Here is a 57,671-nt window from a genome sequence, read left to right as displayed (position 1 = left end):
CGACCCAATGATATGGCCAGCGGTATCGCGCTGAAAACACCCGCGCAGTTTAACAACGCCCTGGCCAAGATTTCGGACCAGGCGATCGTCGACTACCTGAAAAGCAACGCCGACGTCGCCGACGCCGACCTGATCGCCAGCGAAGCGGACGATTTACCTAACGGAATTCCGGGGGACAACGTTAAGGTGGATGATAACAACAGTAAGGCTTCAGAATAAACAACAAACAGGACCATGAAGAAGTGCCTCTTATCCTTATTACTCTTAACGGTGATCCGCCTTGCTCCCGCGATGGCCCAGGTTCCTCCCCAGGAGGACCCGGCTGTCAGGCAGGCGAGACTGCAAAGGATAGAGTCGCTAAAGATCACCTTTATCGCCCAGCGGCTGAACCTGACCCAGGCGGAAGCCAACCAATTCTGGCCTTTGTACTACCAATACCAGAAAGAATTACACGGGGTGGTCACCAATAAGGGCTTAGACGAGCTCACCCGGCAGGAAGCCATGGTGGATGTTCGGAAAAGATACCTGCCGCAATTTACCGGTGTGATTGGCCTGAACAGGTCGAAATACGTTTTCCAGTCCGAACACGACTTCAACCAACTGCTGATCCAACAGCATTTCCAACGCATCAATCCGGGCGCCCGCCCCGGGCTCAGAAGAGGGTTCTAACCTTTCCGGGCGATAGGTTAATTTTGGTAAAGAACGGGTGAAAATCCGTTTATCAAAAATTACCCCTTTGGGGTTCATTTCCAGCTGTTTTTACCGTCTGCCAGCCTGCAAATTGACTGGTTAATTCCATTAGCAATTTTTGGAAACTAAATTATTTTTTCCATACATTTGCATATAGGTGTTTTTCATAGGTTAGCAACGGCCGACTCTTTCTAGGGTTGGCCTATTTTTTTCCATGAACGGGCCAAGCGCTACAGTTCGCTCCAGAAAAGGATTTAGCACACTAACTGTTGTTAGTTCCTGATTGAACAATAGGATACTTGACGTCATGGTAGAATAAAAACGTCCAGTGTTTTTCCCCCCCTTCCTGCCACCATTGTCTCCTTAATTCCATGCATTTCTTCCCGTCATAGTCGTATTTGGCAATGAAACGGTTTTTCATCTGGGAAAGCTGGGGGGCGTCGTCCCCCCCAAAAAACACCGTTTGCCCACCTTCTTCTATCCAAAAGACCTGGTGAAATGGGGAGTGCCCGCCGGTGACCTTAAAGCGTATGGAAGGGCCGATAGTGCCTTCGTCGGCGTCCAGCAACACGACGCGGTCCGTGCCTTCCAAAGGATGTAGTTCTTCAGCTATATAAGAAGGCGCTCCTTTTTCAAGGGCGTAGGCAAGTTCCCTGCTTTGCACGTAGTACTCGGCCGACGGGAAGTTGAGCGTATAGGCGCCGGTCGCCGGGTCTTTGCTCGCAATACCACCCGCATGATCCTTGTGCAAATGGCTCATCAACACTTTCGTGACGTCCATGGAATTGATCCCTGCCTCCGACAGGTTGCGCTGGATCTGGAGGATACCGTCCCGGGTCCGGTACCCGAGACCGGCATCCAACAATAGGATATCCGTATCCGTTATGACCACAAAAGGCTGGATCTCGACCAACAGCGAACCCACCGGGCGCTGCTGCAGGTCATCATGCCGCACGTCAAAGGGGACAAAGCGCTTGGTATGATCGATGCTGAAAGCACCTTCCATAAGAGGGATGATCTTCATAGCCCGCAAAGGTACGGCGAACTATCTCAGGATGATGTGCCTGTCGGCGTCCAGCCGGATCATGACAAAGATCAGGATCGTAAAGGTCAGCAGGGACGATCCCCCATAACTCATCAGGGGCAGCGGGATCCCGATCACGGGGGCAAGCCCGATCGTCATACACACGTTGACGGCTATGTGAAAAAAGATGATGCTGGCCACCCCGTACGCATATACGCGGGAAAAAACGCTTCGCTGGCGCTCGGCGATGTTGACGATATGCCAAAGCAGGAGAAGGTATAGCCCCAGCAGGACGACGCAGCCGGCAAAACCGAAGTCCTCCCCGATCGTACAAAAAATAAAGTCGGTGCTTTGTTCCGGGACAAAGTCGTAGCGCGTTTGCGTGCCCTTGAGGTAGCCTTTGCCGAGCACGCCGCCCGAGCCGATGGCTATTTTGGACTGTTTGACGTTGTAGTCGGTGCTTTGGGCGGCCACCTGGTGCCGGTGTTTGAGCTCTTCTTCGGAAGGTGTAGCCGTCGTGTGGGCGCCACGGTGACGAACATAGTCCTTCCCCACGAGACTATAAATACGCCGGGCCTGGTACTCCTGGAGGACGTTGTCGAAGACATAGGGCACCACAAAAACCGACACCGCGGAAGCGACAAGCCAGGACGCAATAATGACCGAAAGCAGGTTGCGGTTCCGTTTGAACTGCTTCCGGAGCAGGATGATCGACAACACGGCCACACAGGTCAGGACGGCTAAGAGAACATACTTTTCCAGGACCAGCGTCATGACCGCAAGGACGCCCAGGGCAAAACCGACGATCAGGACCGAAGGCGGCAGCCCTTCCCGGTACATGGGTATAAAGAGGGAAAAATAAACCAACGCCAGCCCGGTTTCGTTTTGCCCGATCGTGATGAGGGCGGGCAGTACGATGATCCCCGCCGCGATGACCTGTGACCGGAACTGGTCGAAATGGGTCTCGATCCGTGATATGTATTTGGCAAGCGCCAGGAGGGTAAAAATCTTACAGAACTCCGCGGGTTGGAGGTTGAACCCGCCCCCCAGGGCGATCCAGGAGTGTGATCCATTGACGCTGCGCCCCAGGCCGGGTACAAACGTGGCGAACAACAGTACGATCCCAAAGGCGTACAGCAGGTTGGCCATGGTCGTGAATATCTTGGAATCGGTCAGCAGGATGATCACCCCCAGGATGCTATAGATGCCGAGGTAAAACAATTGCTTGGAGTATTCTTTTTTCAACCCCAAAAGGTTCTGGACGATGTTATCCCCTTCCCGGTATTCCACGGCAAAGATGGACAGGACGCCGATCAGGGCGATCAGAAAGAACAGCCAGATGGTAAGGCTGTCGACGCCCTTGGCGATGCTGGGGTTTTTGGCGTTCGTATTCATCGGCCGGTACGGGGTTTATTCTTTTTCTCCTCGTTTAAAAGGGCCACCGGGGTGGTATCCTTGCGCCGGGTGGTATCGTGCCTGGCCGGCGCTTTCGCCGGGGCGGCGGCGGGCGCCGCCGGTTGTGGTACCTCATCCGACGCAGACGGCAGGCTGTCTTCTTCTTCCTTCTTCTGCGCGGCCCGGAGCGCCCTCAGTTTTGCCAGCGAGTCCCTTGCTTCGTAGATGCGCGGAGGAATGAGGTTGGTGCTGATCAACCGGTCCATCATCGCTTTGCGGTTATCGGCGATGCTGTCCTTGAGGTATTTTTCGATCATCAAACCGGCGATAGGGGCGGCGGAGTTGCCCCCCATACCGGAGTTCTCGCAAATGACCACGATGGCGATCCTGGGGTTGTCCTTCGGCGCAAAGGCGGCAAAGAGCGCGTGGTCTTTTTGTTGCACCCCCTTATAGGAGTTCTGGGCCGTACCCGTCTTTCCACAAACAATGATGCCGGGGACCTGCGCCTGTTGACCCGTACCTTCTTCCACCACGCCCTGCATCCCATCCTTGACTTTCTCAAAGATGTCGTCGGGGATATGCGTAGTGACGTGTTTTACGCGGTATTTGTCGAGCACGGTATCGCCCTCGGAAATGCTGTCTACGATATGGGGTGTATAATAGTATCCCTTGTTGCCGATCAGACACATGCTGTTGGCTATTTGCATGGGTGTTTCGGTGGTTTCGCCCTGCCCGATACCCAGGGACACCAGGGTGCAGGAATTCCAGCGACGGCGGCCAAAGACCTTGTTGAAATGCGACGTGTCCGGGATATTACCGGTGTTTTCACCGGGAAGGTCGATGCCCAGCCGGTGACCCAGTCCAAAGGAGTTCATATATCCTTTCCAGCCCATCAACCCATTTTCGACGTCCCCGTGCTGGTCGACGATCATCCGGAAAACGGTGAAGAAAAAGGTATTGCAGGAATGGGTGATGGCCAGGGTCAGGTTTCGGCCGTGACCGGGGTTTTTCTCCAGGCATTTACGGGGTGTCCCACAGCCATAGTACCAGCCGAGACAGTCCACCCCGAAGGAAGGCGTGATCACGTTGTTGTCGAGCGCCACCAGTGCATCCAGGGGTTTAAAGGTGGACCCGGGAGGATAGGTCGCCTGGATCGCCCGGTTATACATCGGCAGGGCGGGATCCTGATACATCTCGGAAAAATGCTTATTCCGGTCGGGACCGGTCAGGTCGTTGGGGTCAAAGGTAGGACTGCTGACGAGGGCGAGGATACCGCCGGTAGTGGGGTCTATGGCAACGATCGAGCCCACCTTGTTCGTCATCAGCTTCTCTCCAAATTGTTGCAGGTCTACGTCGATGGAGGTGTAGAGGTTTTTCCCGGCAATGGCGGGCGTGTCGAAGGCGCCCCCTGCATAAGAACCCTGGGGACGGTTGAGGTTGTCCTTGACGAGAAAGCGGATCCCGCGTTGCCCCATGAGTTCCTTCTCATAGGCGTTCTCCAGACCCGACCGGCCGGCATAGTCGCCCGGCTGATACCCCAGCTCCGCGTGCCGGCGAATAAAGGCAGAATCTACCTCGCCTACGTAACCCAACAGGGCGCCGGCGGTATGATACGGATACGTCCGCACAGGGCGTTCCTGGAGGTTGAAGGCGGGCTGGAATTTAAAAAGGCTTTCGCTGATGCGGGCGTATTTCTCCGGAGACAACAGGGATTCGAAAACAGAGGAACGGCTGCGGCCGTTTTTGACAATGGCGTTTACAATCCGGCTCCGGAATTCAGCGGTGTCGATCCCCAGGATGGCGCAAAGCGAGGCGGTGTCCACTCCTTTGACCTGGGCGGGCGTCACCGTCAGGTCGTACATGATCGTATTGTCCAGGATGGCTCTCCCTTTTTTGTCAAAGATGATCCCCCGGTTGGGATACACCACCTGTCTCAGGAGTGCATTGTCCTGAGCCAGTTTCTGATATTTTCCGGAAATCACCTGAAGCGTAAATAGCCGGGCTATGATTACGAAAAAAACAGCGGTAAATATGAAGCGGACTACCGTCTGACGCGACTGGTTAAACACCGACATTACAAGGGGGATTGGATTTTAATTACACCATAAAATTACGGATACCGTTTATGTGTTTGTAATAAACTTTTGTTTGCGGGGGAAAAGTAATTCCAGGATAATGACGAGGACCATGCTGACCACGGTGGAGGCCAGGGTTTTACCGATGAAATAAACAATGCCCCCGAACTGAAGGGCTTCGAGCAGGAATACACAGAAATGGTGCAACAACGTCAGGATCAATACATAAGTAAGGTAAGGCGCCAACCCGAGGCTTTTCACGGAGGGCTCCCGGTAGTTCATTTCCGCCCCTTGCTGCGGTACCAGGATGTTGATGAGAAAGGGCCTGAAATAGGCGATCAGCACACAGGGGGCGGCGTGGAGCCCCGGGGTCTTGGTAAAGTAGTCCAGGGTCAGGCCGCAGGCAAAACCGGCAATCATCAGTACGAACCGGCCCGTGGCAAAGGGCAGCCAAAGAATATACAGGTAGTAGATATAAGGTATGATAAAGGAATGCAGCGGGGGGATCTGGTTCAGGACGAACACCTGGGCCAGGACAAAGAGGAGCAGCCTCCCTATATTTTTGAGCAGGTCACTCATTTGATCAGCTTTTTGGTCGCTTCTTCCAGGGCGATTTGCTCCTGGCGCAGGGTATTCTCCACAACATAGACGTGTTCCAGGCGCCCGAAACGGGTAGCGGACCGCAACTTGAGGATGTAGAAATTACTGGCGGGGTCGCTGGTGATGTCCACCACCGTACCGATGGGGATTCCCGACGGGAATTTATCGGAGTAGGTGCTGGTCACGACCGTGTCCCCCTTGGCCACCCGCACGCTTTTGGGGATGTCCCGCATGGTGAGGATGTTGGCGTCGCTACCTTCCCATTCGATGGGGCCTGCGTCCTTTGTTTTGCGCAACATGCCGGACACGCGGCTCTGACGGTGCAACAGGCTCATCACGACGCAAACGTGCTCGCTGACATTGACGACGGTACCCACTACCCCGTCCGGTCCGATCACGCCCATATCCTTGCGGATGCTATCGGCGGCCCCTTTGTCAAGGGTAATATAATTGTTGGTCGCCAGCGCTATGGAGTTGTTGATCACCAGTGCCCCCCTCCAGACAAACTTCCGGACGTGTCCCAGGGAGTCTACCGGTATAGAATCTTTTAAAAACAGAACGGAGTCTCCCGTCGCCTTGAAGTTACCGGGCAACGCCCTCAGCAGGGCCAGGTTCTGACGGGCCAGGCGGTCGTTTTCTTCCCTGAGGTGAAAATAGTCGTGGACCTTTGTGTACTGACCGTAGAATTTTCCCGTCACGTCCCCGGCGATACCCATGAAAAAGGCTTCATGGTAGCGATTATAGGTGAACAGCATGGAAAGGCTGATGATCTCCAGGATAACGAACAACAACACGTGGAAATACCGCCTTATAAACAGGAAAATATTGCGCACCGGAATATGGATTTTAAGGTCTTACCGCATCACAAACGGGTAGCGCTGGTAATTCCTCAACGCGATACCCGTTCCCCTGACCACCGACTTCAAGGGATCATCCGCCACGTGCACGGGCAGCTTGATCTTGCCCGCCAGTCTTTTGTCCAATCCCCTGAGCAACGCCCCGCCACCTGTGAGGTAAAGGCCCCGGCGGTAGATGTCCGCGGCCAGTTCGGGGGGCGTCATTTCAAGGGCCTTAAGGATGGCCTCTTCTATTTTGAAAACCGATTTATCCAGGGCTTCGGCGATCTCCTGATAGCTCACCATGATCTGCTTGGGGATACCCGTTACCAGGTCCCTGCCGTTCACCGGGATGTCGTCCGGGGGATTGTCGAGGTCTTTGGTCGCCGCACCGATCTGGATCTTGATCTGCTCCGCGGTACGCTCCCCGATCAGAAGGCTATGGTATCGTCTCAGTGCTTCCATGATGTCGGCCGTGAACTCATCCCCGGCAATCCGGATCGATTGGTCACAAACAATCCCCGCCAGCGCGATAACGGTGATCCCCGTGGTACCACCACCGATATCGATGATCATATTCCCGACGGGTTCTTCGACGTCTATGCCGATCCCCAGTGCTGCCGCCATGGGTTCATGGATCAGGTATACTTCCTGCGCCCCTGCCTGTTCGGAACTGTCCCGCACCGCGCGTTTCTCCACTTCGGTGATACTGGAAGGAATGCAGATCATCATCCTCCACTTCGGAGGGAACAACGGACGCTTGGGATAAATCATCTTGATGAGCTCCCTGATCATCAATTCCGCTGCATTGAAGTCCGCGATCACACCGTCTTTCAAAGGACGCACGGTACGTATGCTTTCATGGGTCTTTTCGTGCATCAACAGCGCTTTCTTCCCCACTGCCAGTACGTTTTTCGGATTGTTCCGGTCCAACGCAATGATACTCGGCTCATTCACCACCACTTCGTCATTGTGTATGATCAGGGTATTGGCTGTACCCAGATCAATGGCTATTTCCTGCGTAAAAAAGTTAAAAAGTCCCATTGTAGTTATTTCTTTTTCAACATAAAACGACCCACCAGGCCCGTTTTAGCCTACGATGTTACATAAATTTTGCATGCAAAATTCAAGTAAATAATCCAATTCCGCAACTTCGCCCCGGCTTTAATTTCAGCCGGTGCTAACTGGAGGGCATAGCCGTGATGGAGACTATAAAAATAGGGATTATTGGAATTCATAGCCGATATCCTTCCGGAAATACATGCCTTCAAAACGAATATTTTTCAAAGCCTCCCTGGACAAGGTTTTTGCCTGCGTGACGGTGTCCCCAAAAGCGGTCACGGCCAGGACCCTTCCCCCGTTTGTCAGGACCTTTCCGTCCCGGGGGGTGGTACCGGCCTGGAAAACCAGTACATCCGCAGCCGATCCGGTACTAAGCGGCAGGCCGTCTATCGGTCTGCCCTTCGGATAGGCGCCCGGATAGCCTTCAGACACCGCGACGGTGGTCACGGCTGTGCGGGGGTCAATGTCGAGACGAACCTCGTCCAGCCTTTCTCCGGCCACCGCTTCCAGGAGGTCAACCAGGTCGTTCCGCAGCCGGGGCAGGACAACCTCCGTTTCAGGGTCCCCCAGGCGGCAATTGTATTCGATGACAAAAGGCTCCCCGCCGACATTGATCAGCCCCAGGAATATAAAACCCTTATAGTCGATCTTTTCCGCCAGCAGCCCGTTCACCGTGGGTTCCACCACCTTTTCCACCACCTTTTTCATAAACGCGGGGGTTGCAAAAGGCACCGGGCTCACCGCGCCCATCCCGCCGGTATTGGGTCCGGTATCCCCTTCCCCGATCCGTTTGTAATCCTTTGCCTCCGGCAGGATCCTGTAGCTCCGGCCATCGGTGAGCACGAATACCGAAAGTTCTATGCCTTCCAGGAACGCCTCGATGACGACCCTGGCGCCCGCCGCACCGAATTCCGCGCTCACGAGCATGCTGGCCAGGGCGTTCTTCGCCTCCTCTTTTGTTTGGGCAATGATCACACCCTTACCCGCTGCCAGCCCGTCTGCCTTGATGACGACGGGCAGTGGATGATTTTCGATGTAGGCCTCCGCCGCGGCCATATCGTCAAACTCCTTGTAAGCCGCCGTAGGAATGCCATGACGCTGCATAAAGGCCTTGGCAAATGCCTTGCTTCCCTCCAGTTGGGCCCCTTCGGCCGACGGGCCGATCACCGGGATGTGTTGCACCGACGGGTCGTTTTTAAAGGCGTCGTAGACCCCTTTCACCAGGGGTTCTTCCGGACCCACCACCACCATATCGATCTTCTGCCGTACGGAAAATTCCTTCAGACCCTTGGCATCCGTGGCCTCCAGGGGGACATTCTCTCCGCAGGTGGCCGTCCCCGCATTCCCGGGGGCTATATATAAACGGCTGCAACGGGGGCTTTGCGCCAGTTTCCAAGCCAACGCGTGTTCCCGGCCTCCCGATCCCAATAAAAGTATGTTCATGGCCGCGAAGATCGCAATAAGACAGTATAAATATCAAAAATGTACTACTTTGGCGTTTTATCACCTGAGGGCGCCTCCGGCGCCGCCACCATACTATGACTCCATCCGAGAATGCTGCCAAAGCCCATCCGAAAGGGCTGTATATCCTCTTCGCCACGGAAATGTGGGAACGGTTCAATTTCTACGGGTTGCGCGCCATGCTCATCCTGTTTATGACCAAGGCCCTGCTCTTCGATAAAGTTTTTGCCTCCAATGTATATGGCAGCTACCTCAGCCTGATATACCTCACCCCCCTGGTCGGCGGCTTCATGGCCGACCGGTATTGGGGCAACCGGCGCTCCATCCTCTCGGGCGGTGTGGTCATGGCGATCGGGGAAATCATCCTTTTTGCCTGCGGCACGGTCTACCACACCCTTCCTCAACTCGCCACCCTGTTGTTTTTTTCAGGGCTCGGTTTTATGATTGCCGGGAACGGCTTTTTCAAACCGAACATCTCCATCATGGTGGGCGAGTTGTATCCCAAAGGGGACAGGCGTAAAGACGCCGCCTACACCCTCTTTTATATGGGGATCAATACCGGTGGGATGCTGGGGCCGCTGGTGTGTGGCCTGGTGGGGGATACCGGCAATCCTGCCGACTATCGCTGGGCTTTCCTGGTAGCGGGTATCGGGATGATGCTCAGCATCATCACCCTGCGTATCTTCAACCACCGGTACGTCGTCACCCCCGAAAAGAAAGTGCTCGGGTTGACGCCGGAAGGCGTTACCGGCAAGATCATCAGCCCGGTAGCGGTCGTTGGCATTCTTTTGGGAATGGTGCTCCTGAGCATCGGGCTCATTTACGCGGACGACAAGGTCTTCCCCTTTCTGTCCTACCTGCTGATCGCCGCGCCGGTGGCCATCGCCTTGATCATTTTTTCGGACAAAAGCCTGACGGCCATACAAAAGAGGCATGTGGGCGTCATTTTTATCGTTTGCTTTTTCGTCATTTTCTTCTGGGCGGCCTTTGAACAGGCGGGTGATTCCCTAACCTTTTTCGCAGACGAACAAACCCAACGAACCCTGAACTGGCATATCCCCACCTGGGCGATCTATATTACCCTCGCGGTGTTGTTTTACGTGATCATCGTCCTTTTCCGCAGAGCCCGGAAAAAGCTGGCCGGACCCGATGACGCTTTACTCAGGGGAACGGTTTTCCTCTTACTGGGCCTTTTCACCGTCGCCGTGTGGGGCGTTGGTATCTACCTGGCCACAACGGGCAAACGGTCCGTGGTCCTGGGAGAAGTCCCCCCCAGCGTTTTCCAATCGCTCAACTCCTTTTTTGTGGTCGCTTTCGCCCCCTTCTTTGCCTGGCTTTGGCAAAAACTGGGCAAATGGGAACCAGGTTCCCCCACCAAGATGGCGTTTGGTCTCTTCTTTCTCGCCCTCGGGTATCTTTGGATCAGTTACGGCGTCAAGGACGTTCCTCCCGGTATAAAGGTCAGCATGATCTGGCTGACCGGTATGTACGCCCTGCACACCTGTGGCGAGTTGTGTCTTTCCCCCATCGGTTTGTCCCTCGTCAACCAGCTTGCGCCCGTCAAGTTTGCATCCCTGCTGATGGCGGTCTGGTTCATGGCCAACGCCATGGGCAATAAACTGGCCGGGGTACTGAGCACCTTTTACCCCGAAAAAGGAAAAACCACCGCTTTCCTGGGTTATCATATGAGCAACCTCAACGAGTTCTTTATGCTCTTCGTATTTATGGCCGGTGCCGCCTCCCTGCTGCTCTTCTTTGTCAGCCGCCGGACCGAGCGGATGATGAAACACGAACAGGAAGTCGCTGGGGCTTAAGCGTTTGCCCGAGCCATTAAAAAAAACATAAATTTTTTGGCCGTCCCCGGCTCGAAACTTGCATGCCCTTACCTTTAGCACACCAAAAGGACATCCAATGAAGCATATCCTACTCTTGTCCTGCGCCAGCGGGTTGTTCCTGATTGCAACCGGTACCCATGCGCAAACGGTCGATACGTTGACCGACAAGCAAATGAAAGACAAGGTCCTGGGGGAGATACAGACCACCCTTGACCGGCGGACCAAGTCCATAGACTCCACCGTCACCAACCTCGATGCAAGGGTCGACGCCCTGGACAAGTCCATCCTGGAAACCAAAGACGTCAAGGAAAAAGCAGACAAACTGGTGTTGCGTGTCCAGGCGCTGGAAGACCGGCAAAAAGCGGTTGACGAGAACGACCTTTATATATACCAGGCCAACTACCAAAGCGCTATCGTCAACCTGGTCTCCATGGAACGGGAGATCAAACCCCTGATCCTCTTCAATTCCACCAAGACCTTTTTCGACCAGCTCGGCCAGGCCAGCAATCCCATGAATTATCCCGGTTACAAGGACTTTTTCGCCGGGTTCAACAAATACATGGAGAACAACAAAGCGGAAGAAACCGGTCTTGGCGTTGCCGCCAACGTCCTTTCCTCCGCGGGAACCGAAATGGGGGCCGTACCCGTGACCGGGCCGATGACTTTTGCCCTTTTTAGCGGCATGTCGTCGTATATGAGCTCCATGAGCGGCAAACACAAGGAACTGCGCGAGCAAAGCGAGAAGATGGTGCTCCTGACGATGAAGGTCAGTCAGTTCGACTATGACCAGGGCCTCATCGAAAATGAGTGGGCTGCCATCGAGGCCGAACTCGACAACCTCCAGAAAATTTACGCCTCGGATCTCAGCCAGGACCTGGCTACCCTAAAGATCGAACCGAAAGACTTCCAGGCCGGTTTCTCCCAGGAAAGCGACGCCGAAAGCCGCTACCAATACCTGACCATGATGCGTCAAAGCGCAGCCGACTTTGCCACCGCCGAAAGACAGAAGAACCCCAAGGACTGGAAGCAAAAGATCTACTACCAGATGATGGACGTACAATCCCTGAAGATGCGTTTTGGCCAGATCACCTTCCGGATCAGCGAAAACATCGGCCGCTACGAGTCCCTCTTCGACAAATACAAACTGGACCCCCAGATCGGACCCGAGATCGTCAACCTTCAGGGCAAGCTGTCCGATCTGAGGAACACCTTTGACAAGGCGTTTGATCCGCTTGATTATATTGCGTCTACGACGAAGATGTATAAAGTCGGCTAAATCGCCGTCGCTCCATAGTAGCGGTGCAGCGATTCCGGCAGCGCAATCCCCTCCTCCGTCTGGTGGTTTTCCAACAGACAGGCCAGGATCCGCGGCAGGGCCAGCGAGCTCCCGTTCAGGGAGTGCACCAGTTGGGTCTTCCCCTTGGCGTCCTTAAAACGGATTTTGCACCGGTTGGTTTGGTAGGCTTCGAAATTGGACACCGAGCTCACCTCCAGCCATTTGCCCTGGGCCGCGCTGTACACTTCGAAGTCATACGTGATGGCCGAGGTAAAGCCCATATCACCCCCGCACAACCGGAGGATCCGGTACTCCAGCTGTAGCGACAACAGGAGACGTTCCACATGAGCGACCATTTCGTCCAGGACCTCGTAGCTCTTTTCGGGGTGGACCAGTTGTACCAGCTCTACCTTGTCGAACTGGTGGAGGCGGTTCAGCCCGCGCACATCCTTCCCATAGCTCCCCGCTTCGCGCCGGAAACAAGGGGTATACCCAGTCATTTTAATAGGAAGGTCGGCCTCCTTTAGGATCTCGTCCCGGTAAAGGTTGGTCAGGGGCACCTCCGCCGTGGGAATCAGGTAAAACCCATCCTCCGGCACCACGTACATCTGGGCTTCCTTGTCCGGTAATTGCCCGGTCCCGTAGGCGGAAGCCTCGTTCACTACATGCGGCACCTGGTATTCCCGGTAGCCGGATTCGGTATTGTAGTCAAGGAAATACTGGATAAGCGCGCGTTGCAGCTTCGCGCCCTTATGAATGTATACGGGGAAGCCGCTTCCCGTGATTTTTGTCCCCAGCTCGAAGTCGATCAGCCCGTACTTTTTGGCCAGGTCCCAGTGCGGTAACGCTGCCGTGGGAAGGGTGGGCCGCACGCCCCCTGTCCGGACGACGACGTTGTCTTCGGGCGTACGGCCGGCAGGCACCTGCGCGGAAGGGAGGTTCGGGATCCTGACCAGCACCTCCAGGAGCTCCTTTTCCACCTGCGCCAGCCCGGCTTCGATAGGAGCCAGACCCGCGCTAAGCGCGGCGACTTCTTTTTTGCGGGCTTCCGCCTTTTCTTTTTCCCCCTTGGCCATCATCTGCCCGATTTCCTTTGACGCGCTGTTGACCGATGCCTTTGTCTCGTCATACTGAAATGTCAGGGCTTTGCGGCGGTCGTCCAGGCGGAGAACGGCGTCGACCAGGTCGGGCTCGGCGAAATTTCTTACGGCCAGGCGCTCCAGAACGAGGTCGCGGTTTTGGCGGATGAAAGGGACTTGTAACATAGTCGGCAAATATACAAATCGCCGCGCAATTGCGCTGGCGCGCACAGCGTCGACCCGCGCGGCATGGCCGCTTAGCCCAGGTACTTCGCAACGATCGGCACCCGCCGCCCGATGCCAAAAGCTTTCGGGGATACCCGGATGATCGGACAGAATTGGTTGCGCTTGTATTCGTTGGTATTGACCATTTTCAGCACGCGGGCGACGAGGGCGGCGTCAAAACCCTGACGGGCGAGTTCGGCCGGCCCCTGGCGGCGTTCGATGTATTGGTAGAGCAGCGGGTCGAGGACGGCATATTCCGGAAGGCTGTCGCTGTCCTTTTGACCGGGTCTTAATTCCGCGCTGGGCGCCTTGTCCAGGATATTCCGGGGGATGACCTCCCGGTCCCGGTTGATAAAGCGGGACAGGGCATATACCTGGAGCTTGTAGAGGTCCCCCAGGACGCCCAGCCCCCCCGCCATATCCCCGTACAAGGTCCCGTATCCCGTGGCCAGCTCGCTTTTGTTGGAGGTGTTGAGCATGATATAGCCAAACTTGTTGGCGATCGACATGACGATGTTGCCCCGGGAGCGGCTTTGTATATTCTCCTCGGCCAGGCTGAAAGGCAGGTCCCCGAACAGGGGTTGAAGGGTATGCAGGAATGCTTCGTATACCTCCCGGATCGGTACGATATCATAAGGATTGCCGAGCGTCTCCGACAGGGTTACGGCGTCGGCCACGGAGTGTTCGCTTGAGTACGGCGAGGGCATCAGCACGGCCCGGACATGGGGCGCCCCAAGGGCGTCACAGGCCAGGGCCAGGGTAAGGGCGCTGTCGATACCCCCCGAAGACGCGATGATGGCCTTTGTAAAACCCATTTTCTGGAAATAGTCCCGGATACCCAGGACGAGGGCCTCGTAGATGCGGTCTATGTTCAGCTCCGGCTGCAACACTTCGATGTCCGTCCGCGAGAATTCGCCGGAGGCGGCGGTGACGGCCCGCGGGGCGGTGTGCACGGCGGCCGCGGGGCGCGGAGCCCTAGGCGCGGCTTCCTGCACGGGTCCGCCGGGTGCCGCAGCAGTGGCGCCGGCCGCAGCCGGCGCGGCGGTGGTGCGGGTGGTGTGCGCGGTGCCCGCAGACACGGCCTCCTCGTGGCTCGCTACACGCCCCTGGGCGTCGAGCTCCGCCACGATCATCCCCTCCTCGAAAAAGGGAAGGGCGCGGACGATCCGGCCGGACGCGTCCATGATCATGGAGCCCCCGTCAAAAACGATCTCGGTTTGGGAGCCCACGGCGTTGCAATAAAACATGGGCAGGCCGTACTTGTCCACGTTCGCGCGGACGATGGCGCCTCTTTCCTCCGCGTGCGCATAATCGAAGGGGGAGGCGGACAGGTTGATCATGCAATCCGGGGACTGGGTAATCAGCCGGTCCATCGGACACTGGCGGTACAGCGGGTTGTCGCCCAAATTCCAAATGTCTTCACACACCGTGACGGCCAGGCGATGTCCCTTGAAGGGGACGATATTCCATTCGAAGCTGGGTTCGAAATACCGGTTTTCGTCGAAGATGTCGTACGTGGGCAGGAGTGTTTTGTGACGGATGGCCTTTACTTCTCCTTCGTACAGCAACCAGGCCGCGTTGAAGAGGTCTTTGCCCTCCCGGGCGGGGTTGCGCACCGGGCAGCCCACGAGTACGCCGATGGTGCCGGTGTGTTTCCGGATCTCGTCGATCGCCTGGTCGCACCTTCGGATAAAGTCTTCGAATTCCAGGAAGTCCCTGGGTGGATACCCGCACACACTCAGCTCCGAGAACACCACGAGGTCCGCGCCCCGTGCTTTTGCAGCCTCGATACCTTCGATGATGCGGCGGGTGTTGTGCTCGAAATTCCCGATGTGGTAGTTCTGCTGAGCGAGTGCGATTTTCATGATACAAAGGTACGCCGTTTAGCGCGCTTTGTCGTAAGTTGCGTGCATGAAGCGGACGTTGTATTGTCTCCTCGCACTGGCCACGATTTTGAGCGCCGGTTGTCACAGCGGAGCAAGCGCCCCGGACGTATCCGGTATCAAAGTGACGGTACAGATCAAGCGGTTCGACCAGGACCTGTTTGCCCTCGACTCCAACCACCTGCCACAGGAATGGCCCTCGCTGGTGGCCAAATACCCTGACTTCGGACCTGTTTTCCTGAGGGATGTCCTGGGGCTGCAACAGGCCGCGGACTCACCGGCCGTAGTGTATGCCGAGCTCCGGCATTTCCTGTCCCAGAACCAGGTCCTCAAGGACTCCGTGTTTCAGAAGTACGCCCGCCTAGACGACATCCGCACACGGCTCGAACAGTGCTTCCGCTACGTAAAATACTATTATCCTGATTATACGGTACCCGCGATCATCCCGTTTATCGGCAACTTCGGAGGACGGGAACTATACACACAGGACGGGCTTGCTATCGGGTTGGACTTTTATATGGGGAGCTCTTTTTCCTACTATCAAATACCGGAAGTGCAGGAAGTATATCCCGATTATGTCAGCCGCCGGTTTTCCCCGGAGTACCTCCCCGTAAATTGCATGGCTGCCATTGTTGATGACCTTTACCCGGCAGGGAACGATACGACGAACCTGCTGGCGCAGATCATCGACCGGGGCCGCCGGCTGTATCTCCTGGACAAATTCCTCCCCGGTGTAAACGACACCCTGAAGATTGGATACACCGGCGCTCAATACGCGTGGTGTACACAAAACGAAGGCCTGATCTGGAGTTTCCTTGTACAGCAAAACGTGCTTTATTCCCTGGACCCCGACGTGATCAAAGGGTACATGGGTGACGCACCGTCGACGCAGACGATGCCCGCGCAGTCCCCCGGCAACATTGGTTCGTTCGTGGGGTGGCAGATCGTGCGTAAATATGTTTCTCGTAAAGGGGATCCGGGGCCGAAGGCGCTGATGGGGGTGCCTGTAAAAGACATCCTGGCGGAGGCACAGTACAATCCGAAGTAAGCGCTGAAGCGCGAGGGCGGCTAGTTCATCTTGAACGGCACCATCATTTCAAACACCGGTATGGCAACTTCGAACGTCTCCTTCGAATGCTGGTTTTCCATCTGGTAAGTGCCGTGCATCTTACCCATTTCGGTGCGGAGGTTACAGCCGCTGACGTATTGGTAGCGTTCGCCGGGCTGGAGACCGGGTTGAACACCAACAACGCCTTCGCCTTCTACTTCCCGGTAAGTACCATTGCTGTCGAAGATGTGCCAGTGGCGGCGAAGCAGCTTAATAGGGAAGGAATTGTTGTTCTCGATGGTGATCCTGTAGGCGAACATAAACTCTCCGGCCAGCGGATTGCTGTAGTCGGGCTGGTAGAATGTCTCTACGCTGACTTTAACTCCTTCTGATACGGTCGAGACCATGGGATTTGGACGTTTATACCGAAAATACGATAAAACCGGGCAGATCAGACGTGCATAATGGTGTTTTTGACACGTCATTCACAAAATTCTGTACCCTTTCCCCTTTAACCACTGGATAACTTTAACCCTGTGGTCCCCCTGGACGATAACCTCCCTGTCTTTCACCGATCCACCGGAGCCGCAAAGGTTCTTGATCAATTTGCCCAGGGCTTCCAGGTCTTCGGGTTTACCAATGAAACCGGTCACAAGGGTAACCGCCTTGCCGGCCCTGTGTTTGGTATCGAGTGTCACCTTCAGGCGCTGCTGCGCTGGCGCCAGGGTTTCTTCCGGTTCCGGCTCCGGTTCGGGCCGGAAATTGGGATCCGTGGAGTACACGAGGCCGTCGGAAAGGGGGAATTTCTTTTTTGACATAACAAGAATTTAGCGGTGTGCCCCGGGGTGTGCCCCGGGCTCATCGATAACAGCCTTCAGGCTGAGATCCAAACTGCGCGCCTGGTTTATGACGGCTCCGACACTGACGAAGTCCACGCCGGTAGCCGCGTACCGGGTGATGTTGTCGAGGTTTATGCCGCCGCTGGCCTCCGTCTCCACCCGCCGGCCGATCAGGTCCAGGGCTTCGGCCACCCCCTCCGGGGTAAAATTGTCCAGCATGATGCGGTCTACCTTCCCGGTCTCCAATGCGGCGGCTACGTCTTCCAGGTTTCTTGTTTCCACTACGATTTTCAAACCCAGCCGGTGCTCCCGGACGTACTGCCACGCCTTGTCGACGGCCTTGTGCAGCCCCCCGCAATAGTCGATATGGTTGTCCTTGAGCATGATCATGTCGTACAACCCCATCCGGTAGTTTACCCCACCCCCGATACGGACCGCCTCTTTTTCCAGTAACCGGAAATTGGGCGTGGTCTTGCGGGTATCCAACAAACGCGTATGGTATCCCTCCAGCAGCCGTGTATAGGACCGGGTGAGGGTCGCGATCCCGCTCATGCGCTGCATGCAGTTCAGCACCAGCCTTTCCCCCTGAAGAATGGTATGGACCCGGGCTTCCAGGTCGAATGCAATATCACCGGGAGCGATGGGTGTTCCGTCTTGTAAAAAAGGAGTGATATGGCAATCGGGTTCCAGGTGCTTGAAGACGCGGGTGGCCACTTCCATGCCGGCCAGGATACCCCTGTCCTTGATCTTGAGGGTGGCCCTGCCGACGGCATGGGCGGGGATGCAACCCAGGGTGGAATAGTCACCTGGGCCAATGTCTTCCTGAAGGGCGCGTTCTATGAGGAGTTCCAGGGGGTCGATGTCCTTGTGCATGGCGCAAAGATACGCGCCTTATCGTGCAGCGAGATTGATTTCCTTGATCAGGGTCTGTTCTCCTTCCTGGCGGATAAACAAAGTCGTGCGGAAATCGCCGCCCCTGGTTTGGAGGGTGCCGATGCAATAGCTGGGGTTTTCTGTTTCCCCCTTGACCTGGACGTTGAAGCCCTTGACCTTGTAGGTATCGAAAAAGTCCCTCAAGACCATTTTCGCCTGGCTTTTGCTGTAGGAGCCCACACGCTTGTCGGGAAGGGTCAGGTCCACATAGCTGTCAAAATACCGGGACAGCTCTTCGGCATTACCGGATTGCAACGCGTTGACCACCCCCCCGAGACGGTCGGGGGAATCCACTACAGCCGGACTGCTGCCGCCCAGGGCCGGAAAGCCCCGGTGCGCCCCCGCCGCGGTAAAGGTGATCAATATGGCCGCGGCGCCCCAAACGAGAAAAGACCTCGATAATTTAGCGCTTATGTTGCCAGACGTTTGCATTCACTCCGAGACGCGCGAAAAGTGTGCCAAGGTTTGTGCCGTTTTTTGGTGTAGGTTTACACCCCATGAGCAAAGCACGAGTTATTCTGATCATTATGGACGGTTGGGGCCTGGGACAAAAGCCCACCGCAGACGCCATCCGGCACGCCAAAACACCTTTTGTATCTTCTCTTTACGGAAAATACCCGAACAGTACCCTGGTCACCTGCGGGGAAGCCGTCGGTTTGCCCGACGGTCAGATGGGGAACAGCGAAGTGGGTCACCTGAACCTGGGGGCCGGCCGCATTGTTTACCAGGAGTTGCAACGCATCAACGTCGCAATACGGGAAGGCTCCTTTCAGAAAAACCCGGCCCTTCTGGCGTCGATCCGGTACGCCAAGGAAAATCATAAACCGCTGCATATCATGGGCTTACTCAGTGACGGCGGGGTTCACTCCCATATCAACCACCTTAAGGCCATCACCAGCCTTTGCCAGTCGGAAGGTTTGAACGAGGTCTTTATACACGCTTTTACCGATGGACGGGACACCGATCCCAAGGGCGGTCTGGGGTACGTAGCCGACCTTCAGGCGCACCTCGCCAAAACCACCGGTAAGATCGCGACCATCACCGGGCGTTACTACGCCATGGACCGGGACAAACGCTGGGAACGGGTAAAACTCGCCTACGACGCCCTGGTTAAAGCCGAGGGTACCCATGCGACCGATCCCATGGCCGCCGTGCAGGCTTCTTATGAGGCCGGAGTCACCGATGAATTTATAAAGCCCATCGTCCTGACCGAAAAGGGGGCGCCGCTAACCACGATAAAGGACGGAGACGCCGTTCTGTGCTTCAACTTTAGGACCGACCGCTGCCGGGAGATCACCCAGGTGCTTACCCAGCAGGACTTCCCGGAGCAAGGCATGCATCACCTGGCCTTGCATTATACCACCATGACCGAGTACGACAAAACCTTCAAGGGTGTACATGTGGTCTTTGAAACAGACAACCTGACCAATACGCTGGGCGAGGTCCTTGCTGCCGCCGGGCTGAAACAAATCCGAATCGCCGAGACCGAAAAATACCCCCACGTCACCTTCTTCTTTAGTGGTACCCGCGAAGCCGAGTTTGAAGGGGAACAAAGAATCATCATCCCCTCTCCGAAAGTGGCTACCTACGACCTCCAACCCGAAATGAGCGCTCCCGAGGTGACCAGGGCGATCGTCGCAGAAATAGAAGCCGAAAGCGCTGACTTTATCGTCCTCAACTTCGCCAATGCGGACATGGTTGGCCACACCGGTGTTTGGGAAGCCGCCATCAAAGCCGTAGAAACCGTCGATCAATCGGTCGAACAGGTGGTCAAGGCCGGGCTCGCCCATGGTTACTCCATTTTCCTTACCGCCGATCACGGCAATGCCGACTTTATGGTCAATGACGACGGCAGCCCGAACACGGCCCATACGCTCAACCTCGTTCCCCTGTTTTTTATAGACAAAACGGCCAAATACGACCTGAAGAGCGGCAAATTGGGCGATATAGCCCCCAGCATTTTGCACGTCCTGGGTCTGCCGGTCCCCCCGGAAATGACGGGCGAGGTTCTTCTGAACTGACCGTTCGGCCCGTTTTATCCGTAAAAAAAGGGAGGCGAACGCAGCAAATAAGTGCCAATATTTGTCTATATTTCGGGTAATTAAACCTACCTGCATGACGGAAGACGTCCTCTTGCAAGGTTGTCTGCATAAAGATGCAGCTGCCCAGCAGGAATTTTACAATCGCTACAGTCCTAAAATGCTGTCGGTTTGTTATCGCTTTGCCAAGAACCGGGAAGATGCAGAAGACATGTTGCAGGAGGGGTTTATCCGGATCTTTTCGCAAATTCATCAGTTTCAGCACAAAGGGGCCCTTGAAGGGTGGATAAGGAAAATCATCGTCCATACCTGTATCAACCTCCTCAAAAAGAACAAGAAGTTCAGTGAGAATGTCGACATACAGTATGCACAACACCTGTCTGTGAGAGAAGAAGCGGTCCCGGCGGTCATTCAGGCCAAACAGGTCATTGAGTGTATCCGCATGCTGCCGATAGGATATCGTACGGTATTAAACCTGTTCGCCATAGAAGGCTACAACCATAAAGAGATTGCAGAGATGCTGGACATTGAAGAGAGCACCAGCCGGTCGCAATATACCAGGGCCAAGGCCATGCTGGAAGACATCCTCATCCGAAAAAGGATTATCCTGGCACCCCCTGAAAAATCTGACAAGAGTGAGAAAACCGATAAGAGGCTGACTGCACAATAATATAACCCGAGCCGTTTCACCAACATCGAACACCCATTACAACAATGGAAAAGGATTTCTCAAAAGGCCATTTTGAACAACTGCTTACGGAGAAAACGGGTGAGTACAAAATGTACCCGACGGAAAGGGTATGGAATAGTATTTACCACCGTTTACACACCCGCAGGAAGTGGCGTTTCATCGGAGGAGGCACTTTTGCATTGATGATTTTGGCCGCTGTTTTCGTCCTGATGCAGGACAATCCGCATCCGCCTTCGAAAGTATACGCCGTCCACCATCCATCGAAAACCAACGGTCCGTTAACGGGCCGGTCTACTTCCCCCGTGGCCTCTTTGACCAATACCTCTGCTGCACGCGCCTGGAAATCCCGTTCACTCACGGGAAACACCTACTTGTCGGCCGGCGACTACTTGTTGCAAAGCCCTGCCTGGATGACCGCCGGTTCGGCGCGGTCACCCTTTGGACTGCTGGCGCAAACCGCAGGAACCGAAATCCCGGCACCCGCTCCGGAGAAATCTGTACCCTTGTCCGTGGAACCGCCGGCCCCCGGCCCCGGCGCCCCTCCCGGTCCCGACAATGCCCTTTCCCACATGATCGCCAACGAGCCGTTGAGGGCCGGGGCGCTCATTGCCGACAAAGCATCGGCCGTTTCTTCCAGTCCCCTGAAAATCATCAAGGCCCCCTCCCGGTACAGCTGGCTGTTCCATTTCGAACCGTCGATCAGCTTCCGTGTGCTGAAAAGCCGGTCGGCCATCACCACGACGTCCAACCTCGGCTTTATCGTTGTCGATAACAACGGGTACGACATCAACCACCTCGTAGATCAGAGAGCATCCGTAGGGTTCGAGGCAGGCGCCGACCTTCTCTATTCGCTGACCAGCCGTCTCCGTTTAAAGGCCGGGCTGCAATTCAATTACAGTCGTTACACTGCCAAAGCCATCAGCACCCCGCCCCAGGATGTCAACGTGGGTCTCGGCGGCTCCGGCACCGGCGGCATCCCGCCCCGGTCGGTTTCCCAGACCTCTACCTTTAGCAACGGCCTGGGACAGCCCGACCAAGCCGCCACATGGATCCCCAACCAGCGTGTGGAACTATCCATCCCCATAGGCGCCGAATACCGGCTACTCCGCAACCGCTCCTTCAGTTGGAACGTCGCCGGGACCTTTCAGCCCAGCTATATCCTCAACTCCAAATCTTTTATTTTGTCGGAGGACTACGAGCACTATGTGCAGTACCCGAACCTGATGCGCCCCTGGAACATAAACCTCGGTCTGGAGACCTTCCTGCGTTTTGACAAAGGTCCCATCGAGTTACAGATCGGTCCCCAGTTCCGCTATCAACTGCTGCCGAGCTTTATCAGCAGCTACCCCATCAGCGAGCACCTCTACGACATCGGCTTTAAGATCGGGATCGTCCGGAACATCCGGTAATCCAACGCCGCCCCTTACCTTTGCAGGATGAAGCTACGCGTCCTGATCGTTGTTTGCGTCCTGTTGGGCGCCTGTCAAAACCGTACGGGTTCCGCGGTCCCCACGGGCACGGATACCGTTTCTTTTCCCAACGTCCAACTTTTCCTGGAGAACCAGTTTAAGGAGATAGACTCCCTGGGTGTAACGCTGATGGCGTATAAGCTCCACGACACCACCCCCATCGGGGTCGCTGAAGCCCGGCAGATGATCGCGGTCTTCCTGAACACCCAGGATGCATCCGGCCAATATACACGCGCTGTCTTCCCCGACAGTGTCCACCACCGTACGATCATCTCCTTCGAGGCCGACAGCGTCCCGCTCAACCGGGTTGATGTTTTCCTTGACTCCGGCACAAACATCATCCGCCAGCTCTATCTACAGCATACCCGGCAAAGCGGCGACTCCAGCATCCGCCAGCAACTCATTTGGAAAACCGGTCAGGAATTTACCCTGATCACCACCGTGGACAAAGACCAAAACACCGCCGACTTCCACAAGCAGCGCGTGGTTTGGAAGCGCCCCTAACCTCTACCCATGACCGCCGACACCTTTCAGAAAATAGCCCCCACCATCCCCCTGGCGCCCGGTATCTACAAATACTTCGACGCAGGAGGACAACTATTGTATGTCGGCAAGGCCAAGAGCCTGCGCAAACGCGTCAGCTCCTACTTTATAAAGACACTCACCAGCTATAAAACCTACGAGCTCGTCCAGCGTATAGAACGCATCGAGTTCACCATCGTCGACTCCGAACAGGACGCCTTCCTTCTGGAAAACGCCCTGATCAAACAGTTCAAGCCCAAGTACAACATCAACCTCAAGGACGACAAGACCTATCCCTATATCATTTTTAAAAACGAGCACTTTCCCCGTGTCTTTCTCACCCGCCGGAAGATCGCCGATGGCTCGGAATACCTCGGTCCTTTTACGTCGGTGGGCAAAGTCAGGGAACTGATCGAATTTATCCGCCTCAACGTTCCCCTCAGAACCTGCAAGCTCAACCTGACCCCGCAAAACATCGAAAAAGGGAAGTTCAAGGTCTGCCTGGAGTATCACTTAGGCAACTGCAAGGGCCCCTGCGAGGGGCTCCAAAACCCCGAAGACTATGCCGAAGGGCTCCGGCAAGCCCGGAACCTCCTCAAAGGCAACCTTACCCCTGTCGTTCAATATTTCCGGAAGGAAATGCAGACCCAGGCCGAAGCCCTTCGCTTCGAACAAGCCGAGTCCACCCGTAAGAAACTCGAACACCTCCTGCAATACCAGGCCAAATCCACCATCGTCAACGAAAGGATGGGGGACGCCGACGTTTTCAGTATCCTCAAGGAAGGCAACCAGGCCTACGTCAACTACCTCATGGTCCGCGGCGGCACCATTATCCAAACCCAAACGAGCACTTTCGAGACCCCACTGGAGGAAGACCAAAGCGAGGTTCTTTCCTACGCCGTTCCCCGTATGCGCGACGACTTCGCCAGTGACGCCCCCGAGGTCATTGTGCCCTGTGCCCTCGACTGGGCACCCGAAGGCGTCACCATCACCCTCCCCAAGGCCGGGGACAAGAAAAAGCTCCTCGACCTCTCCGAAAAAAACGTCAACTATTTCCGGGAAGAGCTCCAAAAGAAAAAGATGCTCCACCTCGAAGACAAGACCGATACCGAAAAACGCGAAGTTCTCTACCAGCTCCAGGAAGACCTCCACCTCCCCGCGCTGCCCGATCACATCGAGTGCTTCGACAACTCCAATTTCCAGGGGAGCTTCCCGGTTTCCGCCATGGTTTGTTTTAAAAACGGGGTCGCCTCCAAAAAGGACTACCGCCATTTCAACGTCAAAACCGTTACCGGCATCAACGACTTTGCCACCATGAAAGAAGTCGTCCATCGCCGGTACGCCCGTCTTACCCGCGAGGAACAACCCCTTCCCCAACTCGTCATCATCGACGGCGGCAAAGGGCAGCTCGGAGCGGCCATGGAGGCCATCCGGGAGCTCGACCTCGTCGGCAAAATGACCCTCGTGGGGCTGGCCAAAAACGAAGAGGAGCTCTTCTTTCCCGGGGACACCGAGTCCCTCAAACTCCCCTGGGACAGCGAAAGCCTGCGCCTCATCCGGCGGATCCGGGACGAGGTCCACCGCTTCGGCATCACTTTCCACCGGGACCAACGAAGCAAAGGGGTGTTCAAATCCGAGCTCGATGGGATCAAAGGGGTCGGGAAGGCAACGGTCGATCTGTTGCTCAAGACCTATAAGTCCGTGAAAAAAGTTGGTTCCGCCCCCGAGGGCGACCTCGCCTCCCTGATCGGGCCTGCCAAAGCCGCGATCGTTTACCGGCATTTTCACCCCTCTGACGAATAGGTTCTCCCCCCCGGCGGGGTATAGGAGGGGTGTGGGTCGCACTATCGATGTGCAGCCTCATGGCGTTTTTCTTCTCATTGCGGGCTTGGGGGCTGCGCAAAAGATAGTGCGACCCACACCCCTCCTATACCCCGCCTGGCAGGCTTAAACCTCTATCAGGGCGGGCCCAAAGCCCCTGGTCGGCCCAATTTCCCCCCCTCCCAGGGCGAATCCCACCCCCACTAGATAACAAAAGCGCCCCCAACACCCCCCAAAACACAAAGGGCCGCCCACCAGGCCGCCCTCACAACAATTAGGTAGGCACCCTACCCAATGTTAATTCTTCTAAATCTTTATCATCTCCAGATTATCAACCCTTTTCGCCTCAGCCCCCCCTGTATTCCGGCCGCCCGCAGGGCCGGCCGCTGCCACACCCCAAGCACTCTTTCTTCGCTCTGGACGGGGATAACACGCCGGCCTCCCAGTCCCGGTATGTGGGGGCCCCGTCCAGTCATTGTAGATTTTTTTTGCCCCCAAAAAGAGGTTAAGTTCTACAACCTCTTTTTGGGGGCAAAAAAAATGGGGCCCGGATAGACATCCAGCCCCGTCTTTAAAATCCAATATCCTATGAAAAACCATAACAAAGATAATCTATATGTTTGACCGTTCAATACCTCAAACAGGGTATTTTTTATGATTGCGAATTTTTAACAAAAAAGCCAGGGGACAGGATTCCCTCATATTTCAGAGGGTAGACGATGAAGGGAAATTACCCCTACAAAAACGTCCTACAGCCCCGTAATTTTACGGTCAATGCGCTACAGACCATTTTTCCTATGGAAAAATGAATTCGGGCGAAAAATGTTTTGGAAAGTGATTAGATTATAAAAAAACGCTATGCGAAACGCATAAATATAAGCCGCCCTGAGGTGGGCGGCTTATATTTTGTAGAAAACCTTAGTACGACCAGAGGTCCTGTTCGTAATTGAATATCTTTTCCTTTGTCCGGTCGGATTCCAGGAGACGCAGGATGGGATCTTTGACATACTGGGAGATCGAACGGTCGAACGGATTGTCGATGGTCGACTTCACGACGTATCCACTGAACATCCGGTTTTCGAACAGCTCCTCCCAGGTCATCCGGGACCCGAAGTTATGGCCGTTATACGCTTCGTATTTGGCCAGGACGGGGCGCAGGTCAGGGTAGTAGACCCAGAACAGGGGGGTTTCCCCGAGTTCGGTTCCGTCTTCCCTGCGGATGATTTTCAGGGGGGCTATCCCCAGGATCCGGCAGAACATACGGGACGACTGTTTGTCGAACACCCATTCTTCCTTGACCTGGTATTTGATGATGTCATCGGGGTTAAAGTCGTTGGTGATGACCGTATCCTTCCTTTTGAGACCGGTCTGGGGATCGATCAGGGGAACGGTATCGGCCTTGCCCACCAGCTCTTCGGCGATCTTGTCGGTGGTGATGGGGGTAGTGAACCGGTCATCCAGCGGATCGAAAGCCGTGACGCTGCTGTCCCGGATGGCGTTGATAAGGATGGCGATAAACCGCTGATCCCCATTGTCTTCCTGTGCTTTATAGCGGAAAGGCAGGTTGATCTTCTGGCGGGTATCGATCTCCTCCCACACGCGTTGGCGGTAGACGGCGTCGTCCTCCCGGATGTGCTGGTACGGCAGGGGTACCCGGTCTTTCACCAGGTTGCGCTCAACCGCACCGTCATTACGCAGGGAACGACGGATGGTATCCCCGATGACGGGCAGTTCGTGCTTGGCCGGGGCCACTGCTACGGCCGTCGTATCCACCGCCTTTACCTGAGCGGCTGTAGTGACAGGCGGCTTTTTCTTTCTAACCGGCTTTCTCTTCGGTTTCGGTTTAGTAGTCTGGGCGGTTGCCACCTGGGGGATGATCACCTCGGCGGTGACGGACCCAAGCAACAGGCCAACCAACAAACATTTTGCCCACATCTTCATATAAATCAGTTTATTAATACAGTAAGAAGCTTACGCTCTTCAATTTCCGGGTCCTGCCATCCGGTCCTTTGGCGTGAATATCCTCGAAGGAGACAGCCGTACCGGGTTTACACTTGCTGACCAGGTTCATGACCGGTGTGAACGAGAACGAATTGGACGTCCCCTGTTGCAGACCGTTGAAATCTCCCCCCTGGCAGTACATCGTAAAGCTGGTGACTTCAAAACGGATCCCGCTTACGAAGTCGAAGTTTTCGAGCACGGCCCGGAGACCACCGTTGGCGCGGAACTCAGCAGCGCGCATACGGCCGCCGGAGTTAGTGCCTACGTAGGCCGTCGGATTGGGCAGGTCCTTTACCTGGAAGGATTCGCTACCCAGGTTGGACGTGGAACCGTCCGGGCGGTGAGCCGTGACCGTTACCCGGTCTTCGGAACCCTCGCCGGGTTTCAGCATATATTTCCCGGCCCCGATCTTGGTACAAGGCCCATTGGAAGCCGATACACTCAACCCTTCGGCGCCTACACCGCCCCCGGATACGGAGATCGGGTTGTCGATGCCGCGGAACAGCACCTTGGTGAGGTCGGCGGACACGGCAAACGTGGAGGAACCAACGTTATACGTAATGTCTTCGTCCTTTTCCAGGTAGGTATTGTCGGGTTTACGCATCCGGATGTGCACGTGCAGGGTGTGGGAACCGGAACCGGAAGCGGTGGCCGAATAAACCCCTTTACCATTTGCCACGGACAGGGGAGCACCGTCTACCGTAATTTCAGGATTCACTGCGCTGCTGAAAGCACCTACCCCGATCGTAGCCTGGAACTGTTGACCGTTCATCAGGTAGAGGGAGTTGGCGGATACGTAAGGCTCGAATTGGTCCAGCTTAATATCTAACGCATTTATCTGGGACAAATTGTCCTCAACGATCGATGCGGAGGATGCTTTTACGTCATTTTTAAACTTGTCCAGGATGGTGACGGCAGCAACGGCCGGTACCATGCGGAAGTGAGCGCCGACCCAATCCCTGTTCCCTTTGTTCTCTACCTTGGGGGTATCGAGTTTCAGGGGGAGGGTCTCTTCGAGAACGCTTTTCCGGCCGTTGGGGGCCAGTTCCAGCAACTCGTTCCTCCAGGCCAGGATGGAATCCCGCAGGGCTATACCCTTTTTCTGGTTGTCCATGATGCGGGTAGGACCGTCCATATAGTCGTCCTTGTACTCCTCGCCATCCGGGGCCTTGCCACCGGATGCCATCTTAATCTGCAATTTCAGGTTCTCGATAAAGGAAGAAGCACGCTTCTCGATCTCCACTGCCGCCAAGGCATTCATCTTGAAGGGCAGGACTTTTGCTTCGCCCTGGTCCTTAATGGCCTTGTCGAAGGCGGTGAGCTCGCTCTTGCTCTTGTTATCGATCAGGTTGTTGGAGCGGTTGATGCTACCGTCCACCGTTTTAAAGGCATTCAATATTTCAGCAGATACATTTATTGCCAACAACGCGGTCAGCACTAAATACATCATGTTAATCATCTTTTGCCTGGGCTCTTTTGGTAAGGCCATGACTATTCAGGATTTAAAGACTCGTGAGTGAATTTGGATTTCAAAGGATATAGTCAAACCTAGCGGCCGTGCATGGCATTGATCATGTTCCCATAGATCTGGTTCAACGTCGACAGGTTGTGCGACAGGTTGGAGATCTGGGTAGTGACCTTCTTGGCCTCTTCTACGCTGCCTTCCATGCCTTGGGATGCCTTGACCAGGTTGCCGTAGAAAGCGTTCATGGCTTTCAGGTGGTTGTTGGTATCCTGGAGTTCCAGTTCGTAGATCGTATTCAGCGAGGAGAGGTTCTTCGTCAGGTGTTGTACTTGTATGTGGAAATCCTTCGTGCTTTCGGAAGCGCTGTTGAAGTACCCAACCGAAGTAGCAGCGTTGGAATAAGCTTCTTTCAGGGTCACCAGCGACTGGGCGGCTTCACGGGTCCGGGCGGTGTAGTCACCGGTAGCGGCAACGACGTCCCCGATGTCACCCATCTTGGTAACGGTCGTGTTGAGTTTGGAGAAGTTTTCGCTCAGACGGCCCAGGTTGGCGGGCGTGATGTCGGCCTTGGCCAGCATGTCGTCCAGTTTGTCCAGTGCGGCATTACCGCTGGAGGAGGCGCCGGCCATGCTCAGGGGCGTGATCGAGAACTTACCGGTGCGGCGTTCTTCCACATCGGGGTGCTCGGTAATGTTGGGGAAAAAGCGTTCCCAATAGTATTCTTCATGCGCGGGCACGAGGAAGGCCATGAGCAGGAACACGATGATCTCCGCAACGAGACCGCAAATGATCATGATATCCGCTGCAGGCCAGTGTTCGATTTTAAACAATGCCCCGGCAATAACGATCGCAGCGAAAAAGCTGAACAAAAAATTCATGACGGACTGGCCGCGCTTGGTCTTGAAGAATAACATAGTTAATCTGTTTAGTCGAGTTTAGGATAATGGGATTAAAAAGAGTTGTGTGTTAAGTTCGGGATTATTTGGCCGCGGGCAGGTCGATGACGCAACGGAAACCAATGTAAGACTTGGCCGTGTCCTGGTATTCGTAAGCGCGGGTGCCCACCTGGAGGAAGTAACCTACGTCCTTCCAGCTACCCCCGCGAATGACCTTGCGTTTCATACGGGGAGGGTCGGAATCCTGGGCATTCCAGCGAATATCGGGGTTCATGTCGTGCATAAAGGTGTACGCGCCTTCGTAGTACAGGGAGGAGGTCCACTCGGATACGTTCCCCGCCATGTTGTACAGACCAAAGTCGTTGGGCCAGTAAGCATCGGCACGGGCGGTATACAGCGCACCGTCTTCGGGATAGTTACCACGACCGGGTTTGAAGTTGGCTAAGAGACACCCTTTTTTGTTACGGAGATAATAGCTACCCCAGGGGAAGAGGGATTGGCTGCGGCCGCCACGGGCGGCGTATTCCCATTCCGCTTCGGTCGGAAGACGGAAACTGGATTCGGTCGGTTTCTTTTTCGACTCCAGGAAGGAGTTGAGGTAGTGGGTGCGCCAGTTACAGAAAGCGGTGGCTTGCTTCCAGTTCACCCCTACGACCGGGTAGTCGGCGTAAGCAGGGTGGGAGTAATAGCGCTGAGCCATGGGCTCGTTATAGGAATAGGAGAAGTCCCTTACCCAAACCAGGGTATCCGGGTAAATCTTGATCGGTTCCTTGACGATGAATTTGGAGCGGGGTTCATTGGGCTTCCGGTAAGCGGCGGCCTTGAAGTTGAAGTCCTCGTACTCATAGACCAGCTTGTCCGCATCGATTTCCCGGCGTCCAAAAATCCGGTTGTCGGTGGTCAGCATCATGGCGTCCAGCTTCTCCGTGGTGCCCTTGTCGGGTTTGGAGAAAATGGTGCGGGCACGCTTCCAGTCAATGAATTCTTCGCCGTCCGTCTGCTTGACATAGCCCAGCAGCTTGGCGGCGATGGAATCCCTCACCCAGTTGGTGAACTGGTGGTATTCGCTATTGGTAATTTCGGTGGCGTCCATCCAAAACCCGCTGATAGACACCTGCCTGTTCCTTGCGGTAAAGGCATAGTTGATGTCCTCATCACTGGGCCCCATGTGGAAGGTACCCTGGGGGACATAGACCATACCGTAGGGCTTGGTAAGGTTGTTGGCCTTGCCATAGGCGACTCCCCGAAGTTGACCATCATCTTTGTAAGATTGTCCGCTTTTGCCGCAGGATGCAAGGGTAAGCGAAGCGACAGCCACAAGGCCTAGTAATTGGTTCTTCATTGTCAAAATTTTCATATAGGTATTGGACAGTTGTACAGTTTACAAAGCGGAAACCATGCAAAATGTCCACAATTCTATAAAAAATAATAAGAAATAAAAAATTTTTACCGTGATATTTTTAACTCTTTTTAAACGTTCCCGGACCCATCGTTATTGTGTCTCCCGTCTTATTTGTTGCATCAGGGCGTCGGCGTCGGCAACGGGTGCCGCGCACGTATAATTACGGCAGAGGTAGATCCAGGTTGCCTCTGGCGGGGCTTTTTTGCCTTCCAGCAGCGGGAAACTGGGGTCTCCTTTGGCTCCAGCCTGGAGAACCCGGTTGGGGATATAGTGGCCAAGAACGGCCTGGAGGGTTTCTGCATAGCTGTGGCCCACTATAGCCACCTCATTCCAGCCGAACAAAGCCTGGAGCGCCAGGTCCGCCCAGACCCCAAAAGAAGTCGGGTACCGGGTCGCCGCCTGCAGAACGCCTTGCAGCATGGTCTCGGCCCTGGTGCGCCAGCCCGGCTGGTCCAGGATGACGGAAAGATACCATAAGTTCCAGGCCATCACCGCGTTACCGGAGGGCGTCGCCCCGTCATAGATCTCTTTTTTCCGGAACAGAACGTCTTTTTGGCCGGCGTGGGTATAAAAGAAAAAACCGCTGGAAGGCTCGCTGAAGTGCGCCACGACGTATTCCGTCCAGTCTTTGGCTTCCCGGAGGTAGACGGGGTCTGCCGTGATCTCCTGCAACAACAGCAAAGCCTGTATAAGGTAGGCGTAGTCGTCCAGAAAAGCCGGATACCGTACGGTACCATTTTTGTACACATGGCCGAGTCCATCCACAAGCCGGTAATGGCGTAACAAAGAGGTCATGTGTTCCACGGCCGTTTGCCGGTAGCCCTCCTCCCCCGTGGCCGCAAAGGCCTGGGAAAAGGCTTTGTTCATCAAGGCGTTCCAACTGAGGATCTGTTTGTCGTCCAGGAGCGGGGGGACCCGGTCCTGGCGGGCATCCAGCAGGATCCGGCGGCAGCGCTCCACCAGGCCTTGTTCGTCAGCCGGGACAACGGCGGGCCGGTGAAGGATGTTGACCCCTTCCCAGTTCCCCTCCTCCGTTACCCCGAACAACCGGCAAAAGGTGCCGGCATCCTCCCCCAGAAGGGCGTCGATCTCACCCTTCGTCCAGGTATAATATTTTCCTTCCACCCCTTCGCTGTCGGCGTCCCAGGCGGCACAAAACAAGCCGTCCGGTGTCATCCATTCCCGGCGGACAAACGCCAGCACATCCCGGATCCCGTCCCGGAAACGGGTTTCGCGCGTACACCCGTAGGCCTCGCAAAGGACGCTGACCAGGAGCGCATTGTCGTACAACATTTTTTCAAAATGGGGTACCAGCCACCCACGATCCGTACTGTACCGGGCCATGCCGCCCCCCAACTGGTCATAAATCCCTCCGTTCAACAGGTGATCCAGGCTGGACAGGGCATGGGTCAGCCCCTCCTGCTCCCCGGTAAAATGGGCATGCCGGATCAACCACAACAAGGAAAAGGTTTGGGGAAACTTAGGGGGCCGTCCAAAACCACCTTCTTCCCGGTCAGCCTGCTGCATCAGGGCGCCGTACATCGTGTCGATCTGGCTCCTGGTGACAAGACCGGGTTGGGCAGACAACCCAAAGGCATTGGACACCGATAAATGCTCGGTCAGCTGGTCTGCCTGGGTCTCGATCTCCTGCCGCCTGCCGGCAAAAGCGCGGGCGACCTCCTGGAGTGTCTCTTTCCAGGAGAGTCTTCCATAAGCCCGGACCGGCGGGAAATACGTTCCCCCAAAAAACGGCCGCCCGTCAGGCGTCAAAAAAAGGTTGAGGGGCCATCCGCCGCTCCCCGTCATGGCCTGGAGGGCGTCCATATAGATGTGGTCGAGGTCGGGTCTTTCCTCGCGATCGATCTTGATGTTGATGAAATGGGCATTCATCAGCGCGGCCACGTCCTGCTGTTCGAAGCTCTCCCTTTCCATGACGTGACACCAATGGCAGGCGGCATACCCGACGCTGACCAGGATCGGTTTGTCCTCCGCCACGGCCCTTGTCAATGCCTCTTCCCCATAGGGATACCAGTCGACGGGATTGTGCGCGTGTTGCAGCAGGTAGGGGCTGCTTTCCGTGGCAAGTCGGTTCATAAAAGGTGTTTTCGAAAACACGAGAAGTGGGTCCAACGACCCACTTCCCACATAGCGTATGCTAAAATAATTTACTCTTTGACAAGCTTAAGGTACCGCTCCAACGCCGCCACCATGCTGGGTGCCTCGGGCTCCGGAGCCTTGATGTCCAGGTGAAGCCCTGCATCTTCGACAGCCTTGGATGTGTTTGAACCAAAGGCCCCGATCTTTGTCCCGTTCTGACGGAAATCCGGCATATTTTCAAAAAGGCTTTTTACGCCGCTGGGGGTGAAAAAGCATATAATATCGTATTCGTTACCGCCGAGCAGGTCTTTGACGTTGTTGCTCACGGTGCGGTATAATACCGGTGTGGCGTACTCGCAACGGTTGTTCTTCAGCCAGGTCGTGATCTCGTTGTCCTGGGTTTCCGAGCAGGGATACAGGAACTTTTCGTTGTCCTTGTGTTTGTTGATCACGTCGAACAGGCTCTTGTTCGTCCCGTCCGCCCCGTAAAACACTTTTCGCTTCCGGTAGAGAATGAATTTCTGAAGGTACAAGGCCACCGCTTCCGCGATGCAAAAATACTTGGTATCCTGAGAGACGCTGACCTTCATTTCCTCACAAATACGGAAGAAATGATCGATGGCATTCCGGCTCGTGAAGATGACTGCCGAATAGCCCGCAATGTCGATCTTTTGTTTGCGGAAGTCTCTGGAAACGACCCCCTCCACCCGGATGAACGGGTGGAAATCCAACTGCACGTCATACTTCTTAGCCAACTCGAAATAGGGAGACTTTTCGGAGTCGGGCCTAGGTTGGGTAATCAGGATGCTTTTTACAATCTTTCCAGACGAGGATTTCTTCTGCCCGTTTTTTACCATACCGGATTTAGATATGATGAATACAAAATTAAAGAATAATCACAATAGCTTAAGCATTGTTTTGTAGATCAGCAATAGCGGCGCGATTTCAAAGGCGCAAAGGTACAGAAAAAAATGGAAACGGCTCATTTGCACCTCCTCCCAGACCGGGCGGTAAGAACGGATAAAACGATAAATTAACATCCCGGCCACCAGCATAACCCCCAGGGTGGCAGCAGCCGACTGCAAGGGATCCTGGGCAAAAGCCAGCAAGACGACGATGGGGAGCAGCGCAACCCCCAATATCTTGTTGACCAGGAATACGATAAATATATACGTATCCACTGCCCCGGTCATGCCGAACACCCATCCCGAGAGCTTGAGTCCTACGAATTTTACTGCGTATAAAAGGGCGACCGCTCCGATCGCGGCGATCCAAATCTGCCATTCGGGATGACCCAGGCGGGCCGCGTAGGGAACGGCCAGCAGGTAGAGAAAGGTCCCCGCGCACCCCACAAAAAACAAGTTGTACAAAAGGGACGGCAACCGGGCCTGGAGCAACTGTTCCCTGATCTGATGCTGGCGGAGGCTGCTCCGGAAAAAGACCGTGAACAAATCGTCATAGTATTTCTGGTAGCCCGATTTGAGGATTCCCATCCAAAGAGCCAGCAAAAGGACGACATAGAACAAAAGGTCACGCCCGACCCTGATTTTGGGAATGCCCGCCTTTGTGTCCGGGCGAACGGGCGCCGCCGGGGGGGCCGGGGCCGCCGCGGGGGCGGTAGCATTTCCACCCGGTGTGCCGGCTCCAACCGGTGCGTTGGCGAGGCTGTCACGCTTGACCACAGCTCCTGTATGTGCGATCGAATCCCGGCGAAGCGAATCCCGCCGGACGGAGTCGCGGACGGCCAGTTGAATGGAATCCCGGCGCGCGCGGGCCGCCAGGGTATCGCGAAGTGCCCGGCGCCGCCGGACCGAATCCCGGTGCGCCGCCCGGGCGGCGGAATCCAAAACGGGGGTGCGGAGGACGGTGTCCTGCCGGACCGGTGCGGTCCCGCCCGAGTCCTGGGCCCGGCCCGCCAGGCCGGCCAGACAACACCAAAGAAAAACAAAGCAGCGCAGCGAAGCCATCAAAAAAAGTTTACGTAGCCTATATGGACCTTGGTATTGCCAAAGTTAAAATTTTCACCATTCCCCTCGCCTTCGGCGAAGCTGATATTAAACATCCCGGCCTTTGTTTCCAGGTTAATCCCGAACCCTACCCCCAAAAGTGTCGTGTTCAGGTCGTTTCCCACGCTTTGGTTGCGCACCCACGCCCCATCGGTAAAACCAAAGAAATAGGAATTCTGACCGATCAGGATCCGGTACTCCAGGGATCCTTCGAGGTATTGGGAAGCATAGATGCTCTCCTCGTCAAACCCCCGGAGCAGCTTGTACCCGCCGATCTGGAAGAGCTCGTTGGTGTACAACTGGGGGCTGACCTGCCACCCGCCGTTAAACGCCGTACGCAGCGTGCTTTGCCGTCCCAGGGGGAAATAATGTGCGATGCCCAGTTGGGCCTTGAGTTGATAGCTGATGAGCGGCACGGTATCGTACAAGGAGGAATAATTGAAACCGGAAGTGTCCTGGAGTTGCGTAATGGACGTGTTCTCCTTGATACGCCTTCGCCCGCCCAGGAAAACCAGGCTCAGCTCATTCCCCTTCCGGGGATTGTATACGTAATCGGTGTTCCTCCAGTCATAAGCGATGCCGATGAACGTCGTCCCCATGTCCAGCACGTCGGGGAGCTGGTGGGTCGCCTTGACGGTATTGGTATCCACGTTAAGGAGGCTGGAGCCGAAAAGTTGAAGGAAAAGGGTGAGCGTGCGCTGCGTACTCAGCGCCAGCGTGCCTCCTATCTTGAAATTGATGTTCAGGTAAGACGAATCTTTTTTGAGCAGGTCGAAGGTCGTACTCACCCCCCAAGGCGACTGGAACAGGTAAGGCTGTTGAAACCCCAGGTTCAGCCGGGGTGTCTGGGGCTGGAGCTGCTGCCAGTTCACGCTGATCCCTTCCCCGTTGCCAAACGCATTTTGTAACTGCAGCTTGAGCTCTCCTACCACCTGGGTAGTGGTGGAACCGTCCGCCGCGGTCGTCGGAAGAAGCCCCAGCATCCCGTCAATCTGGTTGTTCCGCTTTGGCTTGAGGTAAAGGTCCAGGACAGCCCCCGTACCCGTCATCCGCAGGGTCCAGGGTTTCTCCTCCTGTACGTAAGACAAGGCCAGGATGCGCGAGCTCACGGTGTTCAGCTTGTTCTGGTCATAAGGCGACCCCGGGGGTATATCCAGGTACCGGTAAAGAAACTCCTTATTGACTTTGACGTTCCCAAACAAACGGATGCTATCGATCCGGTAAAGATACCCCTTGTCCAGCCGGATGACGGCGTCCACGGTATCCCCGTCGAACCGGACACTGTCCAGCCCTACCCGGGCAAACGGATAGCCATGCTGTGCACAATATTCAACCACGCCCGTCTCCAGCCCCGCCAGCACCTTCCACTGGATGGGCCGCCGCCACGCTTTCTGGTCGTCGAAATGGAGCTGCTCCAGGATCACGGGATCGATCCGGTCGACCAGGCTGCCCCACCGGTAGCGGCGTCCCACGTACAAAACGATGCGCGCCCCGTCTTTTGTAAAACTGGTAGAATCCACCGAAGCCGCAATATATCCCTGCGCCTGCAACAAGGCCGCCAGACCGTTTACATAACGGAAACAGGAAATACGGTCGGGAAAAGTTTGCTGAAGACCCGGACGGTCCACGCCGGCGGTGCTATCTTTGCTGGCTGCGCTATCTTTGCTGGCCGCGACCACCGTCAGCGGATACACCTGCCCCTTGGGGGCTTCCACCCTGCCAGCGCCGGAAGGCGGCACGACCTGCGCGAGGCCCCGGAGGACCCCACCCGACAACAGCAGTATGGGCAGCAGGTTTTTCAGCATCAGTGGTACGAACGCAAAACTAGGCTTTAACGCGTCTAAACCATATTTATTGGCCGGTATCTACATACATATTCCTTTTTGCCGGAAGGCATGCCACTACTGTAACTTCCATTTCAGTACGTCCCTGGGCACCATCGACCGCATGGTGGACGCCCTCATCCGCGAGATGGACCTCGCGGCGGGGTTCCTGGAGGGCGCAGCAGGCGCTGGGCGCGAGGGCGCCGCTCCGCGTAGCAGCGGCACCGCCGCAGGCGCGGGTGACGCAGGGCGCAAAGGCGCGCCGCACGTAGGCACCGTCTACCTCGGCGGCGGCACGCCCTCCCTGCTGCCGGACACCGCCCTACAGCGTCTGCTGGACGCCGTGAGGCACCGCTACGCGGTGGCCGAAGGCGCCGAGGTGACCCTCGAAGCCAACCCCGACGACATCGGCGCAGAAAAACTGGAAGCCTGGAAACGCGCCGGGATCAACCGCCTCAGCATCGGCGTCCAGTCCTTCCGGGACGCGGACCTGCAATGGATGAACCGCGCACACAATGCGGGGCAGGCGCGGGAAGCGATCCGGGCGGCAAGGGCAGCCGGTTTCGACCACGATTCCATCGACCTTATTTACGGGACCCCGGGGTTGAGCGACGATGCGCTCAAAGAAAACCTGGCCGAGGCCATCGCGCTGGGTTGCCCACACCTGAGCTGCTACGCCCTCACGGTGGAGCCCCGGACCGCGCTGGACAAGGACATCCGCCGCGGCAAGATGCCCCCCATCGACCCCGAGGTCCAGGCACGGCAGTTCCTCCTGGTCATGGACACGCTAAAAGACGCGGGTTACGAACACTACGAAATTTCCAATTTCGCCCTGCCGGGTCACCGGAGCCGCCACAACAGCAGCTACTGGCAGGGTGTGCCGTACTTAGGGCTCGGGCCGTCGGCCCATTCCTTCGACGGGCGGAACCGGCGATGGAATGTGTCCAACAATGCGCTGTACCTGGAGGCGATCGCAAAAGGAGAGATCCCCTTCGAAGTGGAAGCCCTCACCCCCGTCCAGCGATTAAACGAGTATATCATGATCTCGATCCGCACCATGGAAGGGCTGGACCTGGAGCGGGTCGAAAGGGAGTGGGGCAAAGCCGAAAGAGGAATCATCGAGCAGCAAGCCAAAAGCATGGAAGCCAAAGGCTGGATGCTCAGCGCAGGATCAAATCGAATACTGACGAAGGAAGGGAAATTATTCGCCGACGGGATTGCGTCGGACTTGTTCTTCGAGGAACCCGCCGCAGGGGAGGCGGACCCGGGCTAGCGCCCGTGGTGCAACCGCTCATTGATCCACCGGCCGACCTGAAGGAGGACCGCCAGCCCCACAAGGACCAGAATACCCACACCACCGAAACCTGTAAATGAGAACGGCATATTCCTGAAATTTTCCTACCCTAAAGCTACAACAATCCCGGCGAAAGACCAACCCTAGATCAGCCCCCCTTCCATCCGCCGGAAGGCTTCGCCCGGCGGAAGTCCTTCCCACAGAATGCGATACACGGCGGAAGCGATGGGCATGTCGGCTCCTATTTCTTTGTTAATTTCAAAAAGGCTCCGGCTGGCGTTGTATCCCTCGGCCACCATGTTCATTTCGAGCTGGGCGGCCCGGACGCTGTATCCCTTGCCGATCATATTGCCAAAGGTGCGGTTCCGGCTGTACAGGGAGTAGCAGGTCACGAGGAGGTCGCCCAAATAGACGGAGGCGGCGTAGTTGGCGGTTTTGCGCAAGGGACTCTGGCTGACACCGGGGATGAGGTGGTGGACGCCGACCTCCATATTCCTGGCACCGACCCTGCGTAGAAAGGAGGCCATCTCGTCGGCGCTGTTGGCGATGAGGACGCTGAGGAAGTTGTCACCGTATTCAAGACCGTGGGCGATCCCGGCCCCGAGGGCGTAAATGTTCTTTAGTACGGCGGCGTATTGCACCCCGTAGACGTCATCGTTGACGACGGTATTGAGATAGGGGGTGTTGAAACGCTGGGCGATGCGGGCCGTGGCCGCGGGGTCGATCCCCGAAAACGTGAGGTAGGAGAGCTTTTCCGCGGCCACTTCTTCGGCGTGACAGGGGCCCATGATCGTAAAATAGTCGGAGAGCGGAACGTGAAAACGTTCTTCCAGGTAGTCGTTGAGCAAACGGTGTCCGACGGGCAGGATGCCCTTGACGGCGGAAATAACCTTTTTACCCCGGAAGGCGTCGGCCGGTAGCACGGACAGCGTTTCTTCCATATAAGCGGAGGGGACGGCCAGGACGACCAGGTCCGCATCCCGGACGATGACGGAGACATCGGTGTCCAGGGTAAGGAGGCTGGTGTCGAAATTGACCGAACTTAAGTAGGCAGGGTTGTGCCGTCTTTGCAAAAAGTGTTGTACGGAAGCCGCGCTCCTGATCCACCAGCGCAGGGGGTTTCCCTTGTCGGTGAGGATCTTTGCAAGCGCGGTGGCCCAGCTACCGCTTCCGATGAGGCCGATGGAAGGCTCTTGACTCATCAATCCTTGATTTCAAACAATTTTTCCTTGGGGGTAATCTTGATTTTTGTACCGGTTTTCAGTTCCTTGCTGATGGCGTTGAAGGGCGCGCTCACCACCGTGTCTCCGGGTTGAATGCCACTCAGGATTTCGATATAGTCGTTGTCCTGGATACCCGTGGTCACGGTAATTCTCCGTACGGTGTCGCCACGTACCTGGAACAGGACTTCCATGAGGTCGTTGGGCGCGCCGGAGGCATCGTCACCCCGCGAAGCCGCCAGCTCTTTCTTTTCGGCGGCCTGTGTCTTGGCGGAAAGGCCTTCGGGGGCGGCTGTTGTCACCGAAAGAATGGGGACGGCCAGGACGTGGGTTTTGCTCCGCGTCTCGATGTCGGCACTGGCGCTCATACCAGGGCGGAAAGGAAACGATTTGTGGGGTACGATCAGGTCTTTATAGGAGGACGGGATCAACCGGACGTGTACCTTATAGTTGGTGACATCGGTATTGCTGGTCGTGGTGGTTACGGAAGAGGTCAGGGCGGCATTGCCGTTGGCGATCTGCGTGACCACGCCCCGGAACTTCCGGTTGTTGTAGGCGTCTACCTCTACTTGGGCGCTGTCCCCGATGCGGACCTTGGGAATATCGTTTTCTCCTACGTCCACCTGGACTTCGATCTGGCTCATATCGGCCACGCGCATCATCTCGGTACCCGCCATTTGCGCGGTCCCCACAACGCGTTCGCCTTTTTTGACACTGAGCAGCGAAACAAGCCCGTCCATGGGTGCCAGGATGATGGTCCGGGAGAGGTCTTTGTCTGCCTCTGTCAGGCTGGCCCGGGCGGAAATGACGCCGGCCTGGCCGCTGCGTACGTTCTGGAGGGCGGCGTTATAGTTGGCCTGGGCGGTGAGGTATTGGCTTTGGGTCGTTTCGAATTCGGACCGGGAAACCACCTTTTCGTCCAGGAGGGTTTTTTCGCGGTTAAATGCGGCTTCGGCCTGGTCCAGTTGGGCTTTATAGCTGGCAATGGACGCCCTGGAATTGTCCACTGAGGCTTGCTGCTGGTCGACGATGGCTTCGGCGCGCTGGCGGCTGGAATTGTAAATGTCGGCGTAAATACGGGCCACCACCTGGCCTTTTTTAACAGTATCTCCTTCCTTGACCAACAGCTCCGTGACTTCCCCGCTAACGTCGGAACTCACCTTGACCTCTATTTCCGGGTATACTTTTCCCGAAGCGCTGACAAGCTCTGTGATGTCCCGGTAATAGGTTTTGTCGACGGCCACCTTGATACCTGCATCTCCGCTCATCGCTTTCATCACAAAGAATACGATAGCCAAGACCACGAGAACGATCAAAGTCCACAACAGGAATTTCTTCATTAGATAAAGTTTTGTGTAGTTAGAACTTCACGCCCTGCCCCTTGTAAAATTCAAGCACCTTCATCTTGAACACATAGTCGTACTGGGAGCCGAGCAGGTTGATCTTGGCTTTGAAAAGGTTATTCTGGTTCGTAATATAGTCGATGGTATTGAGCAAGCCGATGGAATAGCGCTTGCTGGCCAGGTCGAACGACGTCTGGGCCGTCGTCAGGGCTTTCCGGTTGGCCTGGAAACGCTCCATGGCGGCCACGGCTGCGGAAAATGCCTGGTAGACGTTTTGCTTTAGCGTCAGCAGATCGCTTTCTTTCTGGAGCTCGGCGGACCGGATGTTGAGCTTTGCTTTTTTCACGGCGGTACGGGCCTGGTTGCCGTTAAAGATCGGTACGTTGAGCTGTATCCCCACCTGCTGCCCGAAATTCTGGTCGAGCTGGTTCCAGTAACCCTGCCACAACTGGCCAAAGGAATTCTTGGTATAACCGTAGGTATAATTGGGGGAAAGGACGTTGTTGACGACCCCGTTGTTGTAGACGAAATACGCGGTCGTATCGATCCCCGCCAACTTTGCAGTGCTCAACTGTTTAAAGGTGTTCGAGAAACGATCTCCAAGGCTGCCGAAGACCTGGATCGTGGGATACAGCTGACCCTTGGCGGAAGCATACGCCTTGTCGGCGGCTTGTATGCGGTATTCGTTGAGCTGGGATTGTGGGAAGGTCCTTTCGGCCATGGCGTAGACCAGGTCGGGTTGCAACTCCCCGATGGGTTCGACCGGTATGGTCTCCACGGCGGGTGTATCCAACACGAAGGGATAGGCGGCGTCCAGGCTCAGGGTAGCTTTGAGTTGCAGGACGTCCTGGTCATACGTAGCCTGGGCGGAGATGAGGGCGGCGCTGTCGCTGGCCAGTTGGGCTTCCAGCTCCGCGGCGTTCAGCTCCGGTTGAGAGCCCGCATCGACCAGCTTTTGGGTGTTGGTCAACTGGTCCCGGCTCAGCTGTACCTGGGCAATGCTGATGTCGACCTGTTGGCGTGCAGCCAGGGCCGTTAGGTAGGCTGCCGATACGTTTAAGGAGACGTCGTTGCGGACCTTGTCGATATTGGTTTTTGCCGCCAGGTAACTCAACTTGTTGGATTCGATCAGGCGGCGCTGGCTAAACCAGTTGAACAGGTTCACGCCTCCTTGCAGGGTATAGCTTTGATAAAGAAAGTCCGTGGCGATAAATTGGTTGGTGGTCGGGTCTACAGAATACCCAAAACTCAGGCCCAGCCCCGTGTTGAAGGACCACTGCCCGTACTGGGCCGCCCTGCTTTGTTTGAAGGTGAGCTCCGAGATCCGGGCGTCGATGTCTGCTTGTCTTACCGATATGTTGTTCGCCATCGCATATTCGACACATTTGCGCAGCCCCCATTTTTCCTGCGCCCTGACGAGACCAGGCGCCGTTACAGAGGTACCGAAGAGTAACACAAGGGTAAGTTTTCGCATAAGGCAAAAATATGGCTGAAATTATGGAATTTAAATGATCTTTGCGGCGGATGTTGGTCTCTTTACCCTTAGGGTAAAGGGTTAAAAGGGAAGACCGGTGCAAATCCGGCGCTATCCCCGTAGCTGTAAACTCCACAGATATACCCGCGGCAAAAAGCCACTGTTCCACGGAACGGGAAGGCGCCCCGGGTGGAGCAAGCCAGAAGACCTGCCAGAATCCATCGTTATCTTACGCGCTTTCGGGTGAAAAGCGGGAGAGAGAAGCGCCTTATCAGCAGGCGCTTTCATCCCCCTTTCACTCGATAAGTTTAAAACCATGCGAATGAAAGGATTTTACGCTTCACTGGTCCTGCTTATCCCCGGTTTGCTCCGGGCCCAAACCGACACCACCCGTTCCCGTCAGCTGGACGAGGTCGTTATCACTGCCGACAAAACGTCCACCAAACTTTCCCAGACCGGTAAGATGGTTGATGTGATCACCCGTGCACAACTTGAACGGAGCGGCGCCAAAAGCCTTTCCCAGATACTGGGCGAGCAACCCGGTATCATAGTCGGCGGCGCCGGCAGCAACCCCGGATCGGTCAAGTCCATCTATATGGAAGGCGCCGGTAACGGCTATACGCTCATCATGGTGGACGGCGTTCCCCTGATGGACGCCTCCAGCACGGACAACAGCATCGACCTCCGGTCCCTGACCCTGGAAGACATCGACCGCATTGAGATCGTCAAAGGCAGCCAGTCTGTATTGTATGGATCGGACGCCATTGCCGGAGTGATCAACATTATCACAAAAAAAGGAGCCGACAAACCCATCGCGCTGGCCGGACAGGGCAGCTATGGGACCAACAATACCTGGAGCGGCAATGTTTCCGCAGGCGGTAAGGTAGGGCGGGTTTTAAAGTACAACGCGGGTTTTGGTTATTATAAAACCGACGGTATTCCCGAGGCAACCGATACCATGCCCGGCACCCCAAACCCCCGGGACGGGTCCAAACAATACGCTTTTCATGCCGCGCTGGACTGGCAGGCGGCCAAAGGCGTCACCATTTCCCCATTTTTGCGCTATAGCCACTTCGACGGCAGCGCGGATGGAGGATCCTTCTTAGTCGACACCAGCTTTACCTATACGCTAACCAACCTGCAAACGGGCGTCCAGTCGCTGGCACAACTGGGGAAGGGCCAGCTTCACCTGGTCTATGCTTTTAACCGGACTCATCGCAACGACCTGGACGATTCGTTGCCCAACCTGAACGCCAAGGGCTTTTTCTCGTCTGATGCTTTTACCGGGTATGAACATTACGGGGAGGCCTTTGTAAGCTATCCCGTCACCGGCCGCGTCAACGTCGTCGGGGGTGTCGATTACCGCCACCTGTCGACGGAGCAAACATCCCTGTATCTCTACCCCGGGTCCCCCGTAAGTCCGGGTGTCCTTTCCAAAGACAGTGCCCACTATCAACAGGTCGGGGTGTACGCGTCGGCGACAGCCAAACTCCCCGGGGGTGTATACCTGGACGGCGGTCTACGGTACAACAACAATTCCAGATACGGGAACAGCCTTGTATTTAATGCCGACCCCTCCGTGACCATCGCCCACAGGATAAAACTATTCGCTAATTTTTCCAGCGGGTATAAGGTCCCCTCCCTTTACCAGCTCTACTCATCTTATGGCAACAAGGACCTGAAGCCCGAAAAAGCCCTGTCCCTGGAAGGCGGGGCGGAATACACGGCCGGCCCCTTCCGGCTGAGGGCGGCGTACTTCGACCGGTGGCTGCAGGACGTCATTTTCTTTTCCTCCACGTCAACACCCCCCTACGGCCTGTACATCAACCAGAACAAGGAACGCCAGCAGGGCGTGGAGACGGAAGCCAGTTGGACCATCATCCCCCGGCTCCAACTGACCGCCAATTATACCTATGTCACGGGGACCGTTACGGACAAATCCGGAGAAGGCGGCAGCGATACCACCTATCCCGGTCTCTACCGTATTCCGAAAAACAGCGCCGGGGCCGCCCTATCCTACCAGTTTAGGAACGGCTTTTTCGTGAGTACCAACGTCCAATGGCAAGACAAGCGCACGGACCTGTACTACGATGGGAACATCGGCGGCGACGCAAAGGGGACCCTCCACGCCTTTACCCTTTGGAACGCTTACGCTGAGTACAAGCTCCCCAGTTGGCAGCACATCAAGTTTTTTGTAGACGCCCGGAACATCACCGGCGCCACCTACATGGAAACCTATGGATATAACACTTTAGGATTTACCTTTACGGGTGGACTGAGACTTTACCTATAAAATATTTTTATGACCCGATTCAATCCCCGGACGCCCGCCGTCCTCGCTTTGCTCCTGGCAGTGGCCGCCCTCAGGGTGATTTTTTCAACGGACCCCCACCTTTCTCCCCTGGCCGTGTTCACCCCCATCGGGGCCATGGCTCTTTTCGGGGGTGCCTGCTTCAGCAACCGGGTCAAGGCTTTTGGCTGGCCCCTGCTGACGCTGTGGATCAGCGATCTTTTGCTGGACCGCTTTGTCTTTTATGGGCACTGGCGGCTTTTCTACGAAAATTTTTACTGGACCTACGGGGCGTTCGCTCTGATGGTCGTGACAGGTCGTTTGTTGCTCCGGAAGGTCACGGTGACCCGGGTGCTCCTCGCCACCGTGCTCTCCGTCCTGATCCACTGGATCGTTACCGACTTCGGGGTATGGCTGGAAGGCACGATGTACCCGAAAACAGGGGCAGGTTTTGTCGAATGTCTGGTGGCCGCCATTCCCTATGAGCGCTTTGTGCTCGCGGGAACCCTCGTCTATGGCACGATCCTCTTTGGTTCGTTTGCCTGGATGAACCGGCACCACCGGGCGCTCCAACCGGCCATCCAATGATCATCCTGGTCACGGGTGGCGCCCGCAGCGGGAAAAGCCGGTATGCCTCCGAACAGGCCCTGGCCCTTTCCCCCAGGCCCCTCCACGTGGCCACCGCCCGGATCTGGGACGAGGAGTTCCGGGAGCGGGTGGACCGGCACCGGGCCGAAAGAAACGCCGCCTGGGAGTGTGTGGAGGAGGAAAAATATATACACCGGCTCTCTTTACATGGCCGCGTTGCCGTGATCGATTGTGTCACCCTCTGGCTGACCAATTTCTTCGTAGACGAAGCGCAGGACGTGGCGCGCTCGCTCAACGCCTTCCAGGCCGAGGTCGACGTCCTGCACCGGACCCCCGGTACCTTCTTTATTGTCACCAACGAGATTGGTATGGGGGTCCACGCCGAGACGGAGGTTGGGCGGCGGTTTACCGATCTTCAGGGGTGGGCCAACCAGTACGCCGCCCGTCTGGCGGAGCGTGTCGTCCTGATGGTGTCGGGGATCCCCGTGACGATAAAAGGTGCGCCATGACGCCCGGAAATATTTTGGGCGCCACGCCCGCGATGTTCAACTGGAGCGGAGGCAAGGACTCCGCCCTCGCCTTGTGGACGGCCCTGCAGACGGGCGACTACGAGGTCCGCTGCCTCCTGACTACGCTGAGCCGGGAATACGCCCGGGTGAGCATGCACGGGGTTCGGGAAAACCTCCTGGACCGGCAGGCCGCGGCCATTGGAATCCCCTTAAAAAAAGCCTTTTTAGCCGAGGACGCCGGTATGGACACCTACAATGCCGTCCTCAGGAACGCCCTGCTGGAAATGGGCACGGAGGGCATCCATACGGCCTTATTTGGCGACATCTTTCTCGAAGACCTCCGCGCCTACCGGGAAAAGAACCTTGCAGAAGCCGGTTGGACGGCCGCCTTTCCGCTCTGGCAGAGGCCCACCCGCGACCTCCTGTTGGAGTTTATCGACCTCGGTTTCCAGGCTGTCATTGTTTGCGTCGACGGCACACGTCTCGACGCCTCGTTTGCCGGCCGCCTGCTCGACCGTTCCCTCCTGAATGACCTGCCACCGGACGTCGACCCTTGCGGGGAGAATGGCGAATTCCATTCTTTTGTGTATGCCGGTCCTCTTTTCCGGGAACCCGTTCCTTTCCGGAAAGGCGAAGTCGTCTACCGTACGTATGCGAACGCAGGTTTTTATTTTTGTGACCTAATCGCCTGATATGCTTATCACCCCCGACGCCTCCCTGAGGGAAGCCCTGCTCGACAAAATCAACCACAAGACAAAGCCCCCGGGTTCCCTCGGACAGCTCGAAGACCTGGCCCTCCAGCTCGGGTTGATCCAGCAAACCCTGACTCCTGCTGTCGTGCGTCCTTCCCTGCTGGTCTTTGCCGGGGATCATGGGATCGCCGCCACCGGTCTGGTCAACCCCTATCCCCAGGCCGTGACCGCCCAGATGGTCGTGAATTTCATCCGTGGCGGGGCCGCCATCAATGTCTTTTGCCGTCTCAACGATATTGCCCTGAAGGTCGTGGACGCGGGTGTAAACATGGTTTTCGACCCCGAGGTCCTCGACTCCCCCCTCTTTTATAATGCCTCCATCGCACGGGGCACCCGCAATTACCTGGAGGGCCCCGCCATGACTGCCCGGGAATGCCAGGCAGCCCTGGACAAGGGCGCTTCCTTGGTGGACGAGCTGCAAGCCACCGGTTGCAATACCGTTGCTTTTGGGGAAATGGGCATCGGGAACACCACTTCCGCCGCCCTCATCATGGCCTCCCTGACGGGTATCCCCCTGGCCTCGTGTATCGGCCGGGGGACCGGTGTGACCGACACCCAACTCGACACCAAACGCGCCACAGCCGCCCGGGCCTTGTCCCTACACCCGGTCAGGAACGGACGCGAAGCCCTACAGGCCTTCGGCGGCTTCGAGATCGCTATGATGACGGGCGCCATGTTGCGCGCCGCCGAAAACGGCATGACGATCATCGTCGATGGTTTTATCACCAGCGCCGCTCTTTTAGCCGCCCATGATATGGAGCCTGCGGTCCTCGACTATTGCATTTTCGCCCACGAAAGCCACGAACAGGGGCACCGGCGTCTCCTGGAGTACCTGCACGTCAAACCCTTGTTGCGCCTGGACCTGAGGCTTGGGGAGGGTACCGGCGCAGCCCTGGTCGTTCCGCTGGTGCGTGCCGCGGCGGCCTTCCTGGTGGAAATGGCCAGTTTCGCGGACGCGGGGGTGAGCCAGGCCGGCGAAGATGCGGCGGCTGGCGCCGCCGGAAAGGAGGTCGCTCCATGAGCCGGCTCCGCCGCGAAGTCCGCGTCTTCTTCACCGCTGTCATGTTCCTGACGCGTTTACCCGTCCCCCGATGGACCGACCACCGCCCCGAGTACCTCCGGCAAGCCCCCCGGTATTTTCCCTGGGTGGGGTTGATCGTAGGACTCATCGCCGCCGGCGTCTACGAAGCCGCCCGGCTCGTGTTCCCGGTGAACATCGCCCTGGTGGCCTCCATGGTCTCCAGTATCCTCGCCACCGGCGCCTTTCACGAAGACGGCTTCGCCGACGTGTGTGACGGCTTTGGCGGGGGCTGGACCAAAGAAAAAATCCTGGCCATCATGAAGGATTCCCGCCTGGGCACCTTCGGCGTCATTGGGCTGGGCGCAATGCTGGGGCTCAAGTTCCTGACGCTGCAAGCGCTGACGGGAGCGCCGCTGGTAGCGCTACTGCTCTTCGCCCACGCGGCCAGCCGCCTATTCCCGGTGGCGATCATGCAAACCTATCCCTACGCCGGCGACACGGAAGCCAGCAAATCCAGGGACGTCACCGGTCGCTTGCAACCGGTAGGTATCCTACTGGCGCTGGGCGTGCTTGTTGTTCCAGCGCTGATGCTGCCCCCGGCCTACCTGTTGACACTAGTGCCCGCGGCCCTTGTCACCTTCGGCCTGGCCCGCTATTTCGCCCGCTGGATCGGCGGGTATACCGGCGACTGCTTAGGCGCCATCCAACAGGTAACAGAGTTGACTATTTATCTGGGTGCTTATATTATTGCCAGCCAATGACCGTTTACCTGATCCGTCATACCGCACCCGAGGTCCCGGAAGGGACCTGTTATGGACAAACCGACGTGCCCTTGAAGAACACGTTCGACCATGAAGTGGAAAACTTGCGCAACCGATTGCGCATCGAGGTCGCACGTGTCGTCAGCAGTCCACTAAGCCGTTGCCGGTCATTGGCACAGCGCCTCTGGCCGCTACAGACCATCGAGACCGCCGACGCGCTAAAAGAGCTACACTTCGGTGACTGGGAAAACCGCGCCTGGCAAGACCTCGCAGGTCCCGCGCTGGACCGGTGGATGTCGGATTTCGTCCACGAACGCGTGCCCAACGGAGAAAGCTATCGCGACCTTTACGAGCGTTGCAGCGGCTGGTGGGACGAGCAAATCGGCGGTAACCGGGGTACGCAAACCGGCCACAGGCAGGCCGCGAAGAATGACCCCGCGGCCATCGTGACCCACGCCGGCCCCCTCCGCGCCCTCCTCTGCCACGTCTGCAAAACCCCGTTGGAAGCGGCTTTCGGGGCCTATCCCGTCCCTTACGGCGCGGTATACCAGTTGGAAGAAGAAACCGGTCACTGGACCGCCCGATTATTGTAAATTCACGGGCATGACCTGGAACCTCAAAGAGATCCTCACCATTACTTTTACCCTTTTTGCCGTCATCGACATCCTGGGGTCCATCCCGCTGTTGATCTCCTTCAAGGCAAAAATGGGGGACATAAACGCTGCAAAGGCCACGGTCATTTCGGGGGCGCTCATGCTGTTGTTCTTTTTCGGAGGGGCGGAATTCCTTTCCATCCTGGGCGTAGACATCCACTCCTTTGCCGTCGGGGGCTCCATCGTGATCTTCCTGCTCGGGCTGGAAATGGTGCTGGGCCTGGAATTCTTCAAAAGCGAGGGCGACGTTCACTCCGGGACCATCGTCCCCATCGCCTTCCCCCTGATCGCAGGGTCGGGGACCCTGACCACGATCATGTCGTTGAAGGCGAATTTCGACAAGACCAACATCCTGGTAGGAATTTTAATTAACCTTATTATCGTATATGTTGTGTTAAAATTGCTACCACAGCTCGAACGCCTGTTAGGGAAAAGCGGGCTCATCGCCATTCGTAAATTCTTCGGGGTCATTTTGCTGGCGATCGCCGTGAAGATCTTTGGCAGTAATATCATCGCTTTTGGAAAGTAAACAGGGCTTACAAAAAAGTTTTTTTCATCCATCCGTCATAAACCGTGTCTGCGATTCGGGTGAATTTCCTATTTTCGCACCGCTCCTGCTTAAGAGAGAATGGTTTTTTTGGCTGTTTGTGGTATAAATGGCCTCTTGGTCTTGTCGTACAATGGATAGTACGTGAGCCTCCGGAGCTCAAGATCCAGGTTCGATTCCTGGCAGGACCACGACCTCTCTTTATACTTCTGCACCTTTTTGCAACCGCAAAGACGGCCGATAACCGCAAAAACGCCGATAGATCCTTTAACCTGATAAATTAAGTTGATGATACCGCAGAATACGAATGCCACGCTCATCCACCAGTTCTTGGAAGTTGCAGACAGGCTCAGGCAGATTGGAGACAAAGTGGGGAAGCAGGAAGGGATCACTACCCAACAATGGGTTATCCTGCTTCACCTTGCCGGTGACGACAACATGACCTATCTCCAAAACAATAAACAGGAAAAACCGTTGATGGCGAAGGAGCTTGCGGAAGCATTGCATACCTCCCGCGCCAATATCACCAACCTCGTCAACGTATTGATCGGCAAAAAGCTGGTCATCCAGGTTGCGGATAATCTCGATCGGCGGCGCAAACGGCTCCGGTTATCCTCCGAGGGGTCAAAGGTCGTCCGGCGGTTGGAAAAACACCGGAATCAATACAACGACTGGTTGCTAACCGGTTTTGACGAAAAGGAGAAGCTGCACATCATCAAGTTCATGAAAAGTTTCATGACAACTTTCGATCAGCCTTTCGGTAAGAAGTCCAAGGGCGCCCGCCCCAAAAAGGCCTGAAGAGCGATCTTGAACCATTCGGTATAATTACCGGGCCTAACGTCCAGATCGGTCTTAAGCTCCTCCAAACCGACCCACTGGTAGTCGTCTACTTCTGTCGGGTCTGGCCATACAGGCCCATCATATACGCCTATAAAAACATGATCGAATTCGTATTCGGTAAGACCGTTGTCGAATGCAGTCTTGTAGATGAAATCAAACGCTTTGGTCAGCGGCGTCGAAAAGCCAAGCTCCTCCCGTAACCTACGTTCTCCAGCCTCCAATACCGTTTCACCCGGAGCCGGGTGGCTGCAACAGGCATTGGTCCATAACCCCCCCGAATGATATTTCCCGGCCGCCCGTTTTTGCAGCAACATCGCCCCCCGCGCATTAAAGATAAAAACGCTGAACGCCCGGTGAAGGAGCGCCTTCCGGTGGGCCTCCAGTTTTTCCATGACACCTACCTCACGGTCGAGTTCATCGACCAGAACGACTTGCTGCATACAGGCAAAGTACTAAAAAATGTGGTTGTTCAGGAGCTTGTCTTTGCGCACCAGGGGCTCCAGGATCCGGAGGATGTCCCCGGCGCCCTTCTGTAACGCCGCTATATGACGTTCATGGTGGCAATCGGTACCCACCAGGTCGACCATTTCCTCTTTCACCAGGTACCTGGCTGTGTCCGCCACGGCTTTGCCGTAATAACCCGTCAGCGACAGGAGGTTTACCTGGAGCAATAGTCCTTTTTCTCTGAAGTCATGGTATTTCGAGCGGTCCAGGTGCCAATAAGGGTAACGCTCCGGATGCGCCAGGATCGGTTTATAACCGGCCAGCTGGACATCGAATAAACGACGGTCGAGGTCCAGGGGCGCTTGGACAAAGGAGGTTTCCACCAGCACCCAGTTCTCGTATATACACAACAGGGGGTTTTTGTCCTGCAACAGCGCATCCACATAGTCATCGAGGAAATATTCCGCGGCGTACCGCAAGGGGATTTCCGATGTCGTAAGGGCTTCTTGCAATGTCGCAAAGGCAGGCGCCAGCGTGGCCGGTGTATTGGGATACAGCTCGCTATACACATGGGGGGTCGTCACCAGCGACCGGTAGCCCAGCGCGCGCAAGCCGGCGATCAGCCCCAGCGATGCCTCCACACCGGAGGCTCCGTCATCCACGCCTGGAAGAAGATGGGAATGCATATCCGTTCCAAAAGGGAACAGAGGTACAGGAGCCTTGCGCTTAATCAAGCTAAACATCTATCAAATATAACGTATTACCGCAGATCCATGCGCCTAAGCCGGTTCACCAGGTTCCGGGTGAGCACGTTCGCTCCTTCCTGCATCTTAATTATCATTCGTTTTACCTCGATGTGTTTTGTTGCTCGCGAAAAAAACAATAATTTCGTTTAGATGACCTTCAAAGACCCATCCAAGTTAGCATACATAGATTGTCTCAGGGGGGTAGCTATATTAATGGTCATAATGGTTCACACAGCCCAATCGGTTAGCCAGCCTAATCCTCATATTTTATTGCTGGCCGGATATGGTAGGATAGGTGTTCAATTGTTTTTTCTCCTTTCTGCATACACGCTTTGCCTCTCGATGACAAAGCGGCATGATGGGATTACCATTTTTTATATCAGAAGATACTTCAGGATAGCACCTATATACTATCTGGGTATCCTGCTCTATTTCTTATTGTCCCGATACTCCGGCCTCCCGGTTCTAAGGGGTTTTGGATCTTATACATGCTTTACAACAGTAGCCAATGTTTTTTTATTGCATGGGGCATCTCCGGTGGCCGTAAACGCTGCTGTGCCCGGCGGATGGTCAATTGGTACAGAGGTCTTGTTCTATCTTATGTTCCCTTTCATTTTTATGATTTATTCTAAAATAAAGCACAAGATATTTTACCTCTTAATACCTATCCTTTTTTTTCTTGTAGCCTATGTCACTTCGCGCCTCCATTTCCGGTCGCAGCCAGAAGAAGAAGATTATTATTTCTATTATATCATCAATCAACTTCCCGTCTTTTCAACTGGTATCTCCTTCTTCTTCGCAAAATCCTGGTTTCAGCGCATAAATCCAAAACTATTCTTGCCTATATTTTTTGTTCTCTTTATATTATCATTCCTGTTGTCGGTCAAGTTGACCAGCAGGATCGCGGTATTCCCATTTGTCGCAGCCATCTCCTTCATTTTTCTTGTCCTTGCCTTCGAGAACATTTCCTGGCTGAATAGTAAAATTCTCGCGCGGATAGGACAGCTATCCTATTCCATTTACATCATTCATTTTATATTCGCGTGGTCCTTCGCCTCATACTTGAACTCTGTTTTCCACCTTAGCGCACTTATATCCCTCCTGGCAATTTTTTTTATCGTAACAGCCCTTTCAATAGCGGTTGCCACCTTTACACAACGATTCGTCGAAAACCCTGGGATTGACCTGGGGAAGAGAATCATTCGAGCCAAAAAACTCTGGCGTACCGACGCTCATATAGAAAGGGGGGCTTAGGCAAGTTCTCCGGCAAAATGGTCATCCACAATCTGACACAGAATATGTCCAATCATAATGTGCGCCTCCTGGATCCGCGCAGTTACTTCTGAAGGCGCTTTGATGACAATATCGGCAAGTGCATCCATTGGCGTTATATGCTTGCCTGTCAGCGCAATCGTTTCCAAACCGGCTGCCTTGGCCGCCCTCAAAGCCGCCAGGATATTGCGGGAGTTTCCGCTGGTCGAAATGCCAAGAAACACATCGCCTGAAGATCCCAGCGCTTCCACCTGGCGTGAAAACACTTCATCGAAAGAGAAATCGTTGCCTGCTGCCGTCAATACCGAACTGTCAACCGTGAGTGCTATGGCAGGCAGGGCCCTTCGATTCCTCTTGAATCGAACCACGAATTCCGCAGCAATATGCTGAGCATCCGCCGCACTGCCGCCATTTCCGGCAACCAGGAACTTGCCAGAACCTTCGAAAAGCCGAATGAGGGCGTTCGCAGCGCTGGCGATGTCGGCCTTTATATCCTGGTTCGCTAAAATGGATTGTTTTACCTGGATGCTGGCATTGACTACGTCATCAATTAAGTCGATCATACTGTCGCTAAATGTATTGTTTCACTGAAAGAATGTCGGGATGCAAGAAAGGAGGATCAATGAAGTTTTCCAAAAAAAAACGCTCTTTTGGGCTCCAGCGGCCCCGGGACATAACATACGCCTTTTTGTCCGCCATCATGAACAGGTGCATCAAATAATTATCGAACCCCACATAATGTTTGACTTCCGGGCGTGCGACCAATGCAAAGAGTTCAAAGGGACTGGTCTTCCCTCTCAGGTCTATGTCTACAAAGGGGTAGGTGCGGAAATCCCTTTCCCGGTCTGCCGCACTTCCCGAGTGAATTACCTTTACGTTCGGATGGGCGGCGACAAACTCCAGCATGAATTGTTCCAGCCTGACGAACTTCTCTGAACCCACCCTAAATGCCCCGGAGTTTAAATAGTTGTTGTATAAAACATATTTTCCTCCGTCTTCAAGCACAGCGGAAAAATGGTTGTCCTGGTCGGCCGGCCAGGCCGGGCGCGCATCTACAGGCGCGGGTAAATGAAACAAGGCCTGCAATTTTCCCAATAAATCATTGATCAGCGGTTGCTGTATATCGGCACATGCCGTTTCCACAAGGAAAAGCTTGTGAAGATACTGCCTAAGGCTCAGAAGGAAGTCCGGTTTGGACACAATCAGGTCGTAGGTATTCATATCTCCGTTCGCGTCGATCGCATATCCAAGTGCCTCGAAATACGGCACCATCGCGCGCGTCGGGCGCACTGCAATGGAATAACCGTTATTTCTGAAAAGACGGCAAACGGGTTCAAAGAACAAGTGATCTCCGAGGTGCATAAAGCGGCTGTCGTCAAAATAAAAAAGGATTCGACGCGCGCGCTGCCGCTGGCCACTCATATCATACATGTTAATGTTCACCTTTTTGCCGGCAAATACTCTGATATATAACTTGTTTAGGAGTTTATCGCTTATATACCTTACATCAAGGCGCATACACTTGTTTTGTACGTTTAGGAAATCTTCCAAAAATAACAGATTAGCCCAAGAATTCAAGCACCCGCTTCACCTTTGCGGCCGACGCATTCCAGCTGAATTTTTCCGATTGTCGAAGGCCTTTCTTAACCAGCTCCCTTTGCAGACTCGCGTCTGATAGCACCTGCAGCATGGCGCCGCGAATTGCTTCGACCCTCAGGGGATCCACATAGACTACCGCATCCCCGCAGACCTCTTTAAAAATCGGTATATCCGAAACAATGACGGGGCAACAGTTCGCCATTGCCTCCAGGGGGGGTATTCCGAAGCCCTCATATAACGAGGGGCAAACAAATACAGCCGCGCCTTTGTATAGCAGGCGCAATTCCACATCGGATACGAACCCTAAAAAACGGATATTTCTCTGGCTCACCAGTCCGAGCTTTAGGTTGAAGTTCGAAGCTGTTTTTCCTACCAACACCAGTGTATAGTCGTCCAAAGCCGGGTCTGTAAATGCATTGATCAAACCCTTATGATTTTTTCTTGGGTCCAGCGATGCTACGGCAAGTACATACGCACCGGCTATTGGACCAGCCGTCCCCTCCCCGGCGACCACCTGTCGGGAGACGGCGTTGGGTATGACGGTTATTTTACCCTCAGGCACATCCAGGAACCGGAGAATCTCCCCTTTGGAGAAATTACTAACGGTTAGGATGGCTCTTGCAGACCTGGCGGCCAGCGGTGTGGCCAACCGGTAAAATAATCGGTAGGATCTTGAAAACCAGCGAGGTTCTACAAAAACCGCCAAATCATGTATGGTGACCACCTGGTTCTTGTACCACACAGGGCCAAGCCCGGAAAAATTAACCAGCAGCGGCCGCCCTTCCCGCAACAGAAACCGCAAAAGATCCACCTGTTCCCAAAAATGCGACCGAAGCCGGCCATACCGGACGATCGAAAAGCCATCTGAATTGTCATAAGATAACCACTCTGGCACGACCAACGTAAAGGGGAGGCCTAAAGCCTGCAGCCCACGGCAAATTTCAAGGGAGAACCTTCCAATGCCGTCCTTTTTACCCAGAAATCGTCCGTTAATATAGATCATAGTGTTGAATATATAGCCAGGTACGCCGAGGCAATTTTCCCTGCGTCGTACCGTGCAACGTTTTCGAACCCTGACTCAACCAGTTTTTCCCTATAATGGCTATCATTCATCACCCTTTTATATCCCGCGGTCATGGATGATATGTTCTCCGGATCGACCAGGCAAGCCCCCTGTGCCGCTACTTCCGACATAGGGGCGCGATCCGATGTCACCACGCATCGCCCAACGGCATTACCCTCGATGATGGGCATTCCAAAACCTTCAAATACCGAGCAAAACGAAACTATATCACAGTTATAGTACTCCGATAACATTCCCTCTTCGGACAAGCCGTTTTTTACCGAATAGGGTATACCGCTTTGGTGCAGCAGGCGGAACTGATCGTCCGACAATGTGCCTACGACAACCAGGGTACAGGGTAAGGAAGACAGTGCACGGACAGTATTTTCAAAATTCTTGTTCCAGGCTGCGCCGACTTGAAGTACGACCGGTCTCGACATATTGAAGACCCGGGGTGCCGGTACATAAATTGGATCCACCGCATTATAAATCATTTCTATATCCCCTCGTCCCGTGAGGACCATCAGGTCCTTTCGCGTGTGTTCCGATATACAAACTACCCTGGAAGCCAGGGCCACGGGTATCTTAAACCATATGACCTCCAGTAACCATTTCTTCAACCGGTTTTTACTCCCGTGACAAGCGCTCAGATCGTGAACGGTAAGAACGGACTTGCACCCTATAAGTGCAACCACACAATAATGTATATCACCGGTGATATGGTTAATGCCCTTTCGGTCCCTGTGCCTCCAAACAAAAAGAACATTTTTGACGACACTCCATACATCGGCTCTCCTTGCCGGCACTTCCCTTTCCAGAATAGTAGTCGTTTTGGCAATTTCCCGGGTTACAGTGCCGAATACCTTGGCGATGCTAAAACCGGCTTTCGAATTCCTGTAAAAATATGTAACCTGCATCGCTTATAATTTATCCATTGCATCATATTGATCGTCAACCAGCACCGAGTTATACGGCCTGAAAATATCAACATCGAGGTTTTCCTTGTAAAAATTCATCCCTTTTTGCATCACCAGCCAACAATATATGCAGATGAGGCTAAAAAAAACGCGTTGGGTAATCCCTTTTGCGAAAATGCTCACCAGATAGGGTACCAGGAATATCTCGGCGATATTGTAGTAGATCAATCCCCTTGCCACCACGATCTGCAAAATCGAATTGTTGAAGATGACATATACAACCGTTCCAATAAAGTACAGGTTGAAAACGAAGTTAAACCGGTCATCCATATTCTTAATTCCCTTTCGAAAAAACATAGCCAGGCACACCCAAATACAACGTTTCAACAATCCGAGAAAGGTAGCCAGCATATTCGTCTCCAGGCTATAAGAACTGGAATAAAAATCCAGCTTATCGCCAACAGCGCCTCCGACAAGCACAAGGTTCAACGGCAGCTTATTAAGAATACCTGATAACGATATGGCAACGGCCGCTCCTAACACCCAAATCATCACCTTCGTAGAGATGGGGCGGTTCAGGAAATAGGCGAACACGAACATTATCGCCGTAAGGTGAAACCAAAAGGCAACGAATATGCACAATAGGAATGGCCAAATACGCCGCTCTAAAATGAAACGAAAAGAGAAGACACAGATCGCAAATGAAATATACTCTCTGTTCATGCCCATATAAGTCAGCATGATGCAATAAAAGAGAAAGTAAGAAAGAAGCGGGCTTACAGAATACTTAATGATCGTGTAAGAGACCAGAGAATACACAATGATGGCATGTACGATCAGAAATACCGAATAATTGTCCGTTATTGAACGGATCGCCTTACTCAACAAGACATAACCGGGCTCAAAACCCTCCTCAGTCCGATCCAAACATTCGGAAAAATAGTTATGATAGACCTCCCAGTCAGTGCCCACCCCCCAGCGAAAGCCGTCGTGAAAAATCAACCAGGCAACAACGAAACATATGTATACAAAATAATACTTCCCCGACTTTAGGAAAAGGTCGTAAAAGGCAAAAAGGCCCAACATTGTAAATGTCAACAAATACATTCAGCTGTATAGCTTAAACCTCTTGAAGTAACTTTTGTCGATCAAATAAACATGGTTCTCCATCTTTGAATAAAGCCGCATAAGTCTGACGAGGATAAAGAACCTCGACGGCCCGATACACCTGCATAATATATACAAAAATCTATTGATGATCCGTGCCTTCTTATCAGCGTTAGACACATTGCTGATCGTCGTTTTGTCGGAAACGGCCATTCCGCCCTTAAGCAAGCCGTTTTGGGCTAGAGAATGGTAAAACCCGCCGGAGGCTTCGAAAGGATTGCCTTCCACCCGCCCGTCTTCCAGCAAGCGCCGGAAAAGACGCCGATAGGTTTTTGACACATATTTTCCATCTGAAAAGAAATTATAGCTATACGCAAAGCTGCTATATCGTTTGAAATTGCCTTCTTCTATTGCCTTCCAGTAAGCTGCAAACACCGGGTCCATATCACGGGGGACCTCAAAGTTACTGATGTTCTTTTGGCTTACCTCTCCCCTCGTAAGCGCAGCATAGTCAAACCCCGAAAAATGGACGAAAGTAAGCGGATATGTCACCCGGTCGTCGCGTGTAATCCGGTTCCGAACGAAAAAACAGCCATCAATGGCAAAGATTTCTCTTTCATAAAAATTCCAGGGTGCAAGATTCAATCCCAGGTCATGGGATATACGTACTTTGCCCGGCAACAGCGCTGGCAAAAAATCAATCCATTTTTGGTCAGTAAAATAACTTTCCATTTTGTC

53 protein-coding genes, 1 tRNA gene and 1 riboswitch (2 of these 55 cut by a window edge) are annotated in these 57,671 nt (G+C 55.0%); of the genes, 22 read left to right on the top strand and 32 right to left on the bottom strand.

Annotation, left to right across the window (positions count from 1 at the left end; genetic code table 11):
• Positions 1–219, top strand: the 3' end of a protein-coding gene (locus EDB95_RS05595) for a hypothetical protein (protein WP_133991406.1). The gene continues 642 nt to the left of window position 1, outside the view; 219 of the gene's 861 nt are visible here — the last part of the coding sequence; its start codon lies off the left edge, out of view; it ends in the stop codon at positions 217–219.
• Positions 220–234: 15 nt separating this feature from the next.
• Positions 235–669, top strand: a complete 435-nt coding sequence (locus EDB95_RS05590) for a hypothetical protein (protein WP_133991404.1) — start codon at positions 235–237, stop codon at positions 667–669.
• Between the two features lie 283 nt (positions 670–952).
• On the opposite strand, the gene EDB95_RS05585 is transcribed toward EDB95_RS05590, so the two are convergent.
• The 7 genes from EDB95_RS05585 to purD form a co-directional block, all read right to left on the bottom strand.
• Positions 953–1,714, bottom strand: a complete 762-nt coding sequence (locus EDB95_RS05585) for an MBL fold metallo-hydrolase (protein ID WP_133991402.1) — start codon at positions 1,712–1,714, stop codon at positions 953–955.
• A 21-nt stretch (positions 1,715–1,735) separates the two neighbouring features.
• Positions 1,736–3,109 (bottom strand): rod shape-determining protein RodA, encoded by a 1,374-nt coding sequence (rodA, locus tag EDB95_RS05580; RefSeq protein ID WP_133991400.1) that lies wholly within the window; start codon positions 3,107–3,109, stop codon positions 1,736–1,738.
• Positions 3,106–5,184: a penicillin-binding protein 2 gene (gene mrdA / locus EDB95_RS05575; protein WP_133991399.1), complete on the bottom strand. Its 2,079-nt coding sequence runs from the start codon at positions 5,182–5,184 to the stop codon at positions 3,106–3,108. Before mrdA ends, rodA begins: the two co-directional genes overlap by 4 nt.
• Positions 5,185–5,232: 48 nt before the next feature.
• Positions 5,233–5,763, bottom strand: a complete 531-nt coding sequence (locus EDB95_RS05570; protein ID WP_133991397.1) for a rod shape-determining protein MreD — start codon at positions 5,761–5,763, stop codon at positions 5,233–5,235.
• Positions 5,760–6,617: a rod shape-determining protein MreC gene (mreC, locus tag EDB95_RS05565; RefSeq protein WP_133991395.1), complete on the bottom strand. Its 858-nt coding sequence runs from the start codon at positions 6,615–6,617 to the stop codon at positions 5,760–5,762. The genes EDB95_RS05570 and mreC overlap by 4 nt, the downstream gene beginning before the upstream one ends.
• A gap of 21 nt (positions 6,618–6,638) precedes the next feature.
• On the bottom strand, positions 6,639–7,664 hold the full coding sequence (locus EDB95_RS05560) for a rod shape-determining protein (RefSeq protein ID WP_133991394.1): 1,026 nt from the start codon (positions 7,662–7,664) through the stop codon (positions 6,639–6,641).
• Positions 7,665–7,844: 180 nt separating this feature from the next.
• Positions 7,845–9,125 carry a phosphoribosylamine--glycine ligase gene (gene purD, locus EDB95_RS05555; RefSeq protein ID WP_133991392.1) on the bottom strand — a complete coding sequence of 427 codons (1,281 nt, stop codon included), beginning with the start codon at positions 9,123–9,125 and terminating at the stop codon, positions 7,845–7,847.
• A 95-nt stretch (positions 9,126–9,220) separates the two neighbouring features.
• On the opposite strand from purD, the gene EDB95_RS05550 reads away from it, so the two are divergent.
• A complete protein-coding gene (locus EDB95_RS05550; RefSeq protein ID WP_133991390.1) occupies positions 9,221–10,957 on the top strand; it encodes a peptide MFS transporter in 1,737 nt (578 codons plus the stop codon).
• Positions 10,958–11,054: 97 nt separating this feature from the next.
• Complete coding sequence (locus tag EDB95_RS05545; protein ID WP_133991388.1) at positions 11,055–12,254, top strand: hypothetical protein; 1,200 nt, start codon at positions 11,055–11,057, stop codon at positions 12,252–12,254.
• Here EDB95_RS05545 and serS read toward each other — a convergent pair.
• Entirely contained in the window at positions 12,251–13,519 is a 1,269-nt protein-coding gene (gene serS, locus EDB95_RS05540; RefSeq protein WP_133991386.1) for a serine--tRNA ligase, read from the bottom strand. The genes EDB95_RS05545 and serS overlap by 4 nt on opposite strands.
• A 71-nt stretch (positions 13,520–13,590) precedes the next feature.
• Positions 13,591–15,423 (bottom strand): NAD+ synthase, encoded by a 1,833-nt coding sequence (locus EDB95_RS05535; protein ID WP_133991384.1) that lies wholly within the window; start codon positions 15,421–15,423, stop codon positions 13,591–13,593.
• Between the two features lie 46 nt (positions 15,424–15,469).
• Here EDB95_RS05535 and gldB point away from each other — a divergent pair, with 46 nt between their 5' ends.
• Entirely contained in the window at positions 15,470–16,489 is a 1,020-nt protein-coding gene (gene gldB / locus EDB95_RS05530; protein ID WP_133991382.1) for a gliding motility lipoprotein GldB, read from the top strand.
• A 20-nt stretch (positions 16,490–16,509) separates the two neighbouring features.
• On the opposite strand, the gene apaG is transcribed toward gldB, so the two are convergent.
• From apaG to EDB95_RS05510, 4 genes are all read right to left on the bottom strand, one after another.
• A complete protein-coding gene (gene apaG, locus EDB95_RS05525) occupies positions 16,510–16,896 on the bottom strand; it encodes a Co2+/Mg2+ efflux protein ApaG (RefSeq protein ID WP_133991380.1) in 387 nt (128 codons plus the stop codon).
• Positions 16,897–16,974: 78 nt separating this feature from the next.
• Entirely contained in the window at positions 16,975–17,307 is a 333-nt protein-coding gene (locus EDB95_RS05520) for a translation initiation factor (protein WP_133991378.1), read from the bottom strand.
• A gap of 9 nt (positions 17,308–17,316) precedes the next feature.
• Positions 17,317–18,201, bottom strand: a complete 885-nt coding sequence (gene nadC, locus EDB95_RS05515) for a carboxylating nicotinate-nucleotide diphosphorylase (RefSeq protein ID WP_133991376.1) — start codon at positions 18,199–18,201, stop codon at positions 17,317–17,319.
• Between the two features lie 18 nt (positions 18,202–18,219).
• Entirely contained in the window at positions 18,220–18,693 is a 474-nt protein-coding gene (locus EDB95_RS05510; RefSeq protein ID WP_133991374.1) for a DUF4783 domain-containing protein, read from the bottom strand.
• A 65-nt stretch (positions 18,694–18,758) separates the two neighbouring features.
• Here EDB95_RS05510 and gpmI point away from each other — a divergent pair, with 65 nt between their 5' ends.
• The 5 genes from gpmI (at position 18,759) to uvrC (ending at position 24,785) form a co-directional block, all read left to right on the top strand.
• Positions 18,759–20,282, top strand: a complete 1,524-nt coding sequence (gpmI, locus tag EDB95_RS05505; protein ID WP_133991372.1) for a 2,3-bisphosphoglycerate-independent phosphoglycerate mutase — start codon at positions 18,759–18,761, stop codon at positions 20,280–20,282.
• A gap of 94 nt (positions 20,283–20,376) precedes the next feature.
• Positions 20,377–20,970 carry an RNA polymerase sigma factor gene (locus tag EDB95_RS05500; RefSeq protein WP_133991370.1) on the top strand — a complete coding sequence of 198 codons (594 nt, stop codon included), beginning with the start codon at positions 20,377–20,379 and terminating at the stop codon, positions 20,968–20,970.
• A gap of 44 nt (positions 20,971–21,014) precedes the next feature.
• Positions 21,015–22,400, top strand: a complete 1,386-nt coding sequence (locus EDB95_RS05495; protein ID WP_133991368.1) for an outer membrane beta-barrel protein — start codon at positions 21,015–21,017, stop codon at positions 22,398–22,400.
• A 27-nt stretch (positions 22,401–22,427) separates the two neighbouring features.
• Positions 22,428–22,964, top strand: coding sequence for a hypothetical protein (locus EDB95_RS05490; RefSeq protein WP_133991366.1), 537 nt, complete (start codon positions 22,428–22,430; stop codon positions 22,962–22,964).
• Between the two features lie 9 nt (positions 22,965–22,973).
• Positions 22,974–24,785 carry an excinuclease ABC subunit UvrC gene (gene uvrC, locus EDB95_RS05485; protein ID WP_133991364.1) on the top strand — a complete coding sequence of 604 codons (1,812 nt, stop codon included), beginning with the start codon at positions 22,974–22,976 and terminating at the stop codon, positions 24,783–24,785.
• Between the two features lie 936 nt (positions 24,786–25,721).
• Here uvrC and porN read toward each other — a convergent pair.
• From porN to EDB95_RS05445, 8 genes are all read right to left on the bottom strand, one after another.
• Entirely contained in the window at positions 25,722–26,744 is a 1,023-nt protein-coding gene (porN, locus tag EDB95_RS05480; protein WP_133991362.1) for a type IX secretion system ring subunit PorN/GldN, read from the bottom strand.
• Positions 26,745–26,757: 13 nt separating this feature from the next.
• Positions 26,758–28,293: a type IX secretion system motor protein PorM/GldM gene (gene porM / locus EDB95_RS05475; protein ID WP_133991360.1), complete on the bottom strand. Its 1,536-nt coding sequence runs from the start codon at positions 28,291–28,293 to the stop codon at positions 26,758–26,760.
• A gap of 59 nt (positions 28,294–28,352) precedes the next feature.
• On the bottom strand, positions 28,353–29,183 hold the full coding sequence (gene porL, locus EDB95_RS05470) for a type IX secretion system motor protein PorL/GldL (RefSeq protein WP_246073528.1): 831 nt from the start codon (positions 29,181–29,183) through the stop codon (positions 28,353–28,355).
• A gap of 64 nt (positions 29,184–29,247) precedes the next feature.
• Positions 29,248–30,507 carry a T9SS ring complex lipoprotein PorK/GldK gene (gene porK / locus EDB95_RS05465; RefSeq protein ID WP_133991358.1) on the bottom strand — a complete coding sequence of 420 codons (1,260 nt, stop codon included), beginning with the start codon at positions 30,505–30,507 and terminating at the stop codon, positions 29,248–29,250.
• A 150-nt stretch (positions 30,508–30,657) separates the two neighbouring features.
• Positions 30,658–32,661 (bottom strand): thioredoxin domain-containing protein, encoded by a 2,004-nt coding sequence (locus EDB95_RS05460; protein ID WP_133991356.1) that lies wholly within the window; start codon positions 32,659–32,661, stop codon positions 30,658–30,660.
• Between the two features lie 71 nt (positions 32,662–32,732).
• Positions 32,733–33,521: a uroporphyrinogen-III synthase gene (locus EDB95_RS05455; protein ID WP_133991354.1), complete on the bottom strand. Its 789-nt coding sequence runs from the start codon at positions 33,519–33,521 to the stop codon at positions 32,733–32,735.
• A gap of 39 nt (positions 33,522–33,560) precedes the next feature.
• Entirely contained in the window at positions 33,561–34,631 is a 1,071-nt protein-coding gene (locus tag EDB95_RS05450) for a DUF4271 domain-containing protein (protein ID WP_133991353.1), read from the bottom strand.
• Complete coding sequence (locus tag EDB95_RS05445; RefSeq protein ID WP_133991351.1) at positions 34,631–36,475, bottom strand: ShlB/FhaC/HecB family hemolysin secretion/activation protein; 1,845 nt, start codon at positions 36,473–36,475, stop codon at positions 34,631–34,633. Before EDB95_RS05445 ends, EDB95_RS05450 begins: the two co-directional genes overlap by 1 nt.
• Before the next feature lie 49 nt (positions 36,476–36,524).
• Here EDB95_RS05445 and hemW point away from each other — a divergent pair, with 49 nt between their 5' ends.
• On the top strand, positions 36,525–37,766 hold the full coding sequence (gene hemW / locus EDB95_RS05440; protein ID WP_133991349.1) for a radical SAM family heme chaperone HemW: 1,242 nt from the start codon (positions 36,525–36,527) through the stop codon (positions 37,764–37,766).
• Positions 37,767–37,930: 164 nt separating this feature from the next.
• Here the strand turns inward: hemW and EDB95_RS05435 are convergent, their stop codons facing one another.
• From EDB95_RS05435 to EDB95_RS05425, 3 genes are read right to left on the bottom strand one after another with little or no spacing between them, the layout of a single operon-like run.
• Complete coding sequence (locus EDB95_RS05435) at positions 37,931–38,989, bottom strand: NAD(P)H-dependent glycerol-3-phosphate dehydrogenase (protein ID WP_133991347.1); 1,059 nt, start codon at positions 38,987–38,989, stop codon at positions 37,931–37,933.
• Positions 38,989–40,347: an efflux RND transporter periplasmic adaptor subunit gene (locus EDB95_RS05430; RefSeq protein WP_133991345.1), complete on the bottom strand. Its 1,359-nt coding sequence runs from the start codon at positions 40,345–40,347 to the stop codon at positions 38,989–38,991. The genes EDB95_RS05435 and EDB95_RS05430 overlap by 1 nt, the downstream gene beginning before the upstream one ends.
• Positions 40,348–40,366: 19 nt before the next feature.
• The gene (locus EDB95_RS05425) at positions 40,367–41,824 is read right to left on the bottom strand and encodes a TolC family protein (protein WP_133991343.1); all 1,458 of its coding nucleotides are present in this window, start codon (positions 41,822–41,824) and stop codon (positions 40,367–40,369) included.
• Between the two features lie 37 nt (positions 41,825–41,861).
• A riboswitch (cobalamin riboswitch) is annotated at positions 41,862–42,054 on the top strand.
• A 92-nt stretch (positions 42,055–42,146) separates the two neighbouring features.
• Between EDB95_RS05425 and EDB95_RS05420 the strand changes: the two genes are divergently transcribed.
• From EDB95_RS05420 to EDB95_RS05375, 10 genes are all read left to right on the top strand, one after another.
• A complete protein-coding gene (locus tag EDB95_RS05420) occupies positions 42,147–44,117 on the top strand; it encodes a TonB-dependent receptor plug domain-containing protein (RefSeq protein WP_162852488.1) in 1,971 nt (656 codons plus the stop codon).
• Between the two features lie 9 nt (positions 44,118–44,126).
• Positions 44,127–44,702: a DUF6580 family putative transport protein gene (locus EDB95_RS05415; RefSeq protein WP_211352051.1), complete on the top strand. Its 576-nt coding sequence runs from the start codon at positions 44,127–44,129 to the stop codon at positions 44,700–44,702.
• Positions 44,699–45,211 carry a bifunctional adenosylcobinamide kinase/adenosylcobinamide-phosphate guanylyltransferase gene (locus EDB95_RS05410; RefSeq protein ID WP_133991337.1) on the top strand — a complete coding sequence of 171 codons (513 nt, stop codon included), beginning with the start codon at positions 44,699–44,701 and terminating at the stop codon, positions 45,209–45,211. Before EDB95_RS05415 ends, EDB95_RS05410 begins: the two co-directional genes overlap by 4 nt.
• The gene (locus EDB95_RS05405) at positions 45,208–45,903 is read left to right on the top strand and encodes a Dph6-related ATP pyrophosphatase (RefSeq protein WP_133991335.1); all 696 of its coding nucleotides are present in this window, start codon (positions 45,208–45,210) and stop codon (positions 45,901–45,903) included. Before EDB95_RS05410 ends, EDB95_RS05405 begins: the two co-directional genes overlap by 4 nt.
• Position 45,904: 1 nt before the next feature.
• A complete protein-coding gene (cobT, locus tag EDB95_RS05400; protein WP_133991333.1) occupies positions 45,905–46,984 on the top strand; it encodes a nicotinate-nucleotide--dimethylbenzimidazole phosphoribosyltransferase in 1,080 nt (359 codons plus the stop codon).
• A complete protein-coding gene (locus EDB95_RS05395) occupies positions 46,981–47,745 on the top strand; it encodes an adenosylcobinamide-GDP ribazoletransferase (RefSeq protein ID WP_133991331.1) in 765 nt (254 codons plus the stop codon). Before cobT ends, EDB95_RS05395 begins: the two co-directional genes overlap by 4 nt.
• Positions 47,742–48,338 carry an alpha-ribazole phosphatase family protein gene (gene cobC / locus EDB95_RS05390; protein WP_133991329.1) on the top strand — a complete coding sequence of 199 codons (597 nt, stop codon included), beginning with the start codon at positions 47,742–47,744 and terminating at the stop codon, positions 48,336–48,338. The genes EDB95_RS05395 and cobC overlap by 4 nt, the downstream gene beginning before the upstream one ends.
• Before the next feature lie 10 nt (positions 48,339–48,348).
• Positions 48,349–48,927, top strand: a complete 579-nt coding sequence (locus tag EDB95_RS05385) for a MarC family protein (RefSeq protein ID WP_133991328.1) — start codon at positions 48,349–48,351, stop codon at positions 48,925–48,927.
• Between the two features lie 137 nt (positions 48,928–49,064).
• Positions 49,065–49,136, top strand: a tRNA-Arg gene (locus tag EDB95_RS05380).
• Between the two features lie 97 nt (positions 49,137–49,233).
• Entirely contained in the window at positions 49,234–49,743 is a 510-nt protein-coding gene (locus EDB95_RS05375) for a MarR family winged helix-turn-helix transcriptional regulator (RefSeq protein ID WP_133991326.1), read from the top strand.
• On the opposite strand, the gene idi is transcribed toward EDB95_RS05375, so the two are convergent.
• Positions 49,695–50,225 carry an isopentenyl-diphosphate Delta-isomerase gene (gene idi / locus EDB95_RS05370; protein WP_133991324.1) on the bottom strand — a complete coding sequence of 177 codons (531 nt, stop codon included), beginning with the start codon at positions 50,223–50,225 and terminating at the stop codon, positions 49,695–49,697. The two genes, EDB95_RS05375 and idi, sit on opposite strands and share 49 nt — an antisense overlap.
• Positions 50,226–50,237: 12 nt before the next feature.
• Positions 50,238–50,972 (bottom strand): tyrosine-protein phosphatase, encoded by a 735-nt coding sequence (locus tag EDB95_RS05365; RefSeq protein ID WP_133991322.1) that lies wholly within the window; start codon positions 50,970–50,972, stop codon positions 50,238–50,240.
• 153 nt (positions 50,973–51,125) lie between these two features.
• On the opposite strand from EDB95_RS05365, the gene EDB95_RS05360 reads away from it, so the two are divergent.
• Positions 51,126–52,229 (top strand): acyltransferase family protein, encoded by a 1,104-nt coding sequence (locus tag EDB95_RS05360; protein WP_133991320.1) that lies wholly within the window; start codon positions 51,126–51,128, stop codon positions 52,227–52,229.
• On the opposite strand, the gene EDB95_RS05355 is transcribed toward EDB95_RS05360, so the two are convergent.
• The 6 genes in view from EDB95_RS05355 to EDB95_RS05330 are tightly spaced (at most 43 nt apart) and all read right to left on the bottom strand, a layout consistent with a single transcriptional unit that may run on beyond the window.
• On the bottom strand, positions 52,226–52,810 hold the full coding sequence (locus EDB95_RS05355) for a D-sedoheptulose-7-phosphate isomerase (RefSeq protein ID WP_133991318.1): 585 nt from the start codon (positions 52,808–52,810) through the stop codon (positions 52,226–52,228). The two genes, EDB95_RS05360 and EDB95_RS05355, sit on opposite strands and share 4 nt — an antisense overlap.
• Positions 52,811–52,817: 7 nt before the next feature.
• On the bottom strand, positions 52,818–53,765 hold the full coding sequence (locus tag EDB95_RS05350) for a hypothetical protein (protein WP_133991316.1): 948 nt from the start codon (positions 53,763–53,765) through the stop codon (positions 52,818–52,820).
• 43 nt (positions 53,766–53,808) lie between these two features.
• Positions 53,809–54,849 (bottom strand): glycosyltransferase family 4 protein, encoded by a 1,041-nt coding sequence (locus tag EDB95_RS05345; protein WP_133991314.1) that lies wholly within the window; start codon positions 54,847–54,849, stop codon positions 53,809–53,811.
• The gene (locus EDB95_RS05340; protein WP_133991312.1) at positions 54,846–55,826 is read right to left on the bottom strand and encodes a glycosyltransferase; all 981 of its coding nucleotides are present in this window, start codon (positions 55,824–55,826) and stop codon (positions 54,846–54,848) included. Before EDB95_RS05340 ends, EDB95_RS05345 begins: the two co-directional genes overlap by 4 nt.
• A 3-nt stretch (positions 55,827–55,829) precedes the next feature.
• On the bottom strand, positions 55,830–56,912 hold the full coding sequence (locus tag EDB95_RS05335) for an EpsG family protein (RefSeq protein WP_246073676.1): 1,083 nt from the start codon (positions 56,910–56,912) through the stop codon (positions 55,830–55,832).
• 21 nt (positions 56,913–56,933) lie between these two features.
• On the bottom strand, positions 56,934–57,671 hold the 3' portion of the coding sequence (locus EDB95_RS05330) for a hypothetical protein (protein ID WP_133991308.1). The gene runs 552 nt beyond the window's last position; 738 of the gene's 1,290 nt are visible here — the last part of the coding sequence; its start codon lies beyond the right edge, outside the window; the stop codon is at positions 56,934–56,936.

It is taken from the genome of Dinghuibacter silviterrae (genome assembly GCF_004366355.1).
In the GTDB taxonomy this organism is placed as follows: Bacteria; Bacteroidota; Bacteroidia; order Chitinophagales; family Chitinophagaceae; genus Dinghuibacter; species Dinghuibacter silviterrae.
Note: the sequence above shows the minus strand (reverse complement) of the source record. Positions and strands in the feature narration are given on the sequence as shown.

Excerpts from the sequence above, each read along its gene's own strand:
- EDB95_RS05500 (WP_133991370.1), top strand. The coding sequence starts at position 20,377 with ATGACGGAAGACGTCCTCTTGCAAGGTTGTCTGCATAAAGATGCAGCT.
- EDB95_RS05590 (WP_133991404.1), top strand. The coding sequence starts at position 235 with ATGAAGAAGTGCCTCTTATCCTTATTACTCTTAACGGTGATCCGCCTT.
- EDB95_RS05420 (WP_162852488.1), top strand. The coding sequence starts at position 42,147 with ATGAAAGGATTTTACGCTTCACTGGTCCTGCTTATCCCCGGTTTGCTC.
- EDB95_RS05435 (WP_133991347.1), bottom strand. The coding sequence starts at position 38,989 with ATGAGTCAAGAGCCTTCCATCGGCCTCATCGGAAGCGGTAGCTGGGCC.
- EDB95_RS05570 (WP_133991397.1), bottom strand. The coding sequence starts at position 5,763 with ATGAGTGACCTGCTCAAAAATATAGGGAGGCTGCTCCTCTTTGTCCTG.
- EDB95_RS05345 (WP_133991314.1), bottom strand. The coding sequence starts at position 54,849 with ATGATCTATATTAACGGACGATTTCTGGGTAAAAAGGACGGCATTGGA.
- EDB95_RS05520 (WP_133991378.1), bottom strand. The coding sequence starts at position 17,307 with ATGTCAAAAAAGAAATTCCCCCTTTCCGACGGCCTCGTGTACTCCACG.
- nadC (WP_133991376.1), bottom strand. The coding sequence starts at position 18,201 with ATGCACAAGGACATCGACCCCCTGGAACTCCTCATAGAACGCGCCCTT.
- EDB95_RS05385 (WP_133991328.1), top strand. The coding sequence starts at position 48,349 with ATGACCTGGAACCTCAAAGAGATCCTCACCATTACTTTTACCCTTTTT.
- cobT (WP_133991333.1), top strand. The coding sequence starts at position 45,905 with ATGCTTATCACCCCCGACGCCTCCCTGAGGGAAGCCCTGCTCGACAAA.
- EDB95_RS05415 (WP_211352051.1), top strand. The coding sequence starts at position 44,127 with ATGACCCGATTCAATCCCCGGACGCCCGCCGTCCTCGCTTTGCTCCTG.
- EDB95_RS05395 (WP_133991331.1), top strand. The coding sequence starts at position 46,981 with ATGAGCCGGCTCCGCCGCGAAGTCCGCGTCTTCTTCACCGCTGTCATG.
- EDB95_RS05450 (WP_133991353.1), bottom strand. The coding sequence starts at position 34,631 with ATGGCTTCGCTGCGCTGCTTTGTTTTTCTTTGGTGTTGTCTGGCCGGC.
- EDB95_RS05550 (WP_133991390.1), top strand. The coding sequence starts at position 9,221 with ATGACTCCATCCGAGAATGCTGCCAAAGCCCATCCGAAAGGGCTGTAT.
- purD (WP_133991392.1), bottom strand. The coding sequence starts at position 9,125 with ATGAACATACTTTTATTGGGATCGGGAGGCCGGGAACACGCGTTGGCT.
- EDB95_RS05510 (WP_133991374.1), bottom strand. The coding sequence starts at position 18,693 with ATGCAAACGTCTGGCAACATAAGCGCTAAATTATCGAGGTCTTTTCTC.
- EDB95_RS05350 (WP_133991316.1), bottom strand. The coding sequence starts at position 53,765 with ATGCGCCTTGATGTAAGGTATATAAGCGATAAACTCCTAAACAAGTTA.
- cobC (WP_133991329.1), top strand. The coding sequence starts at position 47,742 with ATGACCGTTTACCTGATCCGTCATACCGCACCCGAGGTCCCGGAAGGG.
- apaG (WP_133991380.1), bottom strand. The coding sequence starts at position 16,896 with ATGGTCTCGACCGTATCAGAAGGAGTTAAAGTCAGCGTAGAGACATTC.
- EDB95_RS05360 (WP_133991320.1), top strand. The coding sequence starts at position 51,126 with ATGACCTTCAAAGACCCATCCAAGTTAGCATACATAGATTGTCTCAGG.
- EDB95_RS05355 (WP_133991318.1), bottom strand. The coding sequence starts at position 52,810 with ATGATCGACTTAATTGATGACGTAGTCAATGCCAGCATCCAGGTAAAA.
- rodA (WP_133991400.1), bottom strand. The coding sequence starts at position 3,109 with ATGAATACGAACGCCAAAAACCCCAGCATCGCCAAGGGCGTCGACAGC.
- gpmI (WP_133991372.1), top strand. The coding sequence starts at position 18,759 with ATGAGCAAAGCACGAGTTATTCTGATCATTATGGACGGTTGGGGCCTG.
- EDB95_RS05410 (WP_133991337.1), top strand. The coding sequence starts at position 44,699 with ATGATCATCCTGGTCACGGGTGGCGCCCGCAGCGGGAAAAGCCGGTAT.
- gldB (WP_133991382.1), top strand. The coding sequence starts at position 15,470 with ATGAAGCGGACGTTGTATTGTCTCCTCGCACTGGCCACGATTTTGAGC.
- EDB95_RS05560 (WP_133991394.1), bottom strand. The coding sequence starts at position 7,664 with ATGGGACTTTTTAACTTTTTTACGCAGGAAATAGCCATTGATCTGGGT.
- EDB95_RS05460 (WP_133991356.1), bottom strand. The coding sequence starts at position 32,661 with ATGAACCGACTTGCCACGGAAAGCAGCCCCTACCTGCTGCAACACGCG.
- EDB95_RS05445 (WP_133991351.1), bottom strand. The coding sequence starts at position 36,475 with ATGCTGAAAAACCTGCTGCCCATACTGCTGTTGTCGGGTGGGGTCCTC.
- EDB95_RS05455 (WP_133991354.1), bottom strand. The coding sequence starts at position 33,521 with ATGGTAAAAAACGGGCAGAAGAAATCCTCGTCTGGAAAGATTGTAAAA.
- idi (WP_133991324.1), bottom strand. The coding sequence starts at position 50,225 with ATGCAGCAAGTCGTTCTGGTCGATGAACTCGACCGTGAGGTAGGTGTC.
- serS (WP_133991386.1), bottom strand. The coding sequence starts at position 13,519 with ATGTTACAAGTCCCTTTCATCCGCCAAAACCGCGACCTCGTTCTGGAG.
- EDB95_RS05335 (WP_246073676.1), bottom strand. The coding sequence starts at position 56,912 with ATGTTGGGCCTTTTTGCCTTTTACGACCTTTTCCTAAAGTCGGGGAAG.
- EDB95_RS05545 (WP_133991388.1), top strand. The coding sequence starts at position 11,055 with ATGAAGCATATCCTACTCTTGTCCTGCGCCAGCGGGTTGTTCCTGATT.
- mrdA (WP_133991399.1), bottom strand. The coding sequence starts at position 5,184 with ATGTCGGTGTTTAACCAGTCGCGTCAGACGGTAGTCCGCTTCATATTT.
- EDB95_RS05490 (WP_133991366.1), top strand. The coding sequence starts at position 22,428 with ATGAAGCTACGCGTCCTGATCGTTGTTTGCGTCCTGTTGGGCGCCTGT.
- porN (WP_133991362.1), bottom strand. The coding sequence starts at position 26,744 with ATGAAGATGTGGGCAAAATGTTTGTTGGTTGGCCTGTTGCTTGGGTCC.
- EDB95_RS05425 (WP_133991343.1), bottom strand. The coding sequence starts at position 41,824 with ATGCGAAAACTTACCCTTGTGTTACTCTTCGGTACCTCTGTAACGGCG.
- porL (WP_246073528.1), bottom strand. The coding sequence starts at position 29,183 with ATGTTATTCTTCAAGACCAAGCGCGGCCAGTCCGTCATGAATTTTTTG.
- EDB95_RS05585 (WP_133991402.1), bottom strand. The coding sequence starts at position 1,714 with ATGAAGATCATCCCTCTTATGGAAGGTGCTTTCAGCATCGATCATACC.
- EDB95_RS05375 (WP_133991326.1), top strand. The coding sequence starts at position 49,234 with ATGATACCGCAGAATACGAATGCCACGCTCATCCACCAGTTCTTGGAA.
- EDB95_RS05405 (WP_133991335.1), top strand. The coding sequence starts at position 45,208 with ATGACGCCCGGAAATATTTTGGGCGCCACGCCCGCGATGTTCAACTGG.
- EDB95_RS05535 (WP_133991384.1), bottom strand. The coding sequence starts at position 15,423 with ATGAAAATCGCACTCGCTCAGCAGAACTACCACATCGGGAATTTCGAG.
- EDB95_RS05430 (WP_133991345.1), bottom strand. The coding sequence starts at position 40,347 with ATGAAGAAATTCCTGTTGTGGACTTTGATCGTTCTCGTGGTCTTGGCT.
- EDB95_RS05495 (WP_133991368.1), top strand. The coding sequence starts at position 21,015 with ATGGAAAAGGATTTCTCAAAAGGCCATTTTGAACAACTGCTTACGGAG.
- EDB95_RS05340 (WP_133991312.1), bottom strand. The coding sequence starts at position 55,826 with ATGCAGGTTACATATTTTTACAGGAATTCGAAAGCCGGTTTTAGCATC.
- porK (WP_133991358.1), bottom strand. The coding sequence starts at position 30,507 with ATGAAGAACCAATTACTAGGCCTTGTGGCTGTCGCTTCGCTTACCCTT.
- uvrC (WP_133991364.1), top strand. The coding sequence starts at position 22,974 with ATGACCGCCGACACCTTTCAGAAAATAGCCCCCACCATCCCCCTGGCG.
- EDB95_RS05365 (WP_133991322.1), bottom strand. The coding sequence starts at position 50,972 with ATGTTTAGCTTGATTAAGCGCAAGGCTCCTGTACCTCTGTTCCCTTTT.
- porM (WP_133991360.1), bottom strand. The coding sequence starts at position 28,293 with ATGGCCTTACCAAAAGAGCCCAGGCAAAAGATGATTAACATGATGTAT.